Below are 45,625 nucleotides of genomic sequence, written 5' to 3'. Positions count from 1 at the left end.
CCGCCCGGCCGCCCCGTCGGCGGGAGCAGGTCGGCGATCAGCGCGAATTCCTCGTCCTTCAGCTCATAGCGTCGCGTCATCGCGGCCTCCCTGGTGAAGCCGCCATCGTAACGCTTTACGAGCCGTCAGACAGAACCTAGTAGACCGCGGCACCCAAAGAGGTGGGCCTTTCTCGTAGACTGGGTCGAGACCCAGCTCGCGCAAGCCGAAGCGTATCCAGGAGCTGGGTCGCGACCCAGCCTACAGGGAGCATGCTCGCGGCCCACGCTCTTCGCCGAGACGGTCTACTAGACGCAGTTCGTGCAAGCCAAAGCCATTCCCTGGAGGCGCCAGATGTGGGCCCCCGTCACACTCGAATCGCTGTCCGAGCTAATCTCCGATTCGGTCGCCCAGATGGAGGATGTCGAGCGCTTGCTCTGGGATATGGTCCGGGTGCCGCCGACGAAGTGGCGTCAGAGCCCCTGGGGCGACCTCGGGGGCGGCTTCTGGGCCGTGGGCCTCATCGGACGCCAGGTCATCTGGTACAACGATCTCGAGGGGGGATTCAACGTCAGCCCGTATGCCGAGTTCGGCACGATCGCCAAATACTGGTGCAATCAGGACGAGCTTCATCACGTGATCTGGCGGCTACGCCAGCAGATCGAGTCCGTGGAACCGCTGGGGTGGTTCGGCCCTCGCCACTCGACGGATGCTCAGACGGCCCCATGAGACATCCTCCGGGCGGTCTCGCGGCGGACCTCGTCGTCCGACCAGTCGGGGTGCGACGCGCGGACGGAGGCGCTCACCAGGTCCCGGGCGAATCTCCACATGGCGAAGGTCATTTCGAGGCGCTCGGCGGGGGTCTTCCGCCGTAGGATCTCCGCCATGCGGTCGTCGAGGATCTCGTCGGTGAATTTGCGCTCGGCCATCACGGCTCCTCCCCGGACGTCGGCCCATGGGTCGGGCCTCGCGAGGACGCCGTCGCGACGGCGCCCCGGCCCATTTTCGCCGGGGACTCACGCCGTCGGACAGCCGTTCAGGTTCGTCTCGCCTCAGCGGCGACGGGATTCGGGATCCTGGGAGGCGTCGGCCATGACGACGGGGCGGCCTTCGGAGGCGTCGGGGAGGCGGTGCTGGGCGACGAGCTGGCGGAACTGGGCGCGGGTTTCTGGGGTGGCCTCGGGCTCTCGGGTCGCGACCTCGGTCGCCCAGTTTGGGTAAGTGACCACCAGGCGCGTCATCAGCGAGATGAACTGGCCGGCCTCCTTCACCTGCTCGTCCATCAGCTTCTCGATCAGGGGGCGGAACGTCCTGGCGAGGGTCTTCCAGCCCTTGGAGTCGATCTTCACGAACGCCTCGACGTCGTGCTGGATGTACGGCTGCTTGTTCACCTCGCGATAGTAGCCGGTGTGGAGCACCAGCACCGCGCGGGCCTCGATCTGGGTGTTGCCGCGGGGGCCGCCGAGGTAGCTCAGGTTCGCCAGGATGACGTGGACCTTGGGCGAACGCAGCACGAACCGCCAGGCGGCCGACGAACCGGAGCCGTCCTCGCCGGCGTAGCTGTCGGGGCCGAGCCGACGCATCCGCACCGGGTTGTCGGCCAGGTCCTTCCAGAGCGCGAGCGTGATGGCCGGCTCGTTGACCAGCGAGAGGTACAGCGAGGGGTCGCACGGGAACGCCTCGGCGTCCCCCTTGCGGTGGAAGGTGTGCTCGCGGATCACCTCGCCCACCTGCTCGCGGAACTCGGCCGGGATCTGGTCCATCGGCACGACGTGCGCGGGCTCGACCTTCCCCCTGCCGATCCCCGCCCCCGCCGTCCCCTGCGCCAGGCACGCGCCCAGGGCCAACAGGACGCCGAGGGCCTTCCCGACGGCCGAGCGTGATCGGTCGCGGCTGGATCCGGTCATGGTGTGCGCTCCATCCTCTTCCCGGCCGAGGCGGACGCGGTGCCTCCCGGGACTCCTCCCCCGAGCCGCGCCCGAAACTCCTACGCTAGAGATCGGCCCGCCGTCGCCGTTTCCTGACATTCATCCCATTGACCTGGCAACTTCCGGCCTCGGCGGAGCAGTGGGCAATCTGGGTGGTCGGCGCGAGAAGGGCGATAATCGCGACGGCTCGCGGGCGCGTCGGCCGGCGGCCGGGAAAACTGGAGTCGAAATCGAGATCGGCCTTGCGGGGGGGGCGTTTCTCAATATGATCCACGCCCATCAGGGGGTCCGGGAGCGGGCGCCCGAGAGACCGGTTCCCATCGAGGCAAGGAGGCCGACATGCCACAGGGACGCGGGACGGGACTTTGGATCGCGGGCGGCCTGGCCGTCGTCGCGGCCGGGGCGGGGCTGTTCTGGGCGACGTCTTCTCGGCGTCCCGCGGGCGAGGGCGCGTCGGCGCCGACCGCGAACGCCGCGGCCACGGCCGATGGCGAGGCCTTCGGCGAGTCCAGCACGACCGCCGAGCTGGCGCAGGCCATCCGCGCCGGCGACGCCAGGGCGCTGGCGGCCGTCCGGTCGCGCGTGGTCGTCAAGGAGGGCGAGCCCAAGGAGCCCGTGACCGACGCCGTCGTCGACGACTACCTGGAGCTGATCGGCGCGATGCGCGCGGGCTTCCTCCAGTTCCAGCCGGCCGGCCGCGCCGCGACGGCGAGCCTCGCCGGCGCGATGATCGACCGGTTCCGGGTCGACACGGTCTCGATCCGGTTCCTTGAGGCCCTCAAGCCGATCCACGACGTCTTCGCCGCCGCCCTGACCGACGTCGATCCCGAGGTCCGCTTCGTCGCGCTCGGCGAGACGGCCAAGTTCTGGACCTGGGTCCCGGGCCGCACGCTCTCCGAGATCGACGAGGCCCGGGTGGCCGAGTGGAAGGATGGTCTCCACCCGGCGGTGGTCCGCTCCCTCGCCAGCAAGGACGCCCGCACCCGCGCCGCGGCGGTCTACTCGCTGGGCTTCCTGCCGATCGACGCCGCCGCCGCCCCGGCGCTGGCCCATGCCGCCGACCCGGCCGTCGAGGTCCGCCGCCAGGTGGTCATCTCGTTCGCGGCCCGCCGCGCCCTGTTGACCGAGGACATGCTGATCCAGAGCATCCACGACCAGGACCAGCCGATCCGCGAGGCCGCCTTCTCCGCGCTGAAGCTCCGGGGGCTGAACCAGGAGCAGATCAGCCTGGGCGTGATGATGACCAGCCCTCGGGCCGACCAGCGGGCGTCGGTCATCGCCCTGGTGAAGGACCGCGCCGACATCGACCCGATCGTCTGGCTGATGCGGCTGTCGCACGACAAGGACGAGAGCGTCCGCGCCCGCGCCGTCGAGGCGCTCGGCGAGCAAAAGACCGACGACGCGGCCGTGAAGCGCCGGATCGTCGAGATGGCCCAGTCCGACGCCTCCGAGCTGGTCCGCCAGGCCGCGAGCAAGCAGATGCCCTCCGTCGAGGAGACGACCGCCTCTCTCCCCCCCCTGCCCGGCTCGTCGCTGCTGAACCCCAAGGCGAACTGATCGCCGCCGTGGCCCGATGAACCAGACGACGGCGCGACCGCCCATTGCGGCCCGCGCCGTCGCCGCGTTTCGAAGCCCGGCTCACTCCGCCTCGCAGACGCGCAAGGCCTCCTCGACGTCGCGGCCGATCTGGTCCAGCAGGTCGTCGAGGCCGGCGAAGGCGCGGGTGGGGCGAAGGCGGCGCAGGAGGTCCATCTCCAGCGTCTGGCCGTACAGGTCGCCGCGGAAGCCGATCAGGTGGGCCTCGACCTTGCGGGCCTGCTCCCCGAACGTGGGATTCGGGCCGATGTTGCAGGCGGCCGGCCAGCGGGTCGGCGGGGAGCCGTCGGCGGAGGGGACCAGGACGCGCGCGGCGTAGACGCCGTCGGCGGGGATGAGGACGTCGATCTCGTCCAGGTTGGCCGTGGGGACGCCGATCCCCGCGCCCCGGCCGGCGCCGTGGGAGACGACCCCTCGGACGCGGTGCGGGCGGCCGAGCAGCGCTCGGGCCTCGGCGACGTCCCCGTCGGCCAGCGTGGCGCGGATCCGGGACGAGGAGATCATCCGACCGTCGTCGGTGGTCAGGGGTTCGGCGACCCGCAGCTCGATGCCGGCCTCGTCGCACCACTTCCGCAGCACGGCGACGTTGCCGCCGCGGTCGCGGCCGAAGAAGAAGTTCGGCCCCTCGACCATCCCCCGGACGCCGAACTGGCCCATCACGACGCGCTCGAAGAACTCGCGCGCCGAAAGCTCCAGCAGCCACGGGCCGGTCTTGAAGACGGCCACGTCGGAGACGCCGGCCGCCCGCAGCAGCCCGATCTCGCGCTCCAGCCAGACGAGGGGGTCGGGGATTCGATCCGGCCGGAGGAAGGTGGCGGGATGCGGGTGGAACGTCACCGCCAGCGCCGGCGCGCCGACGGCCTCGGCGCGGGCGACCAGCTCGGAGATCAGGCGGGCGTGGCCGCGATGGACGCCGTCGAAGTTGCCGATCGTGACGTACGCGCCTCGGGCGCGGGCGGGGAAGTCATGGACGTTCTCGATCGTGATCACCGACGCTCATCCCCTTGTAACGGCCGTCTCGACGCCCCATCCTGTTGGATTATCGCCCCCGCGCCCGGGGGCGGTCAATCCGGCCGGAGTCCACGATGCGGATCGCGATCCTCGGCGACGGCGCCGCCGAACGTGCCTGGTTCGACGCCCTGAACGGCCGCGACGGCCTGGAAGTGGCCCGAGTCGACGACCCCGACGGGCCGGCCGACGTCCTGATCCTGGGGGGCCCGGTCGCCGATCGGGTCGATTACACGCGCAGGGTGCCGGCCGACGGGCCGACCGTCGTCTGCCTCCACCCGCCGGGGCCGGACGACACGGCGTATCTCCAGGCGTCCGGGCGAGTCGTCCCCGACCTGCCGACGCGGCTCCATCCGGGCGTCGCCCGGCTCCGCTCGGCCCTCGCCGACGGCTCCCTGGGCGAGTTCCGCTCGGTCGTCCACCACCTCCCCGCGCCCGACGGCGACCTGCTGGCCGCCTTCGCCCGCGGGGTGGACGTGCTCCGCGCGCTCCTGGGGGACTTCGAGGCCCTGACGGCCTCGGGCGACCCGGAGGGGCCAGACCCTAGGCACGACCTGATGGTCCGTATGCGATCCCGCGACGGCCGCCTCGCGGAATTCCGGGCCACGAGCGATCCTGAAGCGCCTTCCCACCTGACGACCACGGGCGCCGACGGATCGCTGATCCTGTCACTCGGACACGGCGCGGCGACTATCGACGACCTGCGGCATCGCCCCGGCGACGAGACGGTCGAGACATACGCGTGGTCGCCCCAAGTCGCGCTGCTGGAGGCGCTGAAGTCTCCCGCCGCGCCGACGCTCGACGACGGCATCCGCTCGATGGAGCTGACCGACGCGGCGCGTCGGAGCCTGCGGCGGCGTCGGACCGTCGACGTCCGCCCCGCCCCCCTCTCCGAGGAGGCCGCCTTCAAGTCGTCGATGGCGACCGCCGGCTGCTTCCTCCTGTTAGGGTCCGTCGCCCTGTTCACCCTCGCCTCGGCCGCGCGGGCGCTCGGCTTCCTCTGGGCCGCGAAGCTGGCGTATGTCATCCCGCTGGCGCTGGCCGCGTACTTGTTGATCGCGTGGTTGATGCGGCCGGCCGGGGCTCCCGGCGACGCGTCCCCCGCCGAGGCGGCCCGAGTACCCGACGGAGATTGACCCAACAGATCGGCGACGTCGGGCGGCGATTAAACTTGTGGAGCCGACATGACACGATACCACGACCGGACGCTGGCGCTCCTGGGCGATGAAGGCGCGCGACCGGCGCGTTGCGTCGCGATCCTTACCGACTGGGCGGAGGCGAACGACATTACACTGCCGGCGGCGTTCCTGGAGTGGGCGGGGATCGACGACGGGAGCCTGCTCGGGAAGTACAGCAACGACGACTGGTTCTTGTTCGACCGGCCCGAAGTGGTCACGACCCCGGACGGGGTCCGCGGCCTGCGGTTCAACAGCGAGAACCAGAACAACTTCGACCGTATTGTCGTCCTCGACGAGGGCGACGACCCGCCCGTCCTCTTCGCCTGGCTGGGCGAGCCGCCGTGGGTGACGAACGCCGAGCGGTTCTCGGACGCCGTGTTCGCGCAGGTGTTCGACTGGCAATACTGGCTGGATTTCCGGCCGGACGACCCGGAATACAAGGAGATCGCCTACACGGGCGAGATCAGCCTGGAGACCGACGCCTGCCTCCAACTCCTGCGCCGCCGCTACGAGGAGACGGTCGCCACGCGCTTCATCGTCGAGGGCGATCGCTCCACCGAGTACCGATTCGTCGCGTCGCCGACGCTGCGGCTGACGGTCGCCGTGGCGGGCGACCGATCAACCGTGATCCGCGCCACAGGGCGACCAATCGACCGGGTCAAGGAATTCGAGGACGAGCTGACCTCGCTGCTCGCCGGCGACGGCGCGGCATAGGCGCCCCGGGCGAAGCGACCCGAGAGACAGGCGGAGGGGCGGGCCGCCGCCCTCTCCGCCCGCGGGATGGGCGAATCTGCCGGGTTGGAGCGTCGTGGCGGGCACGCCCCGTCAGGCGGCCGCGTCGAGCTTGCGCAGGTAGGCCCGCGCCGAGTCGGCCATCGTGACCAGCGCCGCGCCCATCATGATCGCGTCCTTCAGGACCAGGCGGCCGGCGCCGCTCAGGTACGGGAAGCCGTGATGCTCGTCGCCCAGGTTCGGGACCCAGCATTCCGGCGTCGTGATCAGGAACGAGAGGGTCACGAACGACATCACGAATATCAGGAAGCTGCCGATGGCCGCGACCTGCGGGAGCCAGGGGTGCAGGCAGAGCATCAGACCGTAGAGCACGATCACCGAGCCCAGCCCGAAGGCGAACGTGTAGGTGCCATTGGATTCGTGCCAGGCGCGGTTCTCGGGCGTCGGGGCGCCCTCGGGGTTCTTGTGGGACTTGTACTCGTCGGGGTGGTTGATCAGGAAGTTCATGAACGGGCTGTTGGCGACGAACGGGATGATCCCGTCGGCCTCGTAGCGGCAGGCCTTCAGGCCGCCGATCCAGAGGAAGACCACGATGAGCCCCACCCGAGCCACCGTCACGCCGATCCGGTCCATCCCCGCCATCGTCTCGAACAGCCCACGCATGGTCATCCCTCCGTCCGGCTGGCCCGCGGCCGTCGAGGCGCGACCCGGCGGTCGCCCGAGCCTCGCGGCGCATCGGTCTCATTCTCGGCCGGATCGGTAGGGCGAGGAATGGACGGGACGCCCGAAGGGATGGACAGATTGCTCCCGCCGCGGATCTCGGTCTCGAACTCGCGGAAGAAGGTGGGGGAGACCCCGGCGAACTTCTTGAACAGGCGGCTGAAATACAGCTCGTCGTCGAAGCCCACCTCGGCGGCGATCTCCTTGACGGATCGGAGCGTGTGCAGAAGTTCCCACTTGGCGTGGGTCAGGATCCGCGCCCGGATCAGCGCCGTGGGGGTCGTCCCCAGGCGCTCGCGGACGACCCGGCCGAGCGTCTTGGGCGAGACGTGCAGCTCGCGGGCGTACCAGGCGGGCGCGCGGCGACGGCGGTACTCGACCTCGATCAGCGCCCGGAACCGCGCCAGCAACGGATGCCCGGCCGACCCCGGGTCGATCTCGCACGCCTCGCCGTCGGCCGACTTCCGGCGCGTCGCCAGCACCAGCAGCACCTTGAGGTAAGCCAGGGCCGCCTCGCGGTACGCCAGCCCGCGCTCGGCGTCCTCGCGGGCGATCCGCGCGGCCAGCTCGAAGATCTCGGCCCCTTCGCCCCCATCGAGCGGCAGGACGGGGACGCCGAGCGGGTCTCCGAACAGCGCCCCGGCGCACCCGGCCTCGGCGTGGAACGTCTCCACGCAGAGGAAATTGGCGTGGAAGTGGACGACGTTCCCGGCCATCGGCTCGTCGACGTGGAACCGGACGTACTGGTAAGGGACGGTGAACAGCAGCGAACGCGCGGCGAAGGGATGCCGGGCCTCGCCGACGGACGCATTCCCACGGCCGGACTCGATGCAGTAAACTCCGAAACAGTTCGAGCGGGAGGGTTCGAACTCCCCCGGTTCGACGGCCAGCGTCGTCGCCCGCAGCGGCTCGCCGCCGCGACGGGGGTCGTACATGCCGGTATTCGTCCGCCGTCGCGCCATCTCGCCGGGCCCCTCCCTCGTCGCGGGCGCCACGCCCGCCCACCTTGAAATCGATTCTAACGGTTCAACCGAGCGATCGTCCCCATGAGCAGCCTAGAGCCGATCCCGACGACCGCCGAACCCGCGGCCGAGCCGCCTCCCAAGCGTCGCCGGCGCGCCCGGCGCTGGGCGTCGGTGGCCATGACGCTCGTCGCGGCGTGGCTGGCCATCTCGTTCCTGGTCGCCTACAAGTTGACCGCGCGTCGCCATCCCCCCTTCCCCGAGCCCCCGCCGGTCGTCGACTGGGCGAGCTTCGAGGGGCTCCGGCTGAGGACGACGGACGGTGAGGAGATCGGCGGCTGGTTCGCGGAAGGGCGCGACGACGCGCCGAGCGTCCTGTTCCTGCACGGCAACGGCGGGGGGCGGTCGCACTGCCTGAACCGGGCGAGGCTGGTCGCGGAAGACCTGGGCGCCGCCGTGATGCTGATATCGCTGCGGGCGCACGGCGACTCCACCGGGGATTTCAACGACATCGGCCTGTCGGCCCGGCGCGACGTGGTCGCGGCGGTCGATTTCCTGGAAGCACGTCGGCCGGGGAGGCCGGTCGTGGTCGTGGGCGTCTCGCTCGGCTCGGCGGCGGCGGCGTTCGCGGCCGGGGAGCTGGGGGAGCGGGTCGCGGGCTACGTCCTGGAGAGCCCATTCAGCGACCTCAAGACCGCCGTCCGCAACCGCACGCGCATGCACCTGCCGACCCCCTTCGAGCAAGCCGCCTACCTGGGCCTGCGGGTCGCCGGGCTCGTCCTGCTGCCCGACATCGACGCGATCGCCCCGGAGAGGGCCGTGGAGGAGATCCCCGCCCGCGTGCCCGTCCTGATCCTGGCGGGGGACGCCGATCGGCACGCGACGCCGGCGGAGGCGCGGGCGATCCACGACCGGATCCGGGCCCACTGCCGGCTGGAGACGTTCCCCGGGGCGCACCACGAGAACCTCACGGAAGTCGACCCGGCGCGCTACCGGCGGACGCTGATCGACTTCACGTCGGGGGCCACGCGAGGGCGATTGTCCCTTTACAAGCCTCTCCCCGCGACCCCACAATAATCACCTTGAACGACGCCCCCGGGCCGCCGCCGTCCCGCGCCGATCGCCCGGATGTCTCCCGCCTCCCTCCTCGCAATCCGGGCCTGGATCCAACATGAGTGGCACGCAAGCCGCGAACGACGCCTCGAAGCAGAAGTTCGACAACGACGGCCAGTACAGCCGGAACTCGATCCTCCGCTACGAGATGATCTTCGGCGACAATTACATCAGCACGGGCGGCCCGGAGACGACCGACAACCTGACCTCGCGGCTGGAAGGCTTCCTCAAGCCGGGCGTGCGCGTGCTGGACGTCGGCAGCGGCATCGGCGGGGCGGCGTTCCACCTCGTCGAGAAGTACGGCGCGCGGGTCGTCGGCATCGACCTGGCCGAGGAGATGGTCGCCATCGGCATCGACCGCGCCGAGGCCGCCGGCATGTCGGACAAGGTCCGATTCATCCTGGGCGACGTCCTGGAGACCCAGTTCCCGGAGAAGTTCGACCTGATCTGGAGCCGGGACGCCTTCATGCACATCCCGGACAAGGCCCGCCTGTTCGAGACCCTGTTCGGCCTGCTCGCGCCCGGCGGCAAGCTCATCATCACCGACTACGCCCGCGGCAAGACGCCGGGCTCGCCGGAGTTCGAGGACTACATCAAGAAGACGCACTACAGCGTCATCGAGCCGGAGCGGTACGGCAAGGTCCTTGAGGCCGCCGGCTTCACCGACGTCGTGGTCGACGACGCCACGGCCACCTTCATCGACATCCTCAGGCGCGAGGAAGGGCGGCTGCGGAGCGAGCGGTCGCGGTTCCTGACCGCGTTCTCCGAGCAGGACCTGAATTACCTGGTCGACCGCTGGAACATGAAGATCGGCTTCTGCGAGGCCGGCGACATGAAGTGGGGCATCTACCTGGCGACCAGGCCCGCCTGACGATCGATCCGTCGGGTATGTTCTAACGAAGGCCCGCTCCTCCCCCGTCGCCCGGCGGGGGGGGCGGCGCCGGCGCGAAGGCGGACCGGGGAGGTCGAAGCGGCATGCCGGGGACCGAGAACGACGACGTCCGTGACCTGGCGACGTTCGGTTACAAGCAGGAGCTGGATCGTTCGCTGGGGAGCTTCTCCTCGTTCGCCGCGGGCTTCTCCTACATCTCCATCCTGACCGGCGTCCCCCAGATGTTCTACCTGGGGTACTCCGCCGGGGGGCCGGCCTTCTTCTGGACGTGGCCGCTGGTCTTCGTCGGCCAGTTCCTGGTGGCCCTCTGCTTCGCCGAGATGGCCTCGGCCTACCCGCTGTCCGGCGGCGTCTACCAGTGGTCGAAGCAGGTGGGGACCCCCCTCGGGGGTTGGCTCACCGGCTGGGTCTACCTGGCCTGCCAGATCCTGTCGCTGGCGGCCGTCGCGCTGGCGTTGCAGAACACGCTGCCGCAAATCTCCGGCTGGTTCCAGTGGTTCGGCGACGGCTCCCGGCCCGAGGACCAGGCGCGGAACGCCGTGCTCCTGGGGTGCGCGCTGATCGCCTTCACGACGGTCATCAACGCGGTCGGCGTCAAGCTGATGGCCTACGTCAACAACGCGGGGGTTTTCGCCGAGCTGCTCGGCGTGATCCTGCTGATCGTGCTGCTGTTCTGGCATGCCGTCCGCGGGCCGTCGATCCTGGTAGAGACGTACGAACGCGGCGTCGGGGAGCCGGGCGGCTACCTCGGGGCCTTCCTGGCGGCGGCCGTCATGGCGTCGTACGTCATGTACGGCTTCGACACCGCCGGGACGCTGGCCGAGGAGACGTCGAACCCGCGTCGGCGGGCGCCGCGGGCGATCCTGCGGGCGCTGGCGGCGGCGGGCGTCGCGGGGGGCCTGCTGATCGCGGCCGGCATCATGGCGATGCCCGACCCGGCCGACCCGGCGATGGGCCAGGTCTCCGGCGGCCTGCCGATGGTCATCAAGACCGTGCTGGGCCCGAGCGTGGGGACCGTCTTCCTCGTCGAGGTCGTCTTCGCCGTCGTCGTCTGCTCGCTGGCGGTCCACGCGGGGACCGTCCGCCTCATCTTCGCGATGGCCCGCGACAACAGCCTGCCCTTCGCCGAGACGCTGGCGAAGGTGACGGGGGAGACCCGCACCCCCATCGCGCCGGCGATCGTCACCGGGATCCTCGCCGCGGGCATCCTCCTGGTGAACGTCAACGCCCCCCGGCTGATCGAGACCATGTGCGCCGTGGCGCTGGTGTGGGCCAACCTCGCCTACCTGATGGTCACCACGCCGATGCTCCTGGCGCGGTTCCGCGACGGCCGGGCGGAGGAGCCGGCCCCCCCCGGGGATCGGTTCAGTCTGGGCCGTTGGGGGCTGCCGGTGAACCTGGCGGCGACCGTCTGGGGGGTCTTCGTGGTGATCAACATGAGCTGGCCCCGGGCCGAGATCTACGGCGACCATCCGATCGGCCGCTACGCCGCGCTCCACGCGACCGCCGGCCTGCTGGCGATCGGCGCGACGTACTACCTGGCGGTGGGACGCCTCCGCGCGGGGGTCCGCCCGGAACACGCCGCCGAGGAGTTGGACTTCGCCGACCCCGGCGTGATCGCCCAACTCGCCCCCGGGGAATCGTCCTGACCCGACGGCGCGCCCGGCGAATCGACCCATGCCGCATCGAACCGAAGGGAAGCCGCGAGAGATGGCCGAGACCGAGATCACGCAAGACGCACGCCCCGTCAGCACGACCCGCAAGATCCTGGGATGGTGCGTCCACGCGTTCACCGCCTCCGGCTTGGCGATCGCGGCGGTCATCCTCTACCTGCTGGTGCGGGGGGGGCCCGACGCCTTCCGCTGGTCATTCCTCCTGATGATCCTGGCGACGATCGTCGACGCCGTCGACGGCACGTTCGCACGGGCGGTCCGGATCAAGGAGGCCGTCCCCAACTTCGACGGCCGCCGCCTCGACGACATCACCGACTTCATCACCTACACCTTCCTCCCCCTGATGCTCGTCTGGCGCGCGGAGCTGATCCCGGCCGGATACGAGGCCTGGCTGATCGCCCCGCTGCTGGCGAGCGCCTACGGCTTCTGCCAGGTCGACATCAAGACGCCCGACGGCTACTTCCTGGGCTTCCCGTCGCTGTGGAACGTCGTGGCGCTCTACCTGTACGCCCTGCCGATCCCCCCCTGGCCGGCGCTGTACATCCTGCTATTCCTGGCGTTCCTGACCTTCGTGCCGGTGAAGCACCTGTACCCGTCGATGCCCGGCCGGCTGAACCGATTCGCCACGAACACCGGCGCGCTCTGGGGCCTGCTGGCCTTCGCGCTCGTCGGCAGCCTGCCGACGGACGCCGCCCCCGAGTTCACCTCGACTCAGCGCGTGCTGGCCTACGTCTCGTTGATCTACCCGATCTTCTACATGGTCACGTCGTGGTACATCACGCTGAAGGCGTGGCTGAAGCCGGCGAGGCCGGCGGAAGAGGTCGCCTCGGCCGTCGGGTGATATTTCGCCGCGTATCGTCGCCCCCCCGGCAGCCACCGTGGGGGCGACCGAGGGCTCGCTCATCCAGGCTCGCCCGCCCTGCCGCCGTGCTCCAAATCCCACGCGCGGGCCTGGCGTTGGCCCTCGGGGACGTCGACCAGCGCCAGCAGCAGGCCGCCGACAACGAAGAAGCCGATCACGCCCAGGATGGCGCCCCGGCTGGAGCCGGTGGCGAAGTTGATCGCGGCGAACATGGCCGGGCCGAAGATGCCGGCGAACTTCTCCACCACGGCGAAGAAGCCGAAGAACTCGCCCGACTTGGAGCGCGGGATCAGGCTGGCGAACAGCGACCGCGACAGCGCCTGCGTCCCCCCCTGCACCACGCCGACCAGGCCCGCGAGGATGAGGAAGTGGGTCTCGGTGGTCATCGAATAGCCGACGGCGCAGATCACCGTGTAGACCACCAGGCCGAGCATGATCGACCGCTTCACCCCCAGCAAGCCCGCCAGCGAGCCGAACAGGAACGAACACGGGACGCCCACGAACTGCACGATCAGGATCGCCGTGATCATGACCGTCGGGTCCAGCCTCAGCTCCTCGCCGTAGATCGTCGCCATGCGGATGATGGTGCCGATGCCGTCGTTGTAGATCAGGAACGCCAGGAGCATCAGGAAGCCGTGGCGGAACCGAGTCAGGTCGCCGGCCGTCTCGCGGAGCCGCCCCAACGTGGCGCGCACGGGGTGCATCGCGGCCCAGCGCTCGCCGCCGGCTAGACGCGGCTCGGGGACGCGGCGGAACAAGGGGATCGAGAAGATCCCCCACCAGATCGCCACCGACACGAAGGTCAGCCGGACCCGCAAGGTTCTCCCCGCCTCCGTGGCCGCGTCCGGGCCGGGGAGCCCGAACCATTCCGGCTTCGTGATCCAGGCCAGGTTCAGCGCCAGGAGGATGCCGCCGCCGATGTAGCCGAGCGCGTACCCGGTGGTCGAGAGGCGGTCGATCTCCTCGTCGGAGGCGACGTGCGGCAGCAGCGAGTCGTAGAAGACGAAGCTGGCGTTGGCGCCGATGTTCGCCAGGACGAACAGGACCGACGCCAGGATCCAATCGCCGGAATGGATGAAGAACATGGCCGCCGTCGCCGCCAGGCCCAGCGCGAGGAAGAGGCCCAGGAGCGGCTTCTTGCGCGCGGTGTGGTCGGCGTAGGCCCCCAGGATGGGGGACATCAGGGCGACGATCACCATGCCGAGCGTGGTGATGGCCGCCAGCCGGCCGGAGGCGACGTGCGACGGCTGGCCGGAGTTGGCCACCTGCGAATAATAGATGGGGAAGACGGCGGTGATGATCGTCGTCATGAAGGCCGAGTTGGCCCAGTCGTACATCGCCCACGCGCGCGCCTCGGGTCGGGCCAGCCCCAGCTTGGCCAGCGCGCCGCGCGTCGGCGGATTCGGTTCCTCGGCCATCCTCGCCCTCCCCGCGAATCGTCCCCATCTCCGTGAAGGCCATAGTTCTACGGGGAACCGGCCCGGTTGAACAGGGGATCCCGGTTCCACGGCCGCATGCGCCGAGGCCGGGGCGCGACCGGGAGGGGGGCCGAGGCTTAAAATCCGCTTAAGCGACGGTTACGAGGTGGACAATGTCCGTCATCGGCGTGGATAGTTATCCCTAGAACGAGCGCGCCCCGTCCCCCCGGACGGCGGTCGCGCCGGCGCGTCGCGTGGTCGGTCAGGTCGGCCGCGCACCCCGGGGACGCGGCCCCCACGCGGCCTCCCGCGGCGTCTCGCGTCGATCCACCCATCCCGCGGAGGCCGGCGAGCCCCGGCCCTCGCCGGAGCCGCATCGAGGAATCATGGCAAGACCCAACGCGCTTCAACTGACCTCTCGCTGGACCTGGACGGCCGCCGGCCTGATCGTGGCCCTGGCGGCCGGCTTCGGCGCCTGGAAATACATCGGCGCGGCTCATGCTCCGGTCGCCGAGCCCGAGACTCCGGCGGTGCCGGCGGCCGTGGCGACGGCCCCCCCGGCCGAGTCGTCGGCCAACTCGCCGGACCAGCCCCGGGTGGTGAAGCTCACGGCCGAGCAGCGCCAGCTGATCGGCGTCGAGGTCGAGCCGGTCAAGCTCGAGCACGAGACGATCCTGGTCCGGGTCCCCGGCCGGGTCGCCCCCGACGAGCACCGCTACGCGTTCATCACGCCGCGGGCGCCGGGCATCGTGCGGAGCGTCTCGGTCCGGATCGGCCAGGACGTGAAGGCGGGCGACGTGCTGGCGACCATCGAGAGCGCCGCCGTCGGCCAGAGCCGGCTCGACCTGCTGATGAACCTCCAGGCGCTGGACGTCGCCCAGGCGATGGCCCGCTGGCAGGCGACCATCCTGAAGAACACGCTGGAGTTGATCGAGCGGCTCAAGGCCGGCGACTCTCCCGACGAGATCAACGAGAAGTTCGCCGAGAAGCCCGTCGGGACCAACCGCGAGCGGCTGATGACGGCCTACACCGCGAGCCGGCTGGCCAAGGCGAACCTCGCCCGGCAGAGCGACCTGTACGACCAGGAGATCATCCGCGGCCGGCTGATGGAGGAGTCCAAGGCCCGCTTCGACGCCGACCTGGCCGCCTACCAGACCCTCCTGGACCAGATGGGCTACGAGACTACCCTGGCGAACACCCGGGCCCAGCAGGCGCTCCGACAGGCCGAGACCGCCGTCCTGGTGGCCCGCGAGAAGCTCCAGGTGCTGGGGGTCGACCCGGACGACGACGACTACATCCCCAAGACGCTCCGCCAGCACCAGCGGGCGGCCGGCGCGGCGCCGGACAAGCCGCTGGAAGAGGCCGGCAGCGCGGAGTCCGTGCTGAACGTGGCCGAGGCGCTGGCGGCGGGGGCCGAGGAGGCCAAGGGCTCCGGGCCCCACCCGCTCCCCGAGGGGCCGGCGAGCCTGTACAAGCTCAAGGCCCCGTTCGCCGGGACCATCCTCGACCGCGAGCTGGTCGTCCCCGGCGTGGCCGTCGACGTCACCCACCGCATCTTCACGCTGGCCAACCTGGAGGACGTCTGGGTTGAGGCCAACATCAACCCCAGCAACCTCCCGTACGTCCAGAGCGAGGACAAGGTCTCGATCACCTTCGAGTCCGACGCGTACCCCGGCAAGGTGTTCGACGCCCGCCTGCTCTACACCGGCGACCTCGTCGTCGAGAAGACCCAGACCGTCACCCTCCTCGCCCGCGCCGACAATCCCGAACGCCTGCTGAAGCCCGGGATGTACATCGACGTGGCCCTCTCGGTCCGCTCCGAGGAGCAGCTCCCCTCGGTCCCCAGCGAGGCCCTGCTCTCCGACGACGACCGCTGGATCGCCTTCGTCCGCGTCGGCCCCGACGAGTTCGAGATGCGCGAGGTCCAGACCCGCGGCCCCGGCGAGGGGCGGGCCGCCATCGTCTCCGGCCTGGAGCCGGGCGAGGAGGTCGTCACCCGCGGCGCGTTCAAGCTCAAGTCGGAGTGGATCCGCCTGGCCTCTTCCGAGCCCTGATCGCTCGTCGGCCCGCGCCTCGCGCGGGCCGACGGCCGGCCCCGGACGACGAAGTCCGCGGGCCGGCCCTGCTCGCCGTCCCGCGACGGCGCCCCGCCCCCGACCCGCCCCCCGGCCTCCCCTTCCCGGGGGGGGCGATGATCGCCGTGCAGACATCGGATCTTCCGAGCCTCGACCGCCCCGACGGGCCCGCCGAGTTTCCGCCACGCACAGGAATCCTCATGATCGACCGCCTCATCGACTGGGCGCTGCGCAACCGCCCCCTGGTCATCCTGCTGCTCGTCGGCCTGCTCGCCTGGGGGCTGCGCTCGCTGACGAGGCTCCCCATCGACGCCACGCCGGACATCTCGAACGTCCAGGTGATGGCCCTGACCAGCTCGCCGGGGCTTGGGCCGGTGGAGATCGAGCAGTTCATCACGATCCCGGTCGAGAACGCGATGAACGGCATCCCCCGCATCGACGAGGTGCGCTCGTTCTCGCAGTTCGGCCTGTCCAGCGTGACCGTGGTGTTCGAGGAAGGGACCGACATCTACTGGGCGCGGCAGCAGGTGGGCGAGCGGCTGGCGATCGTGCGCTCGGCGATCCCGCCGGAGTTCGGCCAGCCCGAGCTGGGCCCGATCTCCACCGGCCTCGGCGAGGTGTTCCAGTTCGAGGTGAGGAACGCCCCGGACGCCTCGCGGCCGCGCTCGCTCATGGAGCTGCGGACGATCCTCGACTGGGAGGTCGCCCGACCGCTGAAGAGCGTGCCCGGCGTCGTCGAGGTCAACGCCTTCGGCGGCGAGCTGAAGACCTTCGAGGTCCGCCTGAACACCGATCGGCTGATGGCCCGCAACATCTCCGTGAACCAGGTGTTCGAGGCGATCCGCCAGAACAACAGCAATTCGGGCGGCGGCTACCTGGAGCGGCAGGGGGAGCAGCGGGTGATCCGGGCCGTGGGCCTCGTGAGCACGCTGAAGGACCTGGAGGAGATCGTCCTGGCCACGACGCCGGCGGGCACGCCGGTCTACGTCCGAGATGTCTCCGACGTGATGTTCGCCCCCATGATCCGCAACGGCGCCGTCTCGCGCGACGGCCAGGGGGAGGCGGTCACGGCCACCGCCATGATGCTCGCCGGCGAGAACTCCCGCGTGGTCGTCGACCGGATCAAGGCCAAGCTCGACGAGATCCGCCCGCGGCTGCCCGAGGGGGTGATCGTCGAGCCGTTCTACGACCGCGCCGTGCTCATCACCCGGACGATCACCACCGTCGCCTCGAACCTGACCGAGGGCGGCTTGCTGGTAGTCGCCGTGCTGCTGGCGATGCTGGGGAACCTCAAGGCGGGCCTGGTGGTCGCCCTGTCCATCCCGCTGTCGATGCTCTTCGCCATCAACCTGATGGTCTACTACGGCATCGCCGGCAGCCTCATGAGCCTGGGGGCGATCGACTTCGGCCTGATCGTGGACAGCTCCGTCATCATGATGGAGAACTGCGTCAGCCACCTGTCGCACGCGGACAAGCGGCGCAACCCGGTCGACGTGGTCCGCGAGGCGGCGTTCGAGGTCCGCAAGCCGGTCGTCTTCGGCGTGGCGATCATCACCATCGTCCACCTGCCGCTCCTGGCGCTGGAGGGGGTGGAAGGGAAGATGTTCCGGCCGATGGCCCTGACGGTCGTCTTCGCCCTGATCGGCTCGCTGATCCTCTCGCTGACGGCGACCCCCGTGCTGGCGTCGCTGATCCTCAAGCCGGGCACGTCGGAGGTCGAGACGCTGCCGGTCCGCGTGAGCAAGCGCCTCTACCGGCCGATCCTCGGCTTCTCGCTGAGCCATCCGGTGCTCGTGTCGGTCGTCTCGGTGCTGGCGTTCCTGTCGACGATGCCGATCGCGATGAGCCTGGGCGGGGAGTTCATCCCGCGGCTCGACGAGGGGGACATCCAGGTCGTCGTGACGCGGCCGCCGTCGGCCTCGCTGAGCGAGAGCATGGAGGACGCCGCGCGAATCGAGGTGGCGCTGAAGGAGGCGATGCCGACCCAGATCGAGTCCGTCGTCTGCCGCACCGGCCGCCCCGAGATCGGCATCGACCCGGCGGGCGTGAACCAGACCGACGTCTTCATCTTCCTGAAGAAGCCGAAGGAGACGTACGTCGACCTGGCGCTCAAGCCGCTGCACCCGCTCATCGAGCTGTTCGGCGGCGGCGACCACGGCCCGACCAAGGCGGAGATGATCGGCGAGATGGAGAAGATCTTCCGCCGCGAGATCCCCGGCGCGACGTTCAACTTCGGCCAGCCGATCGAGATCCGGTTCAACGAGATGCTCGCCGGCGTGCGGGCCGACCTGGGCATCGGCGTGTTCGGCGACGACCTGGACGTCCTCCAGGAGAAGGTGAACGAGATCGCCGCGGCGATCGAGGACATCCCGGGCGCGGCCGACGTGCGGGCCCAGGTGCTCGGCGGCCTGCCCTTCCTCCGCGTCCAGATCAACCGCGAGGACATCGCCCGCTACGGCATCAACGCGTCGGCGATCCTCGACGTCGTCTCGGCGCTGGGCGGCAAGGTGGTCGGCCAGGTGATCGAGAATCAGCGCACGTTCGCGCTCCAGGTGCGGTTCGAGCCCTCGGCGCGCGACGACATCGAGTCGATCAGGCGGCTGAAGATCGCCGACCCGACCGGCCGGATGATCCCGCTGGCCGAGCTGGCCGATTTCCACCAGGAGGACGGCGCCTTCGAGATCTGGCGGAAGGACCGCCAGCGGCGGGCGATGGTCCAGGCCAACGTCCGCGGCCGCGACCTGGCGACGTTCGTCTCCGACGCCCAGGCGGCCGTGGCCAGCAAGGTGGAGCTGCCGCGTGGCTACTTCCTGGAGTGGGGCGGCACGTTCAAGAACCTCCAGTCGGCCACCGAGCGGCTCACGATCGTCGTGCCGGTCGCCCTGGTGCTGATCTTCCTGCTGCTCTACGGGACGTTCCAGTCGGTGAAGCTGGGGGCGCTGATCTTCCTGTCGGTCCCGCTGGGGGCGATGGGCGGGATCCTCGCGCTCTGGCTGCGCGAGATGAACCTCAGCATCTCCGCGGGGGTCGGCTTCATCGCGCTTTCGGGCGTGGCGGTGCTGGACGGCCTGGTCATCGTGGCGGCGATCCGCCAGCGCGTCGAGTCCGGCGTGCCGATGCGCGAGGCCGTCGCGGGCGCGTCGATGAGCCGGCTGCGGCCGGTGCTGATGACGGCGCTCGTGGCCAGCCTCGGGTTCATCCCGATGGCCTTCTCGACCGGCTCCGGCGCCGACGTCCAGCGCCCGCTGGCGACCGTCGTCATCGGCGGCCTGATCACCAGCACGGCCCTGAAGCTGATGCTGATCCCGGCCACCTACGCCTGGTTCGACCCGGGCCCGCCCCGCCGCGAGGGCGAGGGCGAGGGCGAGGGCGAGCCTATCCCCGCCCACTGAGGCCCGCGAGGCGGGCGGATCGCTTGTCGGGGCGCGGGCGGCGGTGCTAAACTGCGCCGAGCGCTCCGACAAGCGAGCCGCACCGTCCGCCCCGGGATCGCCGAGCCGTCATGTCCACAGCCGCGCCGCGGAACGAGTCGGCACGCATGCATCGCGAGGCGTGCCTGCGCCTGAAGGAGCGGATCCGCGCCGACGCCGGGGCGCGGGTCGAGTCGCTGCTGGCCGACGAGCCCGAGCTGGCGGGCGACGACGACGCCCTGCTGGAATTGATCCTGGCCGAGACGGCCGCCCGTCGAGCCCGCGGCGACGACTCGACGGCCGCCGAATGGGCGACTCGGCTCCGCGCCCTCGTCCCGGACCCGCGCCGACGCGAGGCGCTTGAGGGCCTGCTCTCCACCGAGATGAAGACGCTGGCGGAGCCGTCCTCGGCCGCGGCCCAGAAGCCCAGGGCCGTCCGGGGCTGGATCGGCCGGTATCACGTCCTGGAGGAGATCGGCCGGGGGGGGATGGGGGTCGTCTACAAGGCCCGCCAGGTGAACCCGGGCCGGCTCGTCGCCCTCAAGATGATCCTGGCCGGCGAGCACGCCAACGCCCGCGAGCGCGCCTACCTGCGCAAGGAGGCGGAGACCGCGGCCAAGATCACGCACCCCAACATCGTGCAGATCCTCGACGCCGACGAGCACGAGGGGCTCCCCTTCCTGGTGATGGAGTACGTCGACGGCGGGCCGCTGGCCCGGATGACGCGGTCGGCCCCCCAGCCGATCCGGTGGTCGACCCGGCTGATCGAGACGCTGGCGAGGGCCATCCACGTCGCCCACCGCGCGGGCATCGTCCACCGCGACCTCAACCCGACCAACATCCTGATGACCCAGGACGGGGTCCCCAAGATCGGCGACTTCGGGCTCGCCAAGTTCCTCCTCGCCGACGACGCCGGGTCGCAGTCGGGGAAGATCCTCGGGACCCCTTCGTACATGGCCCCGGAGCAGCTCTCCCAGGGGGGCCGGGAGGTCGATGCCCGCACGGACGTCTACGCGCTGGGGGCCGTCCTCTACGAGATGCTCGCCGGCACGCCCCCGTTCCGCGGCCTGACCCCGATGGAGACGCTCTGCCAGGTGGCGGAGGGGGAGGTCGTCGCCCCGTCCAGGCTGCGGCACGGGCTGCCGGAAGACCTGGAGACCATCTGCCTGAAGTGCCTGGAGCGCAACCCCGCCGCCCGCTACCCCGACGCCCGCGCCCTGGCCGACGACCTCCGCCGCTTCCAGGCGCGCGAGCCCATCCACGCCCGGCGCACGCCCCGGCTCCGCCGCGCCGCGCAGTGGGCCGGGCGCGAGCCCCTGGCCGCCGGGCTGCTCGCCCTGAGCCTGCTGCTGCTGGCGACCCTCATCGCGGTCGCCGGTTACTACAGCATCCACCTGCGCAACCTCGCGACGCAGGCGGAGCAGCTCTACGGCCAGCTCCAGACGCAAGACTACATGAATCGCACCTACAAGGGGGTGATGGGGTCGGAATCCGAGCTTGCCCAGCGAAGCCGGCACGACTTCCAGCTCGGCCGCATCCACTCCCACGCGGCGCGGGGCGAAATCGAGCTTGCGATCGAGATGTTCGACTCCCTAAAACGAGCCTCGCCGCGCGAGGACGCGTTCGAATGGCGTTACATCGACCGCCTGATCCATCGCTGGGCCCGGCTGCTGAGCGACGCCTCGGCGCACCGGGCGGCGGTCTCCGGTATCGCGGCGAGTCGCGACGGCCGCTGGCTGCTCTCCGGCGACGTCGAGGGGAGGGTCGTCGCGTGGGACGTCGACGGCGGCGGGTTCAGGCCGCTGGTGGACCACCGCGACCGCCCGGCGCGCGCGATGGCCGTCGCGAGCGGCCCCGATGGCGGCCCGATCGCCTACGCCTCCGTCCACGTCGACGAGGAGGCCGCCACCGTCCGGATATGGGCCGAGGACGACGCGTCCGAGCACTCCGCCCTCGGCGCCGCCATCCGAGACGTGGCCGAGATCGGCTTCGTTGGGGGCGACGATCTGCTGATCGCGCGGTGCCGCGGGGGCGACTCTTCGCGCTGGCGCGCCCTCTCTTACCGGAAGATCGATGGCGGCTGGCGCGAGTCGCCGGGGGACGAGATCCGGGACGCGTTCTGCCTCGCCTTCTCGCCCGACGGCGCGACCGCCGCCATCGGGGTCGGCGACGGGTCCGTCGTTGTTCGCGGCCCCGGGGACCGGCGGTCCGTCCTCACCCCCCCGGACCCCGCCCGTCCGACCGCCCTGGCCTTCTCCGCCGACGGCCGCGCGCTGGCGACCGGGTGGGACGACGGCCGGATCGTCGCCTGGGACCTGGACGCCGAGGCCCCTTCCGCCGTCCTGACGTGCGACGCGGGCCCGCCGAGCTTCCTGGCTTTCGGCCCCAGGGGGAGGAGCATCCTCGTGATCGAGGGGGGCCGAGCCCCGAGACTCCGCGAGTCGCGGCCCGGGGGCCGGGTCCACGCGCTGTCCGCGCCCAACGAGCCCCCGAGTCGGTTCAGCGTCGCCCCCGACGGCGGGACGCTGGTGCTCGGTTACGAGAACCGCCCGACGCTCGTCTGGGACCTCACGCGGCCGAGCGCCACTCCCGACGAGATCGGCGGCCTGCTCGCGCCGAGCTGCCTGGAGTTCTCCCCCGCGGGGGACGCCCTGTTCCTGAGCTTCGACCAGCCGGCGATCTTCGTCCACTCCACGAAGCCCGCCCCCTCGCCCCGAATCATCCTCGCGGGCCACTCCGAGGAGGCGTGGGCGCTCGCCTTCTCGCCCGACGGCGCCATCCTGGCCTCCGGCGGGGACGACCATCAGATCAAGCTGTGGGACGTCGCCACGAGCGAGGAGCTGGCCGCCGTCGAGGCCCACTCGCAGACGGTCACGGGCCTGGCGTTCGCCCCCCAGGGGGGCCATCTCGCCAGCGTCAGCCTGGACGGCTCGTGGAAGATCTGGCGGGTGGACCGCACGCCCGACGGCCGCGGCGCGAGCCTGTCGCCGCTCCACGAGCTGCGGCCCCCGGGGGCCGGCTCGTTGCGCTGCGTCGCCTACTCGGCCGACGGGCTGCGGGTCGCCGCCTCGGGCACGACGCCCGACATCCTCATGAACCGGGCCCCAATCTACGACTCCCCCAGCGTCATCCCCGGGGCGCACTCGAAGATGATCACCGCCTTGGCGTTCGCCAGGGGCCCGGAGCCCTTCCTGGCAACGGCCTCGATCGACCGCCTATACCGGGTCTGGGACGCGGAGACCGGCTCGCCGGTGAGCGTCGCGCTGCACGGCGACAGCCCGTTGCTGGCCCTGGCCTTCTCGCCGCCCGGCCGGGGGGGATCGCTGCTGGCCGCTGGGGGAGACCCCCGACTGGTCTCGATCCTGGATACACGCGACTTCACGATGGGGCCCCCCGTCCGGGAGCATCCCGCCTCGATCCGGGCCCTGGCCTTCTCCACCCGGGGCGAGACGCTGGCCACCGGCTGCGACGACGGCCGGCTCCGGCTCTGCGACGCGGCGACCCGCCAGGTCGTCTACGCGCTCGACGGCCACCGCGACCGGATCAACGCCGTCGCCTTCTCGCCGGACGACTCGACCCTGGCCTCGTGCAGCCACTCCGGACAGGTCATCCTCTGGAAGGCCGGCCCGCCCCCCCCGCCGTGACGCGCGCATGGGCGGCCCTGGCCACGCTGGCCGCCGCGGCCGGGATCGCCGGTGCCCAGGAGATCCGCCTGGAGGACGTGGCGGAGCGGGCCGGCGTCCACTTCCGCCACCACGCCGGCTCGCGCGGGCGGCACGACCTCCCGGAGATCATGGGGGGCGGCCTCGCGCTGTTCGACGCCGACGGCGACGGCCTGCCCGATCTGTACGCCTGCCAGGGGGGCCCGATCGCGGCCGACTCTCCCGGGGGAGATCCGCCCAGCCGCCTCTATCGCAACCTCGGCGGGCTCCGGTTCGAGGACGTCACCGAGGCCGCCAACGCCCCCGGCCCGAGCTACGCCATGGGCGCCGCGGCCGGCGACTACGACGGCGACGGCCGCGTCGACCTCCTCGTCACCGGCTGGCGCGGCCAGCGACTCTACCGCAACCTCGGCGGGCTCCGGTTCGAGGACGTCACCGAGGCCGCCGGCCTCTCCTCGGATCGATGGACGACCGGCGCCGCCTGGGCGGACCTGGACGGAGACGGCGACCTGGACCTTTACGTCGCCGCCTATCTCGACTACGACCCCGAAGCCGCCCCCTACTGCGCCGCGCCCGACGGCCGCCGCGACTACTGCGGTCCGGAGGACTTCGAGGCCCAGCCCGACCACCTCTACCGCAACGACGGCGGCGTCTTCGTGGACGTCGCGGCCGAGGCCGGACTGCCGGCGCGCCCGGAGCGGGGCCTCGGCGTGCTTATCGCGGACTTCGACGGCGACGGCCGGCCGGACGTCTTCGTCGCCAACGACGGCGGCCGGTGCCGGCTGCTGGCCAACCGCGGCGGCCTCCGCTTCGAGGACGTGGCCGAGGCGGCCGGCGTCGCGCGCGACGGCCGCGGCCGGGCCCTGGCCGGCATGGGGACCACCACGGCCGACCTGGACGGCGACGGCCTCCCCGATCTCGTCGTCGCCAACTTCCTGGGGCGTTCCACGATCGCCTTCCGCGCCCTCGACGACCGGGGGACGTTCCAGGACGAGACCGCGCGGCTCGGCCTGGCGGCCGCCACGCGCGACGTCCTGGGCTTCGGGGTCGTCGCCGCCGACTTCAACGCCGACGGGCGGGTCGACCTCCTCCAGGTCAACGGCCACGTCCTCGACCGCGCCCGGCTCGGCGTCCCCTTCGCCATGCCGCCGCGGCTGCTGCGGGGCCGCGAGGGGGGGCTCGTCGACGCCTCCGGCGAAGCCGGCGATTGGTTCGCGCGGGCCGCGCTGGGGCGGGGCCTGGCCGTGGCCGACCTGGACGGCGACGGCAGGCCGGACGCGGCGGCCGCCGCCCTCGACGCGCCGCTCGCGCTGCTCCACAATCGCTCGCGATCGGGCCCGTCGGTGGCCGTCGACCTGATCGATCGCCACGGCCTCCCCGCCATCGGGGCCCGCGCGCGGGCGATCGCCGGGGGCAAGACGGTCGCGCGGCACCTCTCGTCCGGGGACGGCTACCTTTCATCCTCGCCCCCGCGCCTCTCATTCGCGACCGGCGGGGCCGACGCGCTCGACGCCCTGGAGGTCCGGTGGCCCTGGGGGGGTGTCGAGACCTGGCGGGGCCTGCGAGCGGGGGAGGTCCACCGCCTCGTCGAGGGCCACGCCGGGGTCAACGCCCCTTCCGGCTCGCGGAGTACCTCGGCCCGTCTCCCGTGAGCAGCCAGCGGGGGTTGGCCCCGGTGCGTTGGAGGAACAGGAGCATCACCGAAGCCGGCATGGTCGCGCCGGTCTCGTAGCCGACCCACGCGCCGAAGGTGATCCCCAGCTCGTTGGCCAGCATCGGGCCGCCATGCTCGCCGTAGAGTTCCATCCTGACCTCGCGCAGGCGGCCGGCCATGCCCCGCTTGACCGCCCCCCAATCGGGCTGGAATTCGAAGTCTCTCATGGGGCCCGCCTCGATCGACCCTCGTCCACCTCTCGGGGACCAGGTCTGGGAAGTGCCATTCTTTCCTACTGAGGTTAAGCGTCAGGCGACGCGTCGCGACGACCCGTTGAGGGGAAAATTCCGGGAATCCGAATTTCCATGACGCGGCGCGGCGCGGATCGCGGTGACTGAGGGCATGGGGGGAGTCGAATCGACCCGCGATCGGCCCCGCCCCCCGGAACGACTCGTCAACCGATCGTCGCAACCGAGGGTAGAGTCCCGTGTCATTCGTCCTCCAGACCGAGATCGACCACCTGGCCGGCCGGATCGAGCGGGCATTCCTGCGTCGGGGAGCCCGATGGAATTCCTCCTGCTCCACCCCCCGGGTTTGGGCGGCAGCCGCCCGGATCCTCCGCCAGTGCGGGCTCGATGACCCAGCCCTCCCCACCGACCCCGAATTGTACGTGGCCGCCCAGGGTATCGACCCGGAATCCGTCGACCCCTGGACCGACCTGGCCAGCCCGCTGGCCGTGGACCGGTACCGGCGGCGAGTCCGGTCGATCGTCCGCCAGCTCCGGTCGGAACTCTCCAGGGAGATTCGCAAGGCCGAGCGATCCATCGAGGGCGGTCGGCCGGCGGCCGAGGTCCTCGCCGGGCGGGACCCGCGATTCTCGCCCCTGGGACGGTACATCGTGGCCCGGCGGGCGGGCCTGGACGACCTGGCTCAGCGATGGAGCGACGGGGCCCTGATCCAACACCAGGGCTGCCCGCTCTACCGCGAGGCCTGCGTCGGTCTGCTGCCGGACGAGGACTATCCTCGCGAATCCGAGGCCGTCCCCGCCCCGCGCCGCTCGCTCCTGGCGACCGTCGCCTCCTCGAACTAGCAACCCGTCCCGACCCGGCCCGCTCGGCCCATCCGCCCTCCGACCCCGGGTGCCCGCCGGCGGTCCAGCCTGGCGATCCTGACGACTCGTCGGCAAGATCCAGATTTCCCGAAGACGCCGATTACTCCGGTTCGATGATTGATATCGACGCCCGTCGCGCCCGCCCCCTCCCGGGGCCCCCGGCGCGACGGGTCGCGCGGCCCCACCGCGCCCGCTAATCCTCCGTACCCAACCCAACGACAATCCGACCACCCTGAAGGCCCTTCGCCCGAGGAGTCCCTCCATGCGCACGCGCCGAACTTTCCGCCCGTCCCTCGAATCGATGGCCTCCCGGATCGTCCCCAGCGACGCCGTCTATTTCCCCATCAACCCGATGCTGCCGGTGATGATCCCCACCCAGCCCCCCGACACCTACATCAGCCCGACGCTCCCCTATTACATCCGGGTCGAGGATCCGTATCACGAGACGATCGTCGGCCCCGACGACAGCTCCGAACCGCCGCCGCTGGGGACGCCGAGGGATGAAATGGTTTGACGCCGCCTCCCCGCAACCGCCTTCATAAGCACGGCAATCCATCCCCGCACCCGACGGAGGCCGAACCGCCCCGACGCCCAAAACCCTTACCTACAGGGAATCATCGTCGATCTTGGCCCTGGCGACCGGCCGGCGCCCGGACCTGACCGACGGGTCCCCCCTGGTTCGAGACCAGTGTCGCCGCCCGATCGGGCTCGCGCGTCGAATCCGCGACCCCTGGTTCCCCCTGCACGCCGCGACGGGTAGAATGTAGAATAAGGCCAACTGTCCGATCACCCACGGTCGCGACTCCGGCCACCTACACTCTCCGTCGGCGACCGTCGCGATACTTCCTTTATTGAGAAGTCGGGGGCCGTTCATGACGACGTTGTCGAATCGCGGGCTCGGCGACGAACTAGCCAACACGATCAAGGAAGCGCAGGGCGGCAGTCCGGAGGCCTGGGAGCGTCTCTTCCGCGAGTACTATCCCAAGGTTCGTCGCGTCGTGCGCCGGAAGCTGGACCGATCGATGAGGTCGGTCTACGACTCGACCGATTTCGCCAGCGACGTGATGAAGAGCCTGGCGGCCAACCTGAGCCGGCTGGACTTCCCCTCGCCGGAGCACCTGGTGGCCTTCCTGGCGGACGTCGCCGAGAAGAAGGTGATCGACGAGCATCGCCGCCGACACACCCTGAAGCGGGACGTGACGAGGGAGCGGCGGCTGGAAGCGGCGACGGAATCGACCGCGGTGCAGGTGGCGTCGGACGACCCGACGGCCAGCCAGCTCGCGCAGGCCAACGAGGCCGAGCAATTCCTCATGGGCCGCGACGACGAGGTCGAGCGTCGGATCATCGAGATGCGCCGCGAGGGCCACGACAACAACGACATCGCCGATCGGACGGGCTGGAACATCCGCAAGGTCCAGCGCTTCTTGAAGGATCTTCGCGACTCGCTCACCGGCCAGGGTCGATAGCATGCAGGATCTCCCCGAGGAGCCGAGCACCGACGCGCAGGATCTGATCGACCGCGAGGTTGAGCGCTTCGAGCGCCTCGCCGAGGGCCGTCTTGAGGTCGCGCTGCGGCCCTACTGGACGCAGCGCCGGCCCGAGGCGGAGATGGATCTCCTGCAGCGGCTGACCTGCCTCGGCGCGCTGGTCAAGGCCGACCTGCGCCGCCGCTTCGACCTGGGGGAGGCGCCGGCCGTCCACGAATACCTGGACGACTTCCCCGAGCTGCGCGAGGCCGACAGCCGCGTCCTCAGCCTCGTCTACGAGGAGTTCTGCCTGCGCGAGGAGCGCGGCGAGTCGCTCGACGTCGACTCCTTCTGCGACCGTTACCCCGCGTGGAAAGACTCGCTGGCCTCCCAGCTCGGCTACCACAAGCTGCTCAGCCGGGCGGCCGGGTTCGCGCCGCCGAAGCCGACCTTCCCGGAGGTCGGCGACCGATTCGAGGAATTCACGCTGCTGGCCCAGATCGGCAAGGGGGGCTACTCCCGCGTCTTCCTCGCCAGCGACCGCTCGCTCGGCGGCAAGCGGGTGGTGGTGAAGGTCTCGATCGACCGGGGGCAGGAGGCGGAAACCCAGGGGGCGCTCGACCACCCCCACATTGTCCCGGTCAACTCGGTCGTCTACCGGCCCGACCAGGGCCTCCGCGCCCTGTCCATGCCCTTCCGCCCCGGCCTTCCGCTGGACGAGGTGATCCGCCGGGTCCGCCGCGGCGGCGCGGCCCCCACGTCGGCGACGGCCATCTGGGACGCCCTCGTGGCGGGGATCGGCCCGGCCGCCGTCGGCGTCGACGCCGAGGCCCCGCGCGAGGGGCCGGTCGGCGACGGCTGGCGCGGCTTCCCCGCCCGCGGCACCTTCGCCCAGGGCGTGGCCTGGATCGGCATGATCATCGCCCGGGCGCTGGCCTACGCCCACGAACGCCGGACCTACCACCGCGACGTGAAGCCCGGCAACGTCCTGCTGACGATCCGCCACGGGCCGCAGCTCCTGGACTTCAACCTGGCGCAATCCCCGCACGCCCCGCGCGAGGCCCAGTCGGCGATCCAGGGGGGGACGCTCCCCTACATGGCGCCCGAGCAGATCGAGGCGTTCCTCGACCCCAAGCGCTGGGGCGACGTCGGGGCCGCGGCCGACATCTACTCCCTCGGGCTGGTGCTGCGCGAGCTGCTGACCGGCCAGGCGCTCGACGTGCCGGACTCGAAGCTGCCGCCCCCGCGGGCGATGCGCGACCTGCTCGACCGCCGGGCGGTGCTCTCGGTGGAGATCCGCCGACACCTCCGGCAGGCCCCCCACGCCCTGGAGGCGATCGTCCGGAAGTGCCTCGAGCACGACCCGACGGACCGATACCGCGGCGCCGGGGAGTTGGCCGAGGACCTGGAACGGCTGCTCCAGCGCCGACCGACGCTCCACGTCGTCAACCCGTCGCGCGCCGAGCGCCTGCGCGACTGGGCCGCGAGGAACCGCCGGATGATCGTCGCCAACGCCGCGTACCTGAGCGTCCTGGCCGCTCTCGCCCCCCTGGCGGGCCGGCAGGCCGTCCTCGCGCTTCGGCCCGAAGCGCGTGACCGGCCCGAGTTGAAGGCGGCGGCCGAAGCCCTGGACGAGCGGCGCCCGGAGGCCGCGATGGCCCTGCTCACCAAGCTCGCCGAGGAATACCCGGGCTCCCCCGTCCCGCGATTCTACATGGGGCTGGCCCACGTCCTGGCGAACACCCCTTCCCAGGATCCCGGCCGGACGAGCTACCTCGCCGCGCTTGAGGCCCCCCGGGCCGATGACGAGCTGCGGGCGCTGGCCGCGATCCATCCCAGGCTCCCGGAACTCCTGGCGATCGCCGGCGATCGGTGGACGGCGCGGGCGAGCGAAATGATGGCCGAAGCCGATCGGAACGCGGCCCGAGGCGCCCCGGTCGAGCCCGCCGTCCGGGACGCGATCGGCAAGCTCCAGGACCTCGCCGAACACGCCCTGAAGGCGGCCCTGGAACTCGACCCGGAAGACGCGACCCCCCTGCACGGCCTCGCGGCGATCGACGAGTTCCGGGGCGACCACGAAGGGGCGCGGGACAAGCTGACGAGGCTGCTGTCGACGGCCCCCCCGGCGTCGGACCCCTCCGCGTCGTTCCACGCGATGTCGTGGCGGCTCCAGCGAGCCCGCGTCACCGCCCAACTCGCGACCCGAGAGGCGCCGCGCGACCTCCGACGCTCGCTCGCGCTGTGCGACGAGGCCGCGGCCGACCTGGACGCGTGCGCCGGCCGCGTGCCGGCCTTCCTCCAGGCGGTCCACGAATCGATCCGCGCCGAGACCTTCCTCACGCGGGGCGACCTGCGCCGGCGCCTCGGCGACGGCCCCGGCGCGGCGGACGACGCCATCGAGGCCGAGAAAGCCCTGTCCGCCTGGTTCACCAGCATGACGCTCGCCGGGCAGAACCCTCCCCCCAAGCAGAGGAAGCACTACGAGGATCGCTTGATCGCGCTCCGCGAGGGTCCGACGAGCGTGGACTGAGCCGGATCGGGCTCACGCCGGGCAGAGCCCGGCCAGGTCGCGGATGGCCGCCTGGGCGATCGGCGAGGGGCACGACCAGACGAGGAAGAAGAGCGCCTGCCGCGCCCATCGCTGGGCGGGATCGGAGCGGAGGAAACCCCGGCCTCGTCGCGCGGTGAGGTAGGACTGCGTGGCCCGCAGCGCCATGGCGTTCGCCTGGGCGCGGAGCGATCCGGCCGCCGCGGCGTCCCCCTCGCCCCGGGCGCAAGCGATCAGGGTCGACCACGCCGCGCCCCAGGTCTCGCGCATCAGGTCGACCGGCTCGACGAGGTCGACGCGGTCGGCCGTCGCGGCGAGCAGCCCGCCGAGCGCCGCCGCCGCCTGGCCGAGCGCCAGGGCCGACGTCTCCAGCCCCGCCGTCCCCACGGCCCCCGGCTGGGCGCCGATCTCGTCCGACGGCCCCATCAGCACGTCGTCGGCGTCGATCTCCACCCCCTTCACCACGACCTCGGCCGTGCGCGACGCCTGGAGCGCCGCGAGGTCGAACGCGGGGAGGACGGAGAGCCCCGGTCGGTCGCTCGCCAGCGCGATGAGCATCTGCCGGCCGTCGTCCAGGAGCGCGCCGGTGACGAAGACGTCGGCGTTCTCGGCACCCGTCACCCAGGGCATCGCGCCATCCAGGCGATAGCGCCCGGGGCCGATCTCCGCGGCCGTAAGCGCCTTCGCGCCCAGACGCCGCGACGTGGTGAGCTGCGAGATCCCCACCGTCGCCATCGCCTCGCCCCGCGCGATCGCGCCGAGCCATTGGGCCGCGCGGGGGCTCTCCGCGACGGCCGTCAGCCGGCGGACGGCGGCGTCGTGTTGCGAGAGGATGAACGCGGCCGTCAGGCTGGCCTCGGCGAGGCGCGCGTAACGCTGGACGAGCAGCGGTCGCGCGAGCCCCTCGCCCCCCCGCTCCGCCGGGACGGACCAGCGGAGGACGCCCGCGTCGACCAGCGGACGCCAGAGGGCGTCGGGCCAGCCGCCGTCCAGGTCGGCCGGGCCGTCGGCGTCGCGAAGGGCGTCGGTCAACGCGACGATCCGCGCCTCCTCGGGGTCCGGTTCGGTCCAGAAGCCGTGATGCACCATCTCGTCGCCCATGCTAACCTCGACTCTCTTTAGCCGCCGCGTCTCCCCGCCCATCGTCGCACAAGGCCGCGAACCATGTCAGCCCCGTACTGCTACGAGCACCCGCGACCCGCCGTCACGACGGATCTGATCGCGTTCGCCTGGATCGACTCGGCCCTGCGCGTGCTCCTGGTCCGCCGCAAGCACGACCCGTTCGAAGGCCGATGGGCCCTCCCCGGCGGCTTCCTCGACATCGACGAGGAACCCGAGGCCGGCGGGCGGCGCGAGCTTCAAGAGGAGACCGGGCTGACGGTGGCGGGCGGGATCGAGCCGCTCGGTTTCTTCGCGAAGGTGGGCCGCGACCCGCGCGGGAGGACCGTCACGCTGGCTTACGCGACGATCCTGCCGGCCGGGTCGCACCCGATCCAGGGGGGCGACGACGCCGCCGAGGCCGCCTGGGTCCCCCTCGAAGGGGCGACGGGGCTGGCCTTCGACCACGACGAGGTCCTGGCCGTCGCGACCGCCTGGCTGCGTAAGCGGATCGCCGCGAAGACCCCGGACGCCCTGGCGATCCTGCCCCGCCCCGTCGAGCGATCGACCGTCTTCGCCCTGTTCCGCGCCGTCGGCCTCCCCCCGCGAGGCGTGCCGCCGTGGCTGCTGGCCGTCGGGGGGTGAGCCCCGGTTCGACTTGCCCAAGGGTGCCCGGCGCGATAGATTCCCCCGGCTTCTCGGGCGACTCAGGGACGACGCCCGACGCGACGCGAGACGGAAGGGACGCCCGGATGAGCATGATCGGATCGACGCCCAGGCGCACTCGGGCCGCGCGGGCCGGATGGCCCGTCCCCGCCGACCACCGCGCCGAGGCCGCCCTGATCCGCGAACTCTGGGCGCGCCAGCGCGAGGCCGACGGCTCGATGGACGACGACGAGCGTCGTTACCTCGACGCCCACCTCGCCTCCCCCCTGACGCTCCGCCGTCGCCTCGCCATGGTCGACTGGCTCGCCGCCGGCATCCGCCCCGGCGACCGCGTCCTCGAATGGGGATGCCGCCACGGCGTCGACTCGTGCGTCTACCGCCGCCGCTTCGGCCCGTCGCTCGACCTCCACGGCTGCGACTTCGTCGCGGCCGACGACTACCGGCCGTTCTTCGAGTACAGCGGCCTGAAGTACGCCCAGCTCACCGATCACATCCGGCTGGACTATCCCGACGCCTGCTTCGACGTGGTCACTAGCAACGGCGTCTGGGAGCACGTCTGGAAGGAGGAGGAGTCGTTGCGCGAGGTCTTCCGCGTCCTGCGCCCCGGCGGCTCCTTCCTCGTCGCCTGCCTCCCCAACCGCTACAGCTATACCGAGGCCGTCCAGCGCAAGCTGGGGCACTCGGCCCACGATCGCCTCTACACGATCGCCTCGGCCAGGGCCCTGCTGGACGCCGCCGGCTTCGAACTCCTGACGTGGGAGCGCCGGCTCCTCGTCCCGACGATGCTCAACGGCTTCCCGAGGCCGCTCAAGGCCGCCTACGGGCGGTGCCATGGCCTCGTCTGGGCGCTCAACGGCGTCCTCGAACGGACCTGGCCCCTCGGCCTCCTCGCCAGCAACCTCAACATCGTCGCCCGCCGCCCCGCCGAGGGTTGAGCCGACGACGAGCGGACCCGCTTCCCCTCCGCCCTGCCCTGGAGGCGGAGCGACGCGAGGTCATCCCGTCAAATCGGCCTCGCAGAGGATCTCGAAGCCCATCTCGTGCAGGGACCGGCTGGCCTGCTCGATGTTGTCGACGTGCATGGCGACGGCGGGGCGGCCGTGCGGCTGGACGATGAGCGGGTAGGCATAGTGGATGTTGATCTCGGCGCGGAGCAGGCCGAGGCACATGTCGCCCAGCGGAGAGGTCGAGACCGGGAGTTCCACGGCCAGCAGCTCGTTCTCGGCGAAGGCGTGGCGGTTCCGGGCCAGGATCTCGCGGCCTTGCTCGGGGTGGCTGAGGATCAGCCTGACGATGGAGCAGTCGGCCGAGTCGGAGATGGTCAGCCCGACGATCTTGACCTTGCTCCCCTGGAAGTAGCGGACGACCTCCTGGAGGCGCCCGACGCGGTTTTCCAGGAAGATGGAGAACTGGGTGACGCTCGGCCAGTCTCGGCCGTGCAGGGTCTCGACGTCGATCTCGGAGCCGCCGTCCTCGCCCATGCTCATGAAAGTCCGCCCCTGCGTAACAGCCGAGACCAGGAAATCGCCCGACCGGCGACCCCCACAAAATAATGGGCGCCATCCTTGCTGGTCAATCCAAACTCGCGCGGGTCGCCCGCGACCGGAGGAACCACGAGGCCCCCCATGATCCCCCTTCGCCGATTCGGACTGGCGTGGTCGTGCTCGCTCCTCGTCGCGCTCCCCTCCCCGGCCGGCGAGCCCCCCGACGCCACGCTCGGCGGACTCCTCGCCGCCCATAACAAGGAGCGCGAAGCCGAGAAGCTCCCCCCGCTGACCCTCGACGAGAAGCTGACCGAGGCCGCCCGACTCCACGCCGAGGACATGGCCAGGCGCGAGGAGATGACCCACGAGGGGGCCGACGGCTCCGACGCTGCGGAGCGCGTCAAGCGCGCGGGCTATCGCTTCGTGACGACCGCCGAGAACGTCGCGCGCGGCCAGGGCGACGCGGCCGAGGTCGTCCGGGCGTGGATGGAGAGCGAGGGACACCGGGCCAACATCCTCGGCGACTTCTCCCAGATGGGGGGGGCGAAGGCCGAGTCGGAAGACGGCGAGCCCTACTGGTGCGTCGTGTTCGGGACGCCGCGCGTCCCCCTCGATCCCGACGCCGCCGAGAAGGAGGTCGTCGAAGGGATCGACGCGGTTCGCAAGGAGGCCGGCAAGGAGGCGATGGAGGTCGACCCCAAGCTCGCGAGGGCCGCCCGAGCGATCGCCGCGGAGATGGCCCAGAGGTTGGACAAGCCCGAGGAGGAGCGCAAGCCCCCCGACGTGGCCGCCGCGCTCAAGAAGGTCGGCGCGACCTTCCGGGGCGTGGCCGTGCTCGTCGGCGGCGGGAACCCGACGGCCGAGGACTTCGTGAAATCGCTGTCGGACAACGAGGATCGCAAGGCGACGCTGCTGGAGGACCATGACGCCGTGGGGATCGGTTACGCCACCGACGCCGAGGCCCAGCCCGTCTGGTGCGTCCTGTTGGTGCGAAGGTGAGGCGGGAAGTCGGGCCTCGCGGCGATTTCGCGCGAAGGTCTCGGGCCGGGCTGCCGAAGAATCTGACGTGACGAGTACGAATAGCCGCGCGCCGGGGGGCGTCCCTACTCCAGGGGCGTCGCGAACGCGCGACGCGCGAAGCTCGGTCGACGGATTCCGGTCTCACGACGACGCACGGGGCGGGTTGCGACGCGGGGCGCCCCGCCTCGCCCGCGGCCCCGTCCATAGAATAAAGGTGACTACCCCCATGCCGTGGCGACGCCTCCACCCGGTCCGGGCCCTCTCGGCCGCGGGACTGGTCAGCAGCCTGATGTTCCTGAGCGGCCCGGCCGCGGCCGGCCGTCACCTCGACGACGAGCCCTCCACCCTCCCGGCCTCGGCGACCACCACCGAGACCGTCGACGTCCTGAAGGCGGCCGAGGCCGGCGACCTGAAGGTCTCGGCGCGGGGCCAGGGGCAGGACAAGGTCCGGCTCAGCATCGAGAACGTCTCCGACAAGCGCCTGAACGTGATCATCCCGCCGGGGCTGGTGGCCGCCAGCGCCCTGGGCCAGGGGGGCCGCGGCTTCCAGAGCATGGGCCTGGGGGCGATCACCAACCGTCCCGGCAGCTTCGGCCGGTTCGGGGGCTCGGCCGCCCCCGGCTTCCGCTCGATGCCCGTCACGGGGTCGGACTTCCCCGCCCTGACCGTCCCCGCCGGCGAGACCGTGGACGTCTCCGTCCCCGGCGTCTGCCTGAACTACGGCGTGGCCACCCCCGGCCCGCGCGACGTCTTCACCCTGATGGACGTCGACCAGTACACCGAGGACGCCCGCATCCGCAAGGCCCTGCGCAGCCTGGCCATGCTGGGGACGAGCCAGGGGGTCGCCCAGGCGGCCATGTGGCGGATCTGCGACGGCGTCTCCTTCGAGGAGCTGGCCTCGCGCGACGGCAAGCTGCTGAACGACCGCGAGCTGGCCCTGGCCGCCCGGTTCGTCGACGCCGTCGACTCCACCGGATCCGACGAGCTGGTCAGCCCCTCCATGATGGCCGAGGGCCGCGTCCTCGTCAGCGTCCAGGCCGAGGGCCAGGCCGCCCGCGCCGAGGCCGAGCGCCTGGTCGGCAAGCTCGACGGGCTCCGCCTGTTCGGCCTGCCGATCCAGGTCGTCGAGGCGGACGAGACCCCCGCCGCCGTCGCCCCCGCCCTGCTCGTCAAGCTCGCCCTGGGCGAGACCCGCGAAGGCGAGGCCGTCGGCCGGATGCAGGTCGGCGCGACGCTGGCCGGCGACCAGTGGAGCCCGCTCGGCAAGGCGACCTTCCGCGACCGCTCGTCCCTGGCCGTCCTCGACGCCCAGAGCCTCGTCGGCCTGATGGAGCACGAGCTGGCGACGACCTTCATCACCGTGAAGGCCGCCAAGCGGACCACGACCAGCACCACCCTGCGGGTCGACAACCGCCTGCCGTTCACCGTCGCCGGCCTGAGCCTCCGCGCCGGCGCCTCCCCCGGCTCGCCCATCGTCCCGTTCGACGCCGTCGGCATCGGCCCGGCCCGCTCCGCCATGCTGCCGATCCAGGCCGCCCAGGCCGAGGTGGTCGGCGTCGAGCTGAACGGCCTGTAAGCCGATCCGCCCCGCTACGAAGCCCGCGTCGAGGGCGGCGGCCGCAACGGCCCGCCGCCCTCGTCATTTCGAACGATCCCCCGAACCGACGGCGGCCGGCCGACGTAGCACCGACGGCCTCCTTGCCACCCCTCGTCGGGAACGGCTACGATGGGTGGGAAGGGGAATCCTCTAGCGGCGCGAGGCGACGTCCGCTCGCGCGGCCCCCGGGGGCTCGCACGGCGGGACATGGCGATCGAACGACGGCGGATCATCTTCTCGGGGCGGGTCCAGGGCGTCGGCTTCCGCGCGACGACCTCGTGGGTCGCCTGCGGCTTCGACGTCGCCGGCCACGTCCGCAACCTGCCGGACGGGACCGTCGAAATCGTCGCCGAGGCGGAACCCGGCGAGATCGACCGCTTCGTCGAGGCCGTCCGAGAGCGCATGTCCGACTTCGTCCGGGGCGTCGACTCCGCGCCCCTGGCGCCCGGCGGCCCTCCGCTGTCCGGCTTCCGCGTCCGGGCCTGAGCCGACCCCCTCACGACCGCTCGAACGACCTTATTCTTCCGATCCTTCCTCCGAATCCGAGCACCATGAAATCTTTCACGATCGCCCTCGCGACGGCCAAGGAAACGATCCGCCAGCCGTCCTTCTTCGTGATCGCCTTCTTCGCCGCGGCGCTCCTGGTCGGCACGATCTTCGTGCCGTACTTCACGTTCGGCGAAGACATCAAGATGTACAAGGACACCGGGCTGACGACGATCTCGTTCTTCAGCATGCTGCTGGCGCTCCTGACGTCCAGCTCGACGGTCGCGGAGGAGATCGAGGGGAAGACGGCCATCACGCTGCTCTCCAAGCCGATCAACCGCCGGCAGTTCATCGTCGGCAAGCTGATGGGGATCCTGATGGGCGTCGTGCTGCTCTACCTGATCCTGGGCAGCCTGTTCGCCGCCGGCGTCTGGTACAAGATCCCGTATGACCTGCGCGAGTCGGCCGGGACGCTGGAGAGCGGCATGCGCGCCGGGCAGGTCCTCCAGGTGCTCCCCGGCCTGGCGCTGGGCTTCCTGGAGGTCGCGATCATGACGTCGATCAGCGTGGCCCTGTCCACCCGGCTGCCGATGCTGGTCAACCTGATCGTCTGCATCATGATCTTCTTCCTGGGGCACCTCAGCCCGGTGCTGGTGGACGCCACGCGGGAGACCCAGCAGCTGATCCACTTCATGGCGCAGCTCTTCGCCTGGGTCCTGCCGCCGCTGGAGCTGTTCAACGCCGGGCCGTCGATCGCCACCGGCGCGGTGATCCCGTGGGTCGGCTACGTTCTGCCCGCCTTGGGCTGCTGCGTGTTGTACAGTGGAGCGGCCCTCTTCTTCGCGTTCCTCCTTTTCGAGGACCGCGACCTGGCCTGATCCGGCCCGACCGAGTCGAGGCGGCCGACGCCTTCGCCATCGGGCGGGGACGTCGGCCGTCGTGTCCCGTCCAGCCCCGGGACGGCCGCGTCGAGAGGGGGCGCCGACGCGACATCCGGCCCTGGACCCCTTGGCGGGGAGCCCCTGCATGCAAGCCGAAGCCTATCTCCGCGCGAGGAACCTCCTCGCCGGCCGCCGCTCGCCCCTGGTCGCCCGGATCCTGGGCGCGGTCGAGGCCCTCCTGGCCCTCGGCCTCCTGCTCCTGGCCGCCTTGTTCACCGGGCTGATGGCCAACCGCGGCGAGATCAGCATCGCGGAACGGGCGACGGGCAACCTCCCCGCCTGGTCTGTCGGCCGTCAGATCGGCAAGACGGGCGACTTCATCGTCTACGAGAATTCGGGCGTCTTCCCGCTGATCGGGTCCAACCTGAACAGCCCCAACCCCGTCCACAAGTTCGGCGCGCGGGCGCTGAACGCCCTGACCGCCGTCCTGCCCACGCTGCGGAACAACGTCGGGGCGCTCACGACCCTGCTGGCGCTCGGCCTGGCGCTGTCGCTGCTGCTGTCGCTCTCGGCCCGGCTGAGGCGCGCGGCGGTCGCCGCGGCGGCGACCGACCTGGCCAGCAACCTGCGCAACCAGATCCATCGCCAGATGTACCGGCTGGGGCAGTCGTCGCTGCCCACCGAGGGGATCGGCCCGGTGGTCAACATCTGGACGCGCGAGGTCAACGACATCCGCGACGCGCTCGCCGCCGACTTCGAGGCCAACCCCGGGATGATCGTCCTGGCCGTCGGCCTCGCGGCGCTGGCCCTCTCGGCCTCCCCCACGCTGACCCTGTTCCTGGCCTCGCTGGGGATGCTGGTCTACCTCGTCTCGCGGGCGATGAACCGCGAGGCCCGCGCCGCCCACGACGCCGCCCTGCGCGACGCCTCGCTCCACCTCTGCCTCCTGCACGAGGACCTGGGCCAGCTCCGGACCGTGCGGACCTACGGCGTGGAGGAGTTCGACCGCCGCCGCTTCGACGAGCATCTCGAGCGCTACCAGGAGGCCGACGTCCGCCGGATGGTGGCCCATGGGAGCCTGACCGACTCCCCCGCCCTCCTCTACGGCGCCGCGGCGGCCACGGCGCTGGGGCTGCTCGGCTATAACGTCGTGGTGAAGGACCGGATCTCGATCGCGACGATGCTGATCCTCGTCGCGTCGCTCGCCGGGCTCGCCTTCCCGCTGCTGCGCTGGTCCCGGATGCGCCAGGCGATCCGCCACGCGAACCGCTCGGCCACGGAGATCTTCGAGTTCCTCGCCCGCTCGCCCGAGCTGCACCAGAACGTCGGCGCCGAGTTCCTCCCGCCGATGCGCGACCGGATCGTTCTGGAGGACGTCACGCTGGAGAGCCGCTCCGGCCGGCTCCTGCTCGACCGGGTCTCGCTGGCGATCCCCGCCGGCGGCCGCACGGCGCTGGTGGGGCTGGACGAGGACTCCAAGCTGGCCCTCGCCTGCCTCATCCCCCGGCTCATCGACCCCCAGGCCGGCCGGGTCCTGATCGACGGCCGCGACCTCCGCGAGATGACGCTGGAGTCCGTCCGCGCCCAGTCCGCCACCGTCCTCCAGGCGGATCTCGTCTTCACCGACTCGATCATGAACAACATCGGCCTGGGCGACCCCCGCTACACGCTCCCCCGGGTGATCGAGGCGGCCAAGGTGGCCCACGCCCACCACTTCATCCAGGACCTCCCCCACGGCTACGACACCGTGGTCGGCCCCATCGGCCAGTACCTCCGCCCCGACGAGCAGTTCCGCGTCGCGCTGGCCCGAGCCTACCTGCACGACCCCTCGATCCTGATCATCGAGGAGCTGCCCACCCCCGTCGACGACGAGGTGAAGCTGCTCCTCGACGACACGCTCTCGCGGCTGGCGGCCGGGCGAACGGTCATCCTGATCCCCCACCGGCTCTCCACGATCCGGTCGGTGGACAACGTCGTCCTGCTCCACAACGGCCGGCTGGAAGGCTCCGCCACCCCCTCTCGGCTCCAGGCCGAGAGCAAGCTGTTCCGCCACATCCTCTACACCGAGTTCAACGAGTACGCCACCGGCGAGATCGAGGCCGGCCAGGTCGCCGGCTGAGTCACGACAAGCGAGGCGCGTCATGGGCGGTCGACGGTTCTTGCTCGCGGCGATGGCCGCGGTTGGCCTGGTCGGGGCGGCGGACGCGGAGGGCCCCGGGCTCTCCGACGTCCGCAAGATCCTGTTCCTGGGCAACAGCATCACCCGCCACGGCCCCAACGCCGACCTCGACTGGCACGGCGACTGGGGCATGGCGGCGTCCGCCCCCGAGAACGACTACGCCCACCTGGTCGCCTCGGCCGTGGCCGAACGCTCGGGACGCGAGCCAGGGATCCTCGTTCGCAACATCGCCGACTTCGAACGCGGTTACGCCGACTACGACGTCGACGAGAAGCTCAAGGATATGTTCGCGTTCGAAGCCGACCTCGTCGTCCTGGCGATCGGCGAGAACGTGCCGGACCTCGCCTCCCCCGAGGACGGCGCGAGGTTCCAGGCCGGGGTCGCGAGGATCCTGGCGGGCGTCCGCTCGGGCGACAGGCGGCCCACCGTGGTCGTCCGGAGCTGCTTCTGGCCGGTCGAGGCCAAGGACGACCGCCTCCGGGCCGCGGCGAAGGACGCCGGCGCGATCTTCGTCGACATCGGCGACATCGGCCGCGACCCCGCCAACGCCGCCCGCTCCGAACGCCCCTTCAAGCACGAAGGCGTCGCCGGCCACCCCGGCGACCGCGGCATGAAGGCCATCGCCGACGCGATCATGGGCGCCCTGGAGGGCGTCGAGACGCCCTGAATCGCCGCGGCGAAGGCGGAGGTTCCCCGGGTCAGTGGGACATGGCCCGCTCCAGGGCGTCGGGCTTGTCGTGGATGGCGAGCCGGTCGATCAGCGTCGCGCTGGCATCATTGAGGCCGACCAACTCGACCGCGGTCCCGGTCTTGCGGAACTTCAGGACGATCTTGTCGAGCGCCGCGATGGCCGACAGATCCCAGAAGTGAGCGTGCCTGAAGTCGACGACGACCTCGTCGAGGTCTTCCTTCAGGTCGAACGCCTTGGCGAAGGCGTCGCTCGACGCGAAGAATATCTGCCCGCTCACGCGGTAGACGCGGCGACGCCCGGCGTCGTCGAGTTCCGACGCGACGCGGACCAGGCGCTCGACCTTCATCGCGAAGAAGACCGTGCTCAGGAGGACGCCGACCAGGACGCCCTGGGCCAGGTCGTGGGTCGTCACGACCACGGCGACCGTCGCGACCATCACGACGCTCGAACTCCTGGGATGGGTCACGAGGGTCCGGAGCGACGCCCAGTTGAAGGTGCCGATCGAGATAATGGTCATGACCGCCACCAGGGCGGCCATCGGGATCCTCCGCACCCAGTCGCCGAGCACGAGGATCAAGAACAGCAGGAAGATCCCGGCGAACAGGGTCGACAGCCGGCCCCTCCCCCCCGACTTCACGTTGATGACCGACTGGCCGATCATCGCGCAGCCCGCCATCCCGCCGAACAGCCCGGCCACGACGTTCCCCAGGCCCTGGCCGGTGCATTCGCGATTCTTGTCGCTGGACGTGTCGGTCATGTCGTCCACGATCGTCGCGGTCATCATGGACTCCAGCAGGCCGACGACGGCGAGGGTCGCGGCATACGGCAAGATGATGCGCAGCGTCTCCAGGGTGAGCGGCACGTCGGGAAGCAGGAAGCGCGGCAACTCGGACGGCAGCCGGCCCATGTCGCCGACGGTGCGCAGTTCGAGCCCGAAGAACGTCGAGAACGCGGTGAGCCCGAGGATGCGGACCAACGGCGACGGCGCAGGCGTGGTCAGGCGCGGCAGCGGGTCGATCACGGCCAGGCCGCGGCCACCATCGGGTAGACCCGCCAGCACCGCCCGACCAGCTCGGGGAGCTGGGCCATGAAGATGAGGATCGCCAGCGAGTTGACGAACCCGGTGATCACCGACCGCGAGACGAAGGGGAGTCGAACGATCGTCATGGCGGCGAAGGGCGCGAGGGCTCCTCGGAAAGGAGGCGCAAGGGCCTCGAAGGGGCCGGAATCGGCCCAGGGCCGGCTCAGGGGGGAGTGGGGCGGGAGGCGTGAAGCGGGATCGTCATCGTGGCGTGCGTCGCTCGTGGGCGGAGAGGCCTCGCGAATTCGAGTCGCGACTATAGACGAAGCGTCTCGCCGCCTTCAATACAAGTTGTCGGGCGTCGCGGGATTCGCCAGGCTCGCGGTCGCGAGCCCGGCCCGGACCCGGTCGTCCACTACCCAGGGTTCCGCGCCCGCCAGCGTTCGACGAAGCGACGGTAATCCTCGGGGGTGTCGACGCCGATCGCCGGCTCGTCGACGAGGCCGATGGCGATGGGGAAGCCGGCCTCCAGGACGCGGAGTTGCTCCAGCTTCTCGGCGGCCTCCAGCGGCGAGCGCGGGAGCGAGCCGACGGAGAGGAGGAAGTCGCGGCGGTAGGCGTAGAGGCCCAGGTGCAGGAGCGCCGCGGGGGCGGTCGGGTCGGAGAAGTCGGGCGCGGCGTCGCGATGGTGCGGGATGGGGGAGCGCGAGAAGTACAGGGCCCTGCCCCGCGCGGCGACCACCTTCACGCACGACGGGTCGCGGTAGACGGCCTCGTCGCGGATCGGCGTCGCGAGCGTGGCCATCGGCGCGTCGGGGTCTTCAATTAGAAGGGTGATCAGGCGATCGATCGTCGATCCTTCGATCTCGGGCTCGTCCCCCTGGACGTTGACGATGATGCCGGCCTCGGGGATCGTCGCGACGACCTCGGCCACGCGGTCGGTGCCCGTGGGGTGGTCGGCGCGGGTCATGGCGACCTCGCCGCCGAAGCCGGTCACGGCGTCGGCGATGCGTCGGTCGTCCGTGGCGACGATCACGCGTCGCAGCGTTTTCGCGCGTCGCGCGGCCTCCACGACGTGCTGGATGAGGGTCTTCCCGGTGTCGGACAAGAGGGGTTTGCCGGGGAGGCGGGTGGAAGCGAACCGCGCCGGGATCACCGCGATATTTTCCATTTTTCCTGCGGACATCGGTTCGCCTCGATTCCGATACCAGAATCACCGCCGAGGACGCCAGTCTTCGGTGGGCCTCCCCGAGGCGACCTCAATCTAGTGCGGCCCCCCGAGGGACGCAAGCCGGATCGAGGGCCGCGGGGAGGGGGCGGGCGGAGGCGGTCGGCAGCGAAGCCGGCCGGGTCGGCCCGCCGCCCGGCGCCATAGGAGGGCGTCGGCGGGGGGGCCCGGGATGGGCCGCCTTGGAACGGCCGGGTCGTACGGGATGCGACCGGCCGCGTGTCAGGACGACGAAGCCGAATCGACGGCCCCGCGCGGAGCCGAGGGAGTCCACGGACTCCCGGCGTTCCGCCAGGCCGGTCGTCGATTCTCCGCGCTCGGGCTGAAGGGCCCGGGCCGGCCGGGGACGCCGAGGCGTCGCCGCCGCCCGAAGCCTTTTCTCGTGCCGAACAACCTTGTCACTCGCCCCGAGGGGCCGCGTCCGGGAGGAATCCCGGGGGGGCTCCCCGGGCCCGGGGCCCCGGACGACGCGGGCCCCGGCGCCCGCCACGGAAGGGGGGCGATCACAACCGAAACGCGGGGCGGCTTCGCCAATGGCATGGCGGCCGTCTGGGGAGAATCGTTCCATGGCATGGACCCTGAAAGGCAACGACGACCGAGGCGCTCGACGCAAGCACCGCCCGGCGGTCGAGCAACTCGACGTCCGTCGGCTGCTCTCGACCGGGCTCGGGTCGGCCTCAGCCGATCACGCCGCCCGCCGCGCCGAGGCCGCCCATCGGCATCGGCAGGCCGTCGAGCAGGCCCCGGCCGCCCCGCGGGCCCATGCGGCGACCGCCCTCCAGCAGGCCCGCGCCGCCCGCGCCGGGGCCGCGGCCGGGGCGGGAGCGGGGGTCGGACCTCGCGCCCACCTCCGCCGCGGCCCCATCGCGGAGCCCGTCGGCTCGATCGCCGTCGGCGCGCCCACGGCCTTCGACCCCATCATCAAGTCGGCCCTGGCGCGGTCGACGCACAACGTCGACGGCACCGGCCTGACGGTCGCCGTGATCGACACGGGCGTGAACTACAACAGCTCCGCCCTCGGCGGCGGCTACGGGCCGAACTCCCGCGTGGTCGCCGGCTACGACTTCGGCGACGGCGACACCGACCCGATCGCCTCCTCCTCGCAGCACGGCACGGCGGTCGCCGGCCTGATCGCCGGCAACGACCCCAACCACCTGGGCGTCGCCCCCGGGGCCGACATCGTGGCCCTGAAGGTCACCAACGGCTCCAACACGGCCGACACCAACAACATCGCCAACGCCCTCCAGTGGGTCGTCGACCACCACGCCGAGCACAACATCAGCGTGGTCAACATCTCGCTCTCCAACGGCAAGAACTACGCCCGCAACTGGTTCGCCGAGGACCGCGGCGTCGGCCAGCGGATGACCGAGCTGGTCCAGAAGCTCCGCGACCTGGACATCGCCGTCGTCGCCGCGACCGGCAACAGCTTCAAGGGCAACCAGGGCGAGGGCTTCACCGCGGTCCTCGACGGCGTCATCAGCGTGACCGGGACCGACGCCTCCGACAAGCTCCTCCCCAACGCCCAGCGCCTGGGGACGGCCATCGGCGGCTCGACGGCCACCGACCTCGCCGCGCCGGCCGCCGGGATCGGCGCCCTGGTCGACGGCTCCAACTACGGGAACGTCGAGGGGACCAGCTTCGCCGCCCCGCTCGTCTCTGGCTCCATCGTCCTGCTCCAGTCGATCCACAAGCAGCGGTTCGGGACGCTCCCGAAGGTCGACGACGTGGTCCGCTGGCTGAAGGACGGGGCGACCGCGATCCACGACGACGTGACCGGCATCGACCTCGGCCGGCTCGACGTCCTGAAGTCGGCCTCGCTGATCCCCGGCGCCCCGACCCCCGCCCCCGCCCCGCCGAAGCCGGTCGTCACCCCGCCCACCCGGCCGGTCGTCACCCCGCCGAAGCCGGTCGTCCCGCCGGCCCCCGCCCCGCCGGTCGTCGTGGTCCCGCCGGCCCAGCAGGTGCTGATCCCGCCGACCCCGGCCCCGACGCCCACGCCGACGCCGGCCCCGGCCCCCACGCCGACCCCGACCCCGCCGGTCGACTACACGCCCGTCACGCCGACCATCCCGCCCGCGCCCGTCACCCCCCCGGCCCCCGTCGAGACCCCGGCGGAGCCGACGCCGACCACCCTGGACGTGCCGGTCTTCATCAACGGGACGACGGTGCAGGATCTGTCGAGCGAGGCCGTCGACCAGGCCGCCTCGTCGACCAAGCTGGCGAAGTCTGACGCCGGCCAGCTCCTGCGTGCGATGAGCAAGTGGGCCAGCGGGTCGAAGTCGGTCCGCGCCTGGAACGCCTCGACGACGCACTGAGCCCGGCGTTCGCGCCGGCATCCGGTCCGCGATACAATCCGGGTCGATCTCGAAGGCCCCGCGCCGGCATCCGAGCGCGGGGCCTTCCGCATTCTTGAGGAGACGAGGCAGCCATGGGTCGGAAGCCGGAGACGGCGGTGGTGACGGGGGCCGGGAGCGGGATCGGGCGGGGCGTCGCCCAGGTGCTCGCCGGCATGGGCCTGCGCGTGGCCCTGATGGGGCGCGGGCGCGAGAAGCTGGAGGAGACGAAGTCCCTCCTCGGCGACGCCGCCGACCGCGCCCTCGTCGCGCCTTGCGACGTGACCGACGGCGAGGCGGTCCGCGCGGCGGCCGCGGCCATCGAGGCCGAGTTCGGCTCGATCGACGTGCTGGTCTCGAACGCCGGGACGAACGTGCGCAACCGCGCCCTCGACGTCCTGACGCCCGAGGACTGGGATCTGATGCTCCGGACCAACCTGACCGGGCCCTTCAACCTGGTGAAGGCGATCCTCCCCGGGATGCGGGCGCGCAAGGACGGGCTGGTGATCCAGGTCTGCTCGCTCTCCGGCTATCGCGCCAGCACACTGGGGGGCGCGGGCTACTCGGCCTCCAAGTTCGGCCAGGCCGCGCTCGGCCTATGCGTGGGCCGCGAGGCCCGCGAGGATGGGATCCGGTCGACCGTGATCTACCCCGGCGAGGTCAACACGCCGATCCTCGAAGCGCGACTTGTCCCGGTCCCCGCCGAGCGCAAGCTCGCGATGCTCCAGCCCGAGGACGTCGCCGCGGCGGTGAAGTTCCTCGTCGAGCTGAACCCCCGCGCCCGCGTCCCGGAACTCGTCCTCACGCCGACGGTCGACGACTTCTGCTGAGTCGGGTCGGCGGAGGTTCGGAGAAAGAACGCAGCACCCATAGTCCCCTCTCCCCCCGGGAGAGGGTGGCCCGAAGGGCCGGGGGGGGGGCGGGGGGGGGGGGGGGGGGGGGGGGGGGGGGGGG

The 45,625-nt window shown here is 71.5% G+C and carries 38 protein-coding genes; 26 read left to right on the top strand and 12 right to left on the bottom strand.

The window, feature by feature from the left end:
* Window positions 1-411: 411 nt before the first annotated feature.
* On the top strand, window positions 412-708 hold the full coding sequence (locus WG209_RS21845) for a hypothetical protein (protein ID WP_337177218.1): 297 nt from the start codon (window positions 412-414) through the stop codon (window positions 706-708).
* On the opposite strand, the gene WG209_RS21840 is transcribed toward WG209_RS21845, so the two are convergent.
* Both WG209_RS21840 and WG209_RS21835 read right to left on the bottom strand, forming a co-directional pair.
* Complete coding sequence (locus tag WG209_RS21840) at window positions 693-908, bottom strand: hypothetical protein (RefSeq protein ID WP_337177217.1); 216 nt, start codon at window positions 906-908, stop codon at window positions 693-695. The genes WG209_RS21845 and WG209_RS21840 overlap by 16 nt on opposite strands.
* Before the next feature lie 123 nt (window positions 909-1,031).
* The gene (locus WG209_RS21835; protein WP_337177216.1) at window positions 1,032-1,886 is read right to left on the bottom strand and encodes a hypothetical protein; all 855 of its coding nucleotides are present in this window, start codon (window positions 1,884-1,886) and stop codon (window positions 1,032-1,034) included.
* Window positions 1,887-2,246: 360 nt separating this feature from the next.
* On the opposite strand from WG209_RS21835, the gene WG209_RS21830 reads away from it, so the two are divergent.
* On the top strand, window positions 2,247-3,464 hold the full coding sequence (locus WG209_RS21830; protein ID WP_337177215.1) for a HEAT repeat domain-containing protein: 1,218 nt from the start codon (window positions 2,247-2,249) through the stop codon (window positions 3,462-3,464).
* Between the two features lie 81 nt (window positions 3,465-3,545).
* Here the strand turns inward: WG209_RS21830 and ribF are convergent, their stop codons facing one another.
* Complete coding sequence (ribF, locus tag WG209_RS21825) at window positions 3,546-4,493, bottom strand: riboflavin biosynthesis protein RibF (RefSeq protein ID WP_337177214.1); 948 nt, start codon at window positions 4,491-4,493, stop codon at window positions 3,546-3,548.
* A gap of 95 nt (window positions 4,494-4,588) precedes the next feature.
* Between ribF and WG209_RS21820 the strand changes: the two genes are divergently transcribed.
* Both WG209_RS21820 and WG209_RS21815 read left to right on the top strand, forming a co-directional pair.
* Window positions 4,589-5,647 (top strand): hypothetical protein, encoded by a 1,059-nt coding sequence (locus tag WG209_RS21820; protein WP_337177213.1) that lies wholly within the window; start codon window positions 4,589-4,591, stop codon window positions 5,645-5,647.
* Between the two features lie 48 nt (window positions 5,648-5,695).
* On the top strand, window positions 5,696-6,403 hold the full coding sequence (locus WG209_RS21815; RefSeq protein ID WP_337177212.1) for a hypothetical protein: 708 nt from the start codon (window positions 5,696-5,698) through the stop codon (window positions 6,401-6,403).
* 111 nt (window positions 6,404-6,514) lie between these two features.
* Here WG209_RS21815 and WG209_RS21810 read toward each other — a convergent pair whose 3' ends face one another.
* Both WG209_RS21810 and WG209_RS21805 read right to left on the bottom strand, forming a co-directional pair.
* Entirely contained in the window at window positions 6,515-7,084 is a 570-nt protein-coding gene (locus WG209_RS21810; protein WP_337177211.1) for a DUF417 family protein, read from the bottom strand.
* Window positions 7,085-7,086: 2 nt separating this feature from the next.
* Window positions 7,087-8,103, bottom strand: a complete 1,017-nt coding sequence (locus WG209_RS21805) for a helix-turn-helix domain-containing protein (protein WP_337177210.1) — start codon at window positions 8,101-8,103, stop codon at window positions 7,087-7,089.
* 84 nt (window positions 8,104-8,187) lie between these two features.
* On the opposite strand from WG209_RS21805, the gene WG209_RS21800 reads away from it, so the two are divergent.
* The 4 genes from WG209_RS21800 to WG209_RS21785 all read left to right on the top strand — a co-directional run bounded on the left by WG209_RS21800 (window position 8,188) and on the right by WG209_RS21785 (window position 12,622).
* Window positions 8,188-9,180, top strand: a complete 993-nt coding sequence (locus WG209_RS21800) for an alpha/beta hydrolase (RefSeq protein ID WP_337177209.1) — start codon at window positions 8,188-8,190, stop codon at window positions 9,178-9,180.
* 94 nt (window positions 9,181-9,274) lie between these two features.
* Window positions 9,275-10,087 (top strand): methyltransferase domain-containing protein, encoded by an 813-nt coding sequence (locus WG209_RS21795; RefSeq protein WP_337177208.1) that lies wholly within the window; start codon window positions 9,275-9,277, stop codon window positions 10,085-10,087.
* A 104-nt stretch (window positions 10,088-10,191) separates the two neighbouring features.
* Window positions 10,192-11,757: an amino acid permease gene (locus tag WG209_RS21790; protein ID WP_337177207.1), complete on the top strand. Its 1,566-nt coding sequence runs from the start codon at window positions 10,192-10,194 to the stop codon at window positions 11,755-11,757.
* 28 nt (window positions 11,758-11,785) lie between these two features.
* On the top strand, window positions 11,786-12,622 hold the full coding sequence (locus WG209_RS21785) for a CDP-alcohol phosphatidyltransferase family protein (RefSeq protein WP_337177206.1): 837 nt from the start codon (window positions 11,786-11,788) through the stop codon (window positions 12,620-12,622).
* Window positions 12,623-12,681: 59 nt separating this feature from the next.
* Here the strand turns inward: WG209_RS21785 and WG209_RS21780 are convergent, their stop codons facing one another.
* Window positions 12,682-14,061: an MFS transporter gene (locus WG209_RS21780; RefSeq protein WP_337177205.1), complete on the bottom strand. Its 1,380-nt coding sequence runs from the start codon at window positions 14,059-14,061 to the stop codon at window positions 12,682-12,684.
* A gap of 386 nt (window positions 14,062-14,447) precedes the next feature.
* Between WG209_RS21780 and WG209_RS21775 the strand changes: the two genes are divergently transcribed.
* The 4 genes from WG209_RS21775 to WG209_RS21760 all read left to right on the top strand — a co-directional run bounded on the left by WG209_RS21775 (window position 14,448) and on the right by WG209_RS21760 (window position 24,860).
* A complete protein-coding gene (locus WG209_RS21775; RefSeq protein ID WP_337177204.1) occupies window positions 14,448-16,115 on the top strand; it encodes an efflux RND transporter periplasmic adaptor subunit in 1,668 nt (555 codons plus the stop codon).
* A 221-nt stretch (window positions 16,116-16,336) separates the two neighbouring features.
* A complete protein-coding gene (locus WG209_RS21770) occupies window positions 16,337-19,528 on the top strand; it encodes a CusA/CzcA family heavy metal efflux RND transporter (protein WP_337177203.1) in 3,192 nt (1,063 codons plus the stop codon).
* A gap of 146 nt (window positions 19,529-19,674) precedes the next feature.
* The gene (locus WG209_RS21765) at window positions 19,675-23,190 is read left to right on the top strand and encodes a protein kinase (protein ID WP_337177202.1); all 3,516 of its coding nucleotides are present in this window, start codon (window positions 19,675-19,677) and stop codon (window positions 23,188-23,190) included.
* Window positions 23,187-24,860: a CRTAC1 family protein gene (locus tag WG209_RS21760; RefSeq protein WP_337177201.1), complete on the top strand. Its 1,674-nt coding sequence runs from the start codon at window positions 23,187-23,189 to the stop codon at window positions 24,858-24,860. The genes WG209_RS21765 and WG209_RS21760 overlap by 4 nt, the downstream gene beginning before the upstream one ends.
* On the opposite strand, the gene WG209_RS21755 is transcribed toward WG209_RS21760, so the two are convergent.
* On the bottom strand, window positions 24,814-25,089 hold the full coding sequence (locus tag WG209_RS21755; protein WP_337177200.1) for a hypothetical protein: 276 nt from the start codon (window positions 25,087-25,089) through the stop codon (window positions 24,814-24,816). The two genes, WG209_RS21760 and WG209_RS21755, sit on opposite strands and share 47 nt — an antisense overlap.
* 260 nt (window positions 25,090-25,349) lie before the next feature.
* On the opposite strand from WG209_RS21755, the gene WG209_RS21750 reads away from it, so the two are divergent.
* From WG209_RS21750 to WG209_RS21735, 4 genes are all read left to right on the top strand, one after another.
* Window positions 25,350-25,952 carry a hypothetical protein gene (locus tag WG209_RS21750; RefSeq protein WP_337177199.1) on the top strand — a complete coding sequence of 201 codons (603 nt, stop codon included), beginning with the start codon at window positions 25,350-25,352 and terminating at the stop codon, window positions 25,950-25,952.
* 283 nt (window positions 25,953-26,235) lie between these two features.
* Window positions 26,236-26,487, top strand: coding sequence for a hypothetical protein (locus tag WG209_RS21745; protein ID WP_337177198.1), 252 nt, complete (start codon window positions 26,236-26,238; stop codon window positions 26,485-26,487).
* A gap of 358 nt (window positions 26,488-26,845) precedes the next feature.
* Window positions 26,846-27,439 carry a sigma-70 family RNA polymerase sigma factor gene (locus tag WG209_RS21740; protein WP_337177197.1) on the top strand — a complete coding sequence of 198 codons (594 nt, stop codon included), beginning with the start codon at window positions 26,846-26,848 and terminating at the stop codon, window positions 27,437-27,439.
* 1 nt (window position 27,440) lies between these two features.
* Window positions 27,441-29,969 carry a protein kinase gene (locus tag WG209_RS21735; protein ID WP_337177196.1) on the top strand — a complete coding sequence of 843 codons (2,529 nt, stop codon included), beginning with the start codon at window positions 27,441-27,443 and terminating at the stop codon, window positions 29,967-29,969.
* A 12-nt stretch (window positions 29,970-29,981) separates the two neighbouring features.
* Here WG209_RS21735 and WG209_RS21730 read toward each other — a convergent pair whose 3' ends face one another.
* A complete protein-coding gene (locus tag WG209_RS21730; protein WP_337177195.1) occupies window positions 29,982-31,088 on the bottom strand; it encodes an acyl-CoA dehydrogenase family protein in 1,107 nt (368 codons plus the stop codon).
* Between the two features lie 63 nt (window positions 31,089-31,151).
* Between WG209_RS21730 and WG209_RS21725 the strand changes: the two genes are divergently transcribed.
* On the top strand, window positions 31,152-31,730 hold the full coding sequence (locus WG209_RS21725) for an NUDIX hydrolase (protein ID WP_337177194.1): 579 nt from the start codon (window positions 31,152-31,154) through the stop codon (window positions 31,728-31,730).
* A gap of 107 nt (window positions 31,731-31,837) precedes the next feature.
* On the top strand, window positions 31,838-32,686 hold the full coding sequence (locus WG209_RS21720; RefSeq protein ID WP_337177193.1) for a class I SAM-dependent methyltransferase: 849 nt from the start codon (window positions 31,838-31,840) through the stop codon (window positions 32,684-32,686).
* A gap of 60 nt (window positions 32,687-32,746) precedes the next feature.
* Here WG209_RS21720 and WG209_RS21715 read toward each other — a convergent pair whose 3' ends face one another.
* Entirely contained in the window at window positions 32,747-33,238 is a 492-nt protein-coding gene (locus WG209_RS21715; RefSeq protein WP_337177192.1) for an acetolactate synthase, read from the bottom strand.
* 138 nt (window positions 33,239-33,376) lie between these two features.
* Between WG209_RS21715 and WG209_RS21710 the strand changes: the two genes are divergently transcribed.
* The 6 genes from WG209_RS21710 to WG209_RS21685 all read left to right on the top strand — a co-directional run bounded on the left by WG209_RS21710 (window position 33,377) and on the right by WG209_RS21685 (window position 40,065).
* Entirely contained in the window at window positions 33,377-34,234 is an 858-nt protein-coding gene (locus tag WG209_RS21710; RefSeq protein WP_337177191.1) for a CAP domain-containing protein, read from the top strand.
* A 247-nt stretch (window positions 34,235-34,481) separates the two neighbouring features.
* Window positions 34,482-35,831: a hypothetical protein gene (locus tag WG209_RS21705; RefSeq protein WP_337177190.1), complete on the top strand. Its 1,350-nt coding sequence runs from the start codon at window positions 34,482-34,484 to the stop codon at window positions 35,829-35,831.
* 228 nt (window positions 35,832-36,059) lie between these two features.
* Window positions 36,060-36,338, top strand: a complete 279-nt coding sequence (locus tag WG209_RS21700; protein ID WP_337177189.1) for an acylphosphatase — start codon at window positions 36,060-36,062, stop codon at window positions 36,336-36,338.
* Between the two features lie 65 nt (window positions 36,339-36,403).
* Window positions 36,404-37,216, top strand: a complete 813-nt coding sequence (locus WG209_RS21695; protein WP_337177188.1) for an ABC transporter permease subunit — start codon at window positions 36,404-36,406, stop codon at window positions 37,214-37,216.
* 148 nt (window positions 37,217-37,364) lie between these two features.
* Window positions 37,365-39,338, top strand: coding sequence for an ABC transporter ATP-binding protein (locus WG209_RS21690; RefSeq protein ID WP_337177187.1), 1,974 nt, complete (start codon window positions 37,365-37,367; stop codon window positions 39,336-39,338).
* Between the two features lie 22 nt (window positions 39,339-39,360).
* Window positions 39,361-40,065 carry an SGNH/GDSL hydrolase family protein gene (locus tag WG209_RS21685; protein WP_337177186.1) on the top strand — a complete coding sequence of 235 codons (705 nt, stop codon included), beginning with the start codon at window positions 39,361-39,363 and terminating at the stop codon, window positions 40,063-40,065.
* Between the two features lie 31 nt (window positions 40,066-40,096).
* Here WG209_RS21685 and WG209_RS21680 read toward each other — a convergent pair whose 3' ends face one another.
* From WG209_RS21680 to kdsB, 3 genes are all read right to left on the bottom strand, one after another.
* Complete coding sequence (locus WG209_RS21680) at window positions 40,097-41,149, bottom strand: SulP family inorganic anion transporter (protein ID WP_337177185.1); 1,053 nt, start codon at window positions 41,147-41,149, stop codon at window positions 40,097-40,099.
* On the bottom strand, window positions 41,107-41,256 hold the full coding sequence (locus tag WG209_RS21675; protein WP_337177184.1) for a hypothetical protein: 150 nt from the start codon (window positions 41,254-41,256) through the stop codon (window positions 41,107-41,109). The genes WG209_RS21680 and WG209_RS21675 overlap by 43 nt, the downstream gene beginning before the upstream one ends.
* Before the next feature lie 269 nt (window positions 41,257-41,525).
* Window positions 41,526-42,296, bottom strand: coding sequence for a 3-deoxy-manno-octulosonate cytidylyltransferase (gene kdsB, locus WG209_RS21670; RefSeq protein WP_337177183.1), 771 nt, complete (start codon window positions 42,294-42,296; stop codon window positions 41,526-41,528).
* Between the two features lie 608 nt (window positions 42,297-42,904).
* Here kdsB and WG209_RS21665 point away from each other — a divergent pair.
* Both WG209_RS21665 and WG209_RS21660 read left to right on the top strand, forming a co-directional pair.
* Window positions 42,905-44,653 carry a S8 family serine peptidase gene (locus WG209_RS21665; protein ID WP_337177182.1) on the top strand — a complete coding sequence of 583 codons (1,749 nt, stop codon included), beginning with the start codon at window positions 42,905-42,907 and terminating at the stop codon, window positions 44,651-44,653.
* A 113-nt stretch (window positions 44,654-44,766) separates the two neighbouring features.
* Window positions 44,767-45,501 carry an SDR family oxidoreductase gene (locus WG209_RS21660; RefSeq protein ID WP_337177181.1) on the top strand — a complete coding sequence of 245 codons (735 nt, stop codon included), beginning with the start codon at window positions 44,767-44,769 and terminating at the stop codon, window positions 45,499-45,501.
* The last annotated feature ends 124 nt before the right edge of the window (window positions 45,502-45,625 follow it).

It is taken from the genome of Paludisphaera sp. (assembly GCF_037189885.1).
GTDB lineage: Bacteria > Planctomycetota > Planctomycetia > Isosphaerales > Isosphaeraceae > Paludisphaera.
The sequence above is the reverse complement of the archived record's forward strand: the minus strand, read 5'-3'. Positions and strand labels throughout refer to the sequence as shown.

What these genes read in the sequence shown, in the direction of transcription:
- WG209_RS21840 (WP_337177217.1), bottom strand. Translation starts at nt 908, where the DNA reads ATGGCCGAGCGCAAATTCACCGACGAGATCCTCGACGACCGCATGGCG.
- WG209_RS21835 (WP_337177216.1), bottom strand. Translation starts at nt 1,886, where the DNA reads ATGACCGGATCCAGCCGCGACCGATCACGCTCGGCCGTCGGGAAGGCC.
- WG209_RS21830 (WP_337177215.1), top strand. Translation starts at nt 2,247, where the DNA reads ATGCCACAGGGACGCGGGACGGGACTTTGGATCGCGGGCGGCCTGGCC.
- WG209_RS21820 (WP_337177213.1), top strand. Translation starts at nt 4,589, where the DNA reads ATGCGGATCGCGATCCTCGGCGACGGCGCCGCCGAACGTGCCTGGTTC.
- WG209_RS21815 (WP_337177212.1), top strand. Translation starts at nt 5,696, where the DNA reads ATGACACGATACCACGACCGGACGCTGGCGCTCCTGGGCGATGAAGGC.
- WG209_RS21810 (WP_337177211.1), bottom strand. Translation starts at nt 7,084, where the DNA reads ATGCGTGGGCTGTTCGAGACGATGGCGGGGATGGACCGGATCGGCGTG.
- WG209_RS21805 (WP_337177210.1), bottom strand. Translation starts at nt 8,103, where the DNA reads ATGGCGCGACGGCGGACGAATACCGGCATGTACGACCCCCGTCGCGGC.
- WG209_RS21800 (WP_337177209.1), top strand. Translation starts at nt 8,188, where the DNA reads ATGAGCAGCCTAGAGCCGATCCCGACGACCGCCGAACCCGCGGCCGAG.
- WG209_RS21795 (WP_337177208.1), top strand. Translation starts at nt 9,275, where the DNA reads ATGAGTGGCACGCAAGCCGCGAACGACGCCTCGAAGCAGAAGTTCGAC.
- WG209_RS21790 (WP_337177207.1), top strand. Translation starts at nt 10,192, where the DNA reads ATGCCGGGGACCGAGAACGACGACGTCCGTGACCTGGCGACGTTCGGT.
- WG209_RS21785 (WP_337177206.1), top strand. Translation starts at nt 11,786, where the DNA reads ATGCCGCATCGAACCGAAGGGAAGCCGCGAGAGATGGCCGAGACCGAG.
- WG209_RS21780 (WP_337177205.1), bottom strand. Translation starts at nt 14,061, where the DNA reads ATGGCCGAGGAACCGAATCCGCCGACGCGCGGCGCGCTGGCCAAGCTG.
- WG209_RS21775 (WP_337177204.1), top strand. Translation starts at nt 14,448, where the DNA reads ATGGCAAGACCCAACGCGCTTCAACTGACCTCTCGCTGGACCTGGACG.
- WG209_RS21770 (WP_337177203.1), top strand. Translation starts at nt 16,337, where the DNA reads ATGATCGACCGCCTCATCGACTGGGCGCTGCGCAACCGCCCCCTGGTC.
- WG209_RS21765 (WP_337177202.1), top strand. Translation starts at nt 19,675, where the DNA reads ATGCATCGCGAGGCGTGCCTGCGCCTGAAGGAGCGGATCCGCGCCGAC.
- WG209_RS21755 (WP_337177200.1), bottom strand. Translation starts at nt 25,089, where the DNA reads ATGAGAGACTTCGAATTCCAGCCCGATTGGGGGGCGGTCAAGCGGGGC.
- WG209_RS21745 (WP_337177198.1), top strand. Translation starts at nt 26,236, where the DNA reads ATGCGCACGCGCCGAACTTTCCGCCCGTCCCTCGAATCGATGGCCTCC.
- WG209_RS21740 (WP_337177197.1), top strand. Translation starts at nt 26,846, where the DNA reads ATGACGACGTTGTCGAATCGCGGGCTCGGCGACGAACTAGCCAACACG.
- WG209_RS21735 (WP_337177196.1), top strand. Translation starts at nt 27,441, where the DNA reads ATGCAGGATCTCCCCGAGGAGCCGAGCACCGACGCGCAGGATCTGATC.
- WG209_RS21730 (WP_337177195.1), bottom strand. Translation starts at nt 31,088, where the DNA reads ATGGGCGACGAGATGGTGCATCACGGCTTCTGGACCGAACCGGACCCC.
- WG209_RS21725 (WP_337177194.1), top strand. Translation starts at nt 31,152, where the DNA reads ATGTCAGCCCCGTACTGCTACGAGCACCCGCGACCCGCCGTCACGACG.
- WG209_RS21720 (WP_337177193.1), top strand. Translation starts at nt 31,838, where the DNA reads ATGAGCATGATCGGATCGACGCCCAGGCGCACTCGGGCCGCGCGGGCC.
- WG209_RS21715 (WP_337177192.1), bottom strand. Translation starts at nt 33,238, where the DNA reads ATGAGCATGGGCGAGGACGGCGGCTCCGAGATCGACGTCGAGACCCTG.
- WG209_RS21710 (WP_337177191.1), top strand. Translation starts at nt 33,377, where the DNA reads ATGATCCCCCTTCGCCGATTCGGACTGGCGTGGTCGTGCTCGCTCCTC.
- WG209_RS21705 (WP_337177190.1), top strand. Translation starts at nt 34,482, where the DNA reads ATGCCGTGGCGACGCCTCCACCCGGTCCGGGCCCTCTCGGCCGCGGGA.
- WG209_RS21700 (WP_337177189.1), top strand. Translation starts at nt 36,060, where the DNA reads ATGGCGATCGAACGACGGCGGATCATCTTCTCGGGGCGGGTCCAGGGC.
- WG209_RS21695 (WP_337177188.1), top strand. Translation starts at nt 36,404, where the DNA reads ATGAAATCTTTCACGATCGCCCTCGCGACGGCCAAGGAAACGATCCGC.
- WG209_RS21690 (WP_337177187.1), top strand. Translation starts at nt 37,365, where the DNA reads ATGCAAGCCGAAGCCTATCTCCGCGCGAGGAACCTCCTCGCCGGCCGC.
- WG209_RS21685 (WP_337177186.1), top strand. Translation starts at nt 39,361, where the DNA reads ATGGGCGGTCGACGGTTCTTGCTCGCGGCGATGGCCGCGGTTGGCCTG.
- WG209_RS21675 (WP_337177184.1), bottom strand. Translation starts at nt 41,256, where the DNA reads ATGACGATCGTTCGACTCCCCTTCGTCTCGCGGTCGGTGATCACCGGG.
- kdsB (WP_337177183.1), bottom strand. Translation starts at nt 42,296, where the DNA reads ATGTCCGCAGGAAAAATGGAAAATATCGCGGTGATCCCGGCGCGGTTC.
- WG209_RS21665 (WP_337177182.1), top strand. Translation starts at nt 42,905, where the DNA reads ATGGCATGGACCCTGAAAGGCAACGACGACCGAGGCGCTCGACGCAAG.
- WG209_RS21660 (WP_337177181.1), top strand. Translation starts at nt 44,767, where the DNA reads ATGGGTCGGAAGCCGGAGACGGCGGTGGTGACGGGGGCCGGGAGCGGG.